The sequence below is a fragment of the Gluconobacter cerinus genome, from assembly GCF_025961355.1.
Lineage (GTDB): Bacteria > Pseudomonadota > Alphaproteobacteria > Acetobacterales > Acetobacteraceae > Gluconobacter > Gluconobacter cerinus.
On the sequence record NZ_JAOQNM010000001.1, the window covers coordinates 1,494,444 to 1,552,114 of the forward strand.

Genomic DNA, 57,671 nt, shown 5'->3' on the forward strand with positions numbered 1-57,671 from the left:
TAATAGGTGAGGTGTCAGCCCTCTGGAAAGATATTCTGTTCGAAAACCATCCAGAGAAATCAGAATGACAGTTGGCTTCCCGATCCATGGCGTCGGCTGAAGCGGCGTTGAAGCACAACCGCTGATAAGGGTCAGAAGGTTCGCGCTAAACGCCTTGGCAAGAAGCTTTTTCATGCTTCCAGTTAAGCGGAATTTTCAGAACGAAAACAGAGCATCTCTCCCACGCGAGTGCGAAGTTTTCGTGACGTCTCCGGTGCTGAGCACAAAAAAAGAGGGGCCAGAAGCCCCTCTTTCTCGTGTCATATCTAAATCGAAAAGATCAGAAATGAGCACCGATGTTTAGCTGGAACGACCGTCCCATGATGGCATCGTAATAGCGCGTCATATCGACTGTACCGGGGTACTTGGGGAGTGCACCGGTAATGTTGTTGATCATGAAGTTGGCATCAATGTTCTTGGTGATCTGATAACCAAACGTCGTGTTGAAATACGCAAAGCCCGGTCGGTTGTTATGCTCGTACGTATAGTCTGAAACCTGCAGGGCGTACTTGGACTTGCCATAGTAAATAGTCTGCCACTGGAAGAAAATCGGGCCACGCGTATAGTTAAAGTCCAGCGTGAACAGATTGTTCGGAGACTGCGTATCACCATTCAGGAGATATGTGTTGCCAAGATATGTCTGCTGATTGCGCAGGTAGTGAGAATAGTTTCCACGAAGTTCGATGTTGCCAGCAGACTGCGGCAGGCCGAGGCGCTGCAGCGGAACATAGTAATCAATGTTCGCTTGCAGGATCTGCATATGCTGGTTGGCAATGTTGAAATAGCCGGACGTGAAGCTCTCAACCTGGTGGTCCGAATCACGCTTGAAGGAGTTGCAGTATGCGTTGTTCGGGTAAGAGCCTGAATCATAGCAGGCATTCATCAGATCGCCGACACTCAGCGATGTGATCTCATTGTTGACTTTGACATCAACAAAAGAGGCCGTCATGTCGAGGCCACGGACGAAGTGCGGATGGAAGTCCAGCGTGCCTGTGTAGCTGTGAGACGTTTCGTTCTGCAGCTTTGCGTTGCCGCCTGATTTGCCCTGCGCCGTGTAATAATTGATGTTCGAGCTGAAACCGCCCTTGGAAATTCCTTCCTTTGCGCAGTTGGCCGCTCTTGTTGCAGGAGCAGGCCCCGAGGTGATGTACTCGATGGAGCAGGGATCTTCTGCTGTGCTGTATGTCGTGCTCTGGGGGGCAAAAAGCTCAGTTACGGACGGATTACGAACGGATTGGGCATAGTTCCCGGACAGGCCGAAATCCTGCGTTGGCCACCACGCACCACCAAACATGTACGTCCAGTAGTTGCCGGTCATGCTGTTGTTAATAAAGCGGCCGTTTGCTGTTGCGGACAGGCTGTAAACGCCCGGGACATGCATGTTCGGGGAAACGAGCGGAATATCCAGCTCACCAAAAACTTCATGCGTGTGATAGGCGCCCGACGTAATGGGGATGGCGGTTGAGTTGCCGTACTGCTTGTAGGTTCCGTCCGCCTGCTGCTCACCCTGGAAGAAGCTGCCCGGGTTGAAGTTGTAGCCTTCACGACGATGCTCGTAGCCAAGATCCCAGCGGATATCACCAGCCGGCAGGTGAGCAACCGTGCTGTGAATTTCTGCCTGAAGATCGCGCTGCGCGTTTGTGTTTTTGCTGTGCGCATCCGAAATGACGTAGTCGCGGGCGGCTGGCGTCATCTGGTTATAACCAAACGGGTTCAACGGCGAGCAGGTGGAACTCCGTGTGACTGCCGTAGAATTTGTATAGCCTGGAGAGCAGACGATATTGCCGCTGGCGTCCGTCGTGGCGTTCAGCGCATTGGTCAGGTTCTGGGTAGCAATAGACGGTTCCCAAGTATCGTTCATGTACTTGCCGTACACACCCTTCACAGACCACTCGAAATGACGGCCAACTGTGTCGAAATCACCGTTCAGGCCGCCCTGGAAGCGGAACATCTGCATGGTGGTCCGATACATGCCTGCGTCAAGATCCTGGTTCAGGCGTGACAGATAGAACGTATCTGTCGGCTTTCCTGCTGCCTGAAGAGCATTGACAATCTGTGCACGTACGGCGGGCGTCAGGTAGGGATTGTTCGTGCTGAGTTTGTACGCACCATTGACGACCGTGTTCGTCTGATAGCTTTGCAGGCTCAGTGGGTCATCGAACTGAGGCGTGTTCCAAGTACCCTGACCAACCAGGCTGGACGCTGTTCCGCGAGCATACCATCCCTGCCATGTTGCATGCAGGTGATCGGTGAAATCATAGTGGCCGAGCGTGGTCAGGTTCAGCTTGTCAGATGGCGCATAAAGCTGGTTGTAATCCTGCAGCGCGATGCCGTTCCCGCCTGAAGCGCGAAGTCCGTCCTGCACAGCAGAGTTATACGTGATAGGCACGAGAGACTGGCCGTTAGGGCTGAACATCAGCGCCTGTCCGGCAGCGTTAGGAATAGCGTATCCGGCTTTACCTGCCTTGACTGGAAGCTGACCGTAAACGGCGCTTGTGGTCGGCAGACCAGTGACCGAGTTCTGCAGGAAACGAACGCCTGGTGTCAGCACGCGAGCGTAGGGCGTAGTCGAGCCATAAGCAGGTCGAGCGTATGTGGTGGACAGGCTGCCTCTTGTATAGGGGCGGTCATTCGCGACCATGCCGCCAGCATTGCGATATTCCACGTCGAAAACGACGCCGCCCTTGCCGTGGTCAAAGTCTGTGCCAGCCTTGAACGTAATCTTTTCCTGCGGCGCATCGAGCTTCTGCGTCCAGTTACCCTGTGCGTTGAAATCAACACCCTTGAAATGATCATCGAGCTGATAGTTCACGACACCCGCAACAGCATCAGCACCATAAGCCGCGCCTGCGCCACCGAGACGGGTATCAACCTTCTTGATCAGGGATGTCGGAATTGCACTGACATCAACCTGCGAGCCTGAGCCTGCACCATAGTTGGAAGCGGTTGACCCACCCACCATGCGCATGCCGTCAACGAGGGTGAGGGTCCGCTGTGAGCCAAGGCCCAGAAGAGAAACGAACGACTGGCCAGCACCGAAGCTGCCCTGTGAACCGATAGGAGAGTTGTCACCCACCGTGAAGGCGGTGTTCTCACGCATCAGGGCGATGCCCATGTCCGTGTAGCCACGGGCACGAAGCTGCGCAGCATCGACGGTTGAGCCAGCCATAACGTTCGTCAGGCGCGTTTGGGAAAGACGCGTTCCTGTAACGGTAACGACTTCCGCGGCAGGTGATGTGCCTGGCTGTAGGTTGGAATTCGTAATTGTCTGAACGGGCGCAGACACAGGCGCAACTGTAACGGGCTTGGCTTGAACCGATGTCTGAGGACGTGCGGACTGCACTGTTGCACGGGGTGCAGCCGCTTTTTTCGCAGAAGACTTGTGAGCGGCAGAAAGATGCTTCGTCGTCGTCTCTGCACAGGCTTCAGGAACAGGAAGCGCTGTGTAGGAAATACCAGCCAGCAAGGCAATTTTCAAAAAAGTCCGGGAGGGTTTCAGTGAAAAGCCCGGACGGGCCAACGTTGGAAAAGAGGTGTTCATTGCTGGCAGATATCCTTTCGTTTCATGTCTCAATGTATCTTCGATTACAAAACTGAAAGGAAATGTCTCCTGTGCGCAATGGTAACAATGCGATTTTGGAGTGAGATTTTCTTGGTGTGTCCATTACAACACATTTATTTCAAATTATGTATTTAACGAAAATGGGCCTTATCTGTTATCGGATATCGAACACTTTAAAAAAACCGATTTTGTCTACGGTATTTTCCTTTCATTTTTTAAAAGTGACAATTGAGAAAAATTCAATACCGAGCGAATAGGAAAAGACAGTACAGTTGGCAGGAGGTTTTATTTGAACCGGCATGGCTGATCTGTGGTCGGCTGTTCATTAGTCTGAATGACCATGAGTGTCACAGCATCATCGCCGACATTTCCTGCAAAATGCCCGATGTGACCTTGTGAATCCTTGCGGCTCATTTGGTCTTCACCCAAAGAAACATCCCCCGGTCCCATCTCGACACGTGTTCCGTCCATTGCGGTGACGTACCATGTGCCTTTGAGGGGAATGATCCACTGGACTTTCGGGTCAGGGTGCCAGCTTCCATCCCAATGTGGGGGTTGCACGGTGGAGATGATCTGAGCCTCTCCGCTCGTGAGGCGGTCCTGCCATTGCGGGCCTGCCGGCTTGGACATGGTTTTCAGAATATAATTGTGAAACGGACAGCGCGTCATATGGCTGACGCCATTATGGTCCGTCCAGTTGTGCCAGTAATATGCTGTGGGAGGTGCAGGATCTGCAGCTCCAGCCGCGTGATAAAATGCGGTAACGCCAAGAGCGAAAGCAAAAAGCAGAGAGAGAGGGCGCATGGCTTATTGTTCCTCATGTCGTGCTGGGGGCTGATAGCGAGGCTTTGGGGCGATATCGTCAAAGCGGCTGCGTGAGGGCGTGGACAGAAGCTCGATAATCATGCCCCACGGCGCACGGCCGTAGCAGAACATGTTACCAGGGCCAGCTTCGAGAGAAGGCTGCCCCTGTGGCTCTGTCAGAAGTTCGCCACCCGCTTTGGTGAAGCGGGTGCAGGCCGCATGAATATCGTCAACATAGACGGCAAAGTGCTGCACGCCGAAGTCACAGGCGCGGACGGCCGGTCTCTGGTCTGGGCCATGAATTTCAAAGAGTTCGAGCCCGGGCCCATGCCCCAGAGACATCATACATATCTCCCAGACCACACTGCCGGTTGGCAGCCCGAGTATCTTCTCTGTCTGCGGACCCTGTTGGGGTTGGGTGTGGGTAACGTTGCGGTATAGCGCAACAGCGCCTAGTGCGGCTTCGAGAAAGCGGATGGCAAGGTTGATGTCGGGTACGGTCACACCGACATGGTCTATACCTCGCGGAAGTCCTGAATGGTCTGCACTCACGGAGAGATCCTTCATGGTTATGAAGGTCTCAACCTGTGAGTTAAAGAACGGTTGCGGTCAGCCGTTCACATTAGTGACGAACTATGTCAGTTCAGGCGTCGTCAATCGGACGTTTCGGGAGAAGCGCCGGTACGAAGAAGAGTGTGCAGATCAGTGTGCAGCCCAACGACATCAGAAGCAGACGGCCCATACTCGCAGTGCCCGGATGAGCAGATGTTGCCAGCGATCCAAAGGCCGTTGCTGTCGTCAGGGCAGAAAATAGAACCGCGCGTGCGGTCGGAGACGTCAGCGGACCCTTGATGCCTTCGCGCCAGTTCATCACGAAATAGATATTGAAAGACACGCCAACCCCGAGAAGCAGGGGAAGAGCAATGATGTTGGCGTAGTTCAGTGTCTCCGGAACCGTGACAATCAGGATGACAGTCAGGAGAGCCGAGAGCAGGAGCGGCGCCATAACAAGAGCTGCATCCAGAATGCGGCGCAGCACCACCAGAAGAATGATGCCGATCATGATCAGAGCCGAAATGGCAGCAATCGTGAAGGCATGAACGATGGTGTTCGCGCTTTCGGTGATCTCCATGGCTGGCCCACTGATATCCGGATTGACCGAACGCAACTGGGACACAAACCGGTGCATGACGGGCGTCTCGGAAATCTGTCCCTTGGGATGGATCGTCAGGCGCTGGCGACCATCAGGAAGTGCATAATCCTTCCGGATGTCATCTGGGATATTGTCGATCGTGATGGGCTTCGGCTGAAGCGCCGTGCGGAGCATGGAGAGCTGATCCGGCAAAAAGCGTGTCAGGGCATGGCTGGCATTGACCAGTGTTGCGTCAGGGGCTGTCGAGAGTGTGTTGAGGGCCTGGCGGATTTTCTCAAGTGGTGCAGGAAGCTGATCTTTCACGCTGTCCAGTTTGGCTGCTGCTGCGAGTGCGGATGCACGAATGGCCGCTGCGTCTGGGGCAGGGGAAGGGTTTTGAACGGTAATCGTCGGGAGAAGGATGGAAGCCGTGTCCTCGATCATAGCCAGTTTGTCGGTCTGATCGTCCGGGACAAGCGCTCCCAGCCACAGCACATCATGGACGCTCGATAGCTGGGAGAAAGCAGCTGCGTTCTTTGCCGCATCCTGAACATTCGGGACCAGAAGCTGAGCAAAATATGGGGTGGTGAGGGGGTTATCTTCCAGAAGATGAAGGGCGTGCATGCCCTCTGTATTGGGGTTCTTCGTATGAAGAGGATCTGCATCGAACTTCAGCAGCGGCATCAGGGCAACGCCCACGACCCCGAGAAGTGCGAACACGCCCACGACCTTTCTGCGCTTGTGACGCAGCATGTGATCGACTGGCGCCATGAACGTAAAGCCCGGCTCCCCTTTCCCAAGCTTCGCCCGGAAGAGCGTCAGCAGGGCCGGGAGCAGTGTCATGGTGCACAGGAAGGCAATCAGCATCCCGAAGCCAGCAATCAGGCCTAACTGAGCAACACCGATGAAGCTTGTCGGGGTGAAGGCCAGAAAGCCCGCAGCCGTTGCAAGCGACGCGACCAGAATCTGGGCCCCGCTTTCCTGTCCGGTAAGAACAAGGGCGTCATGCAGAGACGGCATGGAGCCATCTTCGTTGCGCTGTCCCCGGAAGCGGACGCTGTACTGAATGGCAAAATCCACCGCAATGCCCACGAACAGGATCGCGAACGCTACCGAGATGAGATTGAGTTCCTTCACGCTAAGCGCAGCAAAGCCGGTCGTCAGCAGAAGGCCTGAAATCAGTGTCAGCAGAATGGGGACAATGACGCGGATCGAATGTACGGCCAGAATCAGCCAGAGTGCGACCAGAACCAGCGAAACGACCAGACCAAGCACCATGCCGTGCGCAACGGTCGAGAACTCTTCGTCGTTTAGCTTGACCTCACCGGTGATGCTGCCCGTGGCCTGACCGGATTTTACGAACTCAAGGTTATCGATTGCCTTGCGCATCGCCGTCGTGGCGCCTTCGCCAGGCTGAAGAGAGCTGTAATCCAGCTTGGGCTTCGTGACGACGAATTCGTAACGGCTACCCAGTTCTGCCAGACGACCAACGAGAAGATTTTGCCAGGACAAATCCTGAGGGTGACCAGCTGCGGCTTTGGTCAAAGAGTCCGCAAAGCCGTCCAGAGCACCGTTGAAGCCACTGGGAATGCCTTGTCCTGCTTGAATGCCGTCTCCGATCAGGCCAAGAGCGCCGAATAGACCTCGGGCAGAAGGATCCGCTGCCAGGGTTCCAAGGAAGGGCTGAGCAGAAACAATGGAATCCAGAAGGGGCTCGAGGTCCTTCTTGTCCAGAAACAGGAAGCCGTGGCTGTTGTAGAAAGGGTTGTCGCCGGGGAGGCTAACCAGTTCAAAGTGCTCGTGGTCTTTGCTGAGCTCCGCAGCAAGCGCCCGTGCCGTGGCCCGACCCTGTTCCGGAATGCGGCTGTCGATGATAGCAACGAGCTGATTGTCATCCTGCGGGAAGAGACGGTTCATCTCGTCCGTCCGCTGTTTCCACGGCAAGTCGCTGGCAAACATCTTGCCGGTATCAGTTGTCACACTGAGGCGCGTGATACTCAGTGCGACACATCCCGCACAGAGGAGCGCAAACAGAACCACCACCAGTGGCGCACGACGTGCACAGGCGGCATTCAGCCGGCCGATCAGATCCGAAAACATGGGGCCTACCCTTAACAGAACGGGCAGCATTTCCCTACCCCAACCTGACATTTCCGCCATCATGGGGCACAATGGAAGCCATGACGTGGACTCTCGATGGCTTGGCTGAACATGAAAGTGTGATCAAGGGCAGCACTTTCCTTGCGCGCGCGGCCCCTGTTGCAGATGAAGCCGCAGCACTGGCGTTCTTTGCTGAGGTTGCTGTCCCGGACGCGACTCATAATTGCTGGGCCTTCCGGACGGGTCAAAGATACCGTGCCAGCGATGATGGAGAACCCTCCGGAACAGCAGGGCGCCCGATCCTTTCTGCGATTGAGGGGCAGGATTTCGACAATGTGATGGTTGTCGTCACCCGGTGGTTCGGTGGTGTAAAATTGGGGGCCGGTGGGCTTGTTCGGGCATATGGCGGTGCGGCTGCGGCCTGTCTGCGAGAGGCGGCCAAAATCGAGCGGATCGAAACCCTGCCCCTGCGGTTTCATTGCCCATTCTCGGTTTATGCGCAGGTTGAAGCCAAACTGCCGGGGTGGCGGGCAGAAAAGACACTGTGTGACTTTGATGGAGAAGGTGCGTGGTTGACGGTCGCTGTACCTGTTGAAGAGGCAGACATGATCACGGAATACCTGCGAGACCTGACACGTGGCCAGATGGCCATCTCTCGCCCGGATCTATGAACCACTAAATAAAAAAGTTATAAATAAAATCTCTCTTTACATACTGTGTAATATGAGGCTCACTCGTTTTCGTTGCCTCTTCATGTCAAATTGTGGTTCTCGATGCTTCTTTCTGTCGTCTCTTTCCGTCATGAAAGAAGCCTCATTGCCGGAGTGCTTCTGTTGACGGTCAACCTGGGCCATCACGCAGGTGCCCAGACCGTTCCTTTGAAAGCCAGTCCGATTGAGTCCCCTCCGATAGAGGAGGAGTGGATCAAGGTTCCTTCCACCGAGCGACCGATCATCCAGGATTATCCTCATGCCGGCGTGGTCGGTCAGCCACGGCGAATCACTGCCAAGCAGAACCGTGCACCAAATGGTCATCAGGGGCCGTGGGGTGATTTCAACTACGGAAACGGTGAAGCGGCCGGGTTTGGTCCCGTGGGTCGCTACGGTGCAGCGGCCTGGGCGGAGGACTGGAGCTACCTGCGAGACAAAAGCAAGCGCACGGACTTTTTTGATCCACTCAAATTCATCGCCTTGAACAATAGTCGCACGATCTGGCTGACCCTGTCGGGAGAATCGCGGTTACGAAACTGGTATGAGGAAGCGCCATTTCTGGGGCGTAGTGGAAAAGCCCAGTCAGGCCGCTTCGGCATTCGGAATTTGATCGGGGCAGACTTGCATCTGGGTGAGCACGTGCGTTTTTTTGGTCAGCTCATCAATGCGGATGCAGGCGGTTGGAAGGGGTTCGGGTATGGGTCGACATATCGCAAGAGGCTGGACCTGCAACAGGGGTTCGTCGAACTGAAGGGCAAAGTCGCCGGGGCACAGACAGGCTTTATGTTTGGACGCCAGCAGTTCCTCGATGCTCCGTCCTACATGTTGTACAATCGTGAAACTCCAAACGTTCCCCTGTCCTGGAATGGTGGCCGGTTTTACGCCCTCTGGCCCCGGATCCGCGTGGACGCATACGATTTCGTTCAGACGAAAACAGACAGTCCTCTCATGTTCCACAACACCGAGGATTATGGGACGCGCCTTTACGGTGGAAACACCACGATGATCGTTCCAGCATTTTCCGTTGGTAGCGAGCGCGTTCACTCGTTTCTGGACCTGTTTTATATCCGCTACAGATACAGCAGCGGCCTATCTGCCGTTCCGACAGCAGCGCGCGTTCTTAAAGGGACATCCTCCCGCGGTAATCTGGGGTTTCGCTGGTATGGAACATCCGCCTCCGTCGAATACTCGGTGGGAGCACTCTACCAGAACGGAACATTCCAATACGCCGGGACAGAGCGGAAAAGCAGCGTTCGTGCGTGGGCCGTCAACACGATCATAGGTTACAGGCATACACCTTCTCCCTTGCATCCCTTCTTGGGTGTGCAGGCAGATATTTATTCCGGTGGGTCGGATGGTCAGAACGGAACGGTGCGCACTTACATGGCGCCGTTTAATCCACAGACCAACTATCTGGATACGACAACCTATATTTCACCGTCCAATCTGGTGAGCCTGTCGCCGGTTATCAGCATCACGCCTTGGAAAGGCTTTGCGTCCCTGCGTCTGAAGGCACCGTTTATGTGGCGGGAAAACGCAAACGGAACGATCTGGAGTTCATCAGGCCCATACACATTCGCTCATGCTTATCGGGGAGGATATGTGGGCGTCGTACCGCAGGCTTCGCTGACGCTTCAGATCAACCATCATCTGACCTGGCAGATCTATGGAGCGCGGTTCATGGCGTCACAGAGTTTGCGCAAAGCGGGCGCGCAAAGTGGCAGCTATGCGCAGTCAAACGTGACATTCAGGTTCTAGAAAACTGTTAGTTCAGGACGGGTTCTGACCTGTCCTCTGGCAATGGGGGCGTCTCGATCATCACGGGCGGAAGAATGTCTTCCAGACTGGCTTGTATAGCCTTCTCGGAAAAACGCTCTTTCAGTAGCTTCCTTGCGGCCGCTATCTGAGCCTTTGCCGCAGATGGCACCAGAAGAGCAGCTGTTTTTTCCGCAAAATCTTCCGCACTGTCAGCGATGGATTTTGCCCATAGCGGGCTGGACGCATCTACGAGCCCCTCCGCTGCGACGGACGTCATGACAATCGGCAGCCCAACAGACCATGCATCCAAAACCTTGCCCTTGATCCCTGCACCATAACGGAGCGGAGCGACACAAAGCGATACGTCGGACAGGGTATCTTCAAGGTTGGAGACGTGCCCTGTAACTTCTATGTCTTCGTCTGCAAGCATATGAACTGCGTGCGGCATGGCGCTCCCGATCAGGCGACAAACAAGATTGGGAATGCGTTTCTTAAGGCGCGGTAGAATATCCAGAATGAGCCATTTTGCAGCGTCTGTGTTTGGGGCATGTGCAAAGTGAGCAACAAACGCAATGACGGGCTTGTCCTGGCGTCGCCGGGAACGGGTTTTGACGGGAACCGCCCAAGGGACAACGTGAATATTTGCTGTAGGCACCATGCGCTCAAGACGTTCGGCCTCGATTGCAGAATGGGTCAGTACGCTGTCTGCCAGCCAGGCACACATGTTTTCCCGCACTTCAATACGCGTTGCTGTTCGCGCAAGCTCAGGACGATTTTCTATCCCTGCCTGACGCTGCAGGCGAAGTGATGCGAGATCGGCAACGCTCCAGATCAGTGTCGCTGTTGGGGCGAAGGCGCGGGATAAGGCGGAATAGCTTTCAGCATTATTCAACCGGTGAAGATAGATAACATCCAGCCCTGGTCCGAGGCGTTTGAGAGCTTCTTCCGGGCCAGTGAAGACTGGTTGCATCAGGCAGTCGATGCCCAGTGAGGCAAGGCGGAGGTAATCCTCCTCTGAAGGTGCCTGACGGGATGCTATGAAACAGCAATTATACCCAATCGCCTGTGTTGCACGAATATGAGACAGCAGCGCTACGGATCCAGCATCCACTGTAGGGTCGGGAACGCGGTCGTCTACAAAAAGGGCGCAGGGCATGACTGAGGTGACATCGTCATGGCGTCGGTTGGCCCGGTAAGCAAAGGCACGATCATCGATACTGGCAATATCCGACCCAGTCTGCTGTCGCAGGGTCTCCGCCGCTTTGGTCAGGAACGTCAGAGCCTCTGATCTCGCCGCTGGGGTATTCAATCCTTGGAGTAGAGTGCTGAAATAATGCTTGAGAGGTTTATCCAGATGCTCGGCGGTCGGAAGGTGACAGGGCTCACCAAACCGCTCCTGACCATGGAATAGTTGAATAACGTGGTCTTGTTGCGGATCCAACGCGGCGTCAAATACATAGTCAAAACCGTATCGACCGGAATTCAGACCAGAGTCCCGCAGGTCGCGTCGAAACTGGTTTGCAGGAAAGCGCACGGTTTGTACGCCATCAATTACGGCTGTTAGCCAGACAGTTCTGTCTGGATTCAGCTCATCCATGATCCAGCCTGCAATATGTAGACGGTCCGCGATGTCTATCGTTCCGACAAGACGGCTGGGCTGCGGCTCAATATAAAAAGGAGAACCCTGAAAAGCACGATCCTGCAGGCTGTCACGAACGTCTATCAGGCACCCTTCATGCGGTGGCGGCTCGTGCCAGGCCCAGTCAAAAGCACAGCATCCGTCTCGGGCTACGTTTCTCAGGTCTGCGCGAAATGTTGTAGCCGCAATTTCTTGAACCAACTGGCCGTTTTGGAAAATGTGCAGGCGGACAGGTCGATCTGGATTTTTTAGATCAACCGCCCACCCAGCGATGCGCTCACGGTTACAAATGTCGATATAACCAGCCAGAAACTGTGGCACAGGGAAGACTTATCCTTGCAGATCAGGCGGCTTCATTCGGAAAGAGACATTTTGCATGCTCTTTCAAGCGGCTGTGAATTTGGGCGAGTTCAGGCCCATCTTCGAGACGTGGTGCGCAGTATCTGGGATGCTGTCGGGGAGCATCAGGATACAGGGCTTCATATTCATGTGCGTTGTGGAACATCCCTCTGGATCTGTCATCCAGAAAGCTTTCTGAAGGTGCGCCTTCCGCAAGCAGAATGTCATGGCTGTCGAGCTCGATGTGAATATATCGGATCGTCTCCGGTTTCTGAATCTGAAGAATGGAATGATCATTGACCAGATGCAGGGCAGGAATGAGATAGCCGTCGATCAGCATGGCGTGTAGCGGAGAAACAGTCAGGTCCCGCTTTGGAAGGTTATTTCCCAAGGACCCCTTGTGAAACAGGATCGGTAAGACGTCCCGGTTGCCGTGGGCAAAAAGTGGGTCATAGGCGCGACGTCCGATCCACCGAATAGGACGAGCATCCCCTGATGCTGTTAAAATCAGATCACCAATAACCAGATCTTCTACAGGCCGCTCTCCCTGAGGAGTTTGAATTAGCGTTCCCGGGCAATAGCAGGGGGTACCGTAAAGCATTTCTGTCCCCCCGCCCGAAGGAGCATTCCGAAAATAGATCGGGGATGAGAACGCGCTTGTGACAGCAATCTCTTTCACAACGGTTCCACTGGACATGACGTCCAGAAAAACCGCTGGTGTTGCGGCTTCAGAAGACGCCTGAACCGTCGCGCCGCTTGTGACATTCTGGACCGACGGAGTAGAAACAAAAACCGCGCTTAACCCGTTTGTCGAAGAAATATCCGAAAAAACAATTCCACCCCCTCGCTCGATTGTCAGCGAATCTGTCAGAACTGTACTGGCGCCGAGGCTCACGGTGCCACCACTGCTGACTGTGAGGTGCGACAACGTGGCGCCGTTTAGTGCGGTGAGGCTTCCGCCGGAAAAGACGGTGGTATGATCGGCCGTACCCCCGACTGTCATGATCGCTTCGTTGTAAACGGACGTTTTGTCTGCGTAGCCTGAAACATCCAGAGTAGCGTAGACGTGGGACGTCACATTTACACCTTGTCCCGTCTGAAAATTCCACCCGTTCCAGCTACTGGAGAAGCCAGAAAGGGTCGCGTCGACAGAGCTGCCTCCAGCCTCAATTGTGGACGCTCCGCCAAATCCGATCCGGTTGCCCGAGACTGTGCCGCCACTTTCGACAGTCTGGAATGTCTTGATGTAGCTGAAGGACTGGGTGAGGCCTGTATAACGCTGCGCCTCTCCGGTTTTTCCAGAAAAAACAGTATCGATAGCGATGCCACCGCTTTCGATGACCTGAAAAGAACTCGTGTTCTGCAGCGCATAGGGGGGGAGATATCCGCTCAAGACTGTCCCTGAAGCGACCCCCCCATTCAGAACGGTTTGGATGGCGAGGTCTTTCACGATTGTGGAGACTGCTGCGCCACCAGCAATAATATCCTGCCGAGCAAACTGGGTTGTCATGCCGGCGCCAGTGCTGCCAGCGGAAAAAGCCGAGCTGCCCTGAAGCAGCATGCCATTTGCCGTTCCTCCTGAAACAACCTGTGTTGCATCAGGAGAAATGGTGCCACCGTTGACCACCTGGCCTGAGCTTACGGTCATAACGGGGCCATTTCCTGAAGGAAGTGGTGTTGAGGAGGATGTCTGCTGGCTCGCCATCTCAATACTCGCTTTCGAAGGGACAGCACCCGACAACAGAACATTCAATGGACGTTCAGTAGTCTGAAAAGAATCAGGCCGTCATGGTTCGTAAAGCTTAGACAGAGAAGGAAATAATATGTCGCAAATAAATCGTTAATTCACGATTTATTTTCTATGTGCCCGTAGGATTTATTCAGCCTGCACTGGTTTCGGTGAAAAGACCTACGAGATCTGTAAGGTGCCCTATCTCGCGTAATTTGAGGCCTGCGGGCGGCTTGACGCGAGCGGAAGCGGCAGAAACCCGTCTGGGAAGAATAGCCTCAACAAATCCCAGCTTCGCAACCTCCTTAAGCCGAAGATCAGCCTGGCTGACCTGTCGAATTTCGCCAGAAAGGCCTACTTCCCCAAAATAAGCAGCGGTTGAAGATGCGGGCTGACCTGTCGCTGCGGAGATCAGAGCTGCGGCAACGGCCATGTCTGCGGCGGGTTCATTGACCCTTAACCCACCAGCCACGTTCAGGTGGACGTCCATGTTCGCGAGTTTCAAGCCGCATCTCGCGTCCAGCACGGCCAGCAGCATGTTCAGGCGAGACGTATCCCATCCGACAACGGCGCGACGTGGTGCCCCGTCTCCAGCCTTGGGGGATAGCAGCGCCTGAACTTCCAGAAGAACGGGACGTGTGCCTTCAAGGCCGGCAAACACAGCCGATCCAGCAATGTTGCCGCGTCTCTCGGCGAGGAACAGGGCGGAGGGATTGGGCACCTCCGTCAGCCCCGTATCAGTCATGGCAAAGACGCCGATTTCGTCGGTTGCGCCAAAGCGGTTTTTGGCTGCACGTAGGATGCGGAACTGATGACCGCGATCACCTTCAAAATACATGACAGCATCAACCATGTGTTCCAGCACACGCGGCCCTGCCAGAGACCCTTCCTTCGTAACGTGACCGATCAGGATCAGGGCGAAGCCAAGCGTTTTGGCCAGACGGATGAGTTCAAAAGCACTCGCCCGGACCTGCGCCACGGACCCTGGAGAGCTTTCCACACTTTCCAGCCACATGGTCTGAATGGAATCAATGACCACGACAGTATGGGACCGATCGTTTTCCAGCGATCCCACGATGTCCCCAACATTGATGGAAGCCGCCAGATCCAGGGAATCCAGTGTCTTGCTGTCCCGGTCCAGCTCCAGTCTCTGCGCACGAATGCGGATCTGATCGACGGATTCTTCGCCCGAGACATACAGAACCTTGTGACCACTCCGAGCTAGCGCACAGGTTGTCTGGAGCATCAGGGTGGATTTACCAATACCTGGATCACCGCCAACCAGAACAACGGATGCAGGTACAAGACCGCCGCCAAGAACGCGGTCCAGCTCTGCGATGCTTGTCGTGATGCGTGGGGGCGGCTTGGCCTCGCCATCAAGACGAACGGTTTGAAGACGCCCGGTGCTCAGCTTGCCCGTTTTGCGGGCTGTGGGTTCGGAAGTTTCCTCAACCAGCGTGTTCCATTCCCCGCAAGCTTCGCATTTGCCCACCCATTTGGAATAGACAGCCCCACAGGACTGGCAGACAAAGCGTGCGGTTGGTTTCTTGGCCAAGGGAATCTCTCTTCACATGGACTCTGGATGCTCCCGATATAGGGAGCGTTCCCGTTATGATCCAGTCAGAGAAGGCGTTAATCGTCTGTCCGGATGATGATGCGTGCCATGATGCGGGCAGCCGTCACGATCAGAAGCAGGATCAGTGCCTGAATAAGGATATTCTGGCTTTTGGGCGGATGCATGAACAGAATGAACACCATCGGCAGTGCGATGAGATATGTCAGGCCAAGACGCTGCCAGACTCTGCGGGATATGGGAGGGCGTCGGAACGGCTTCATTTGCGAAGTTCCATAGTGATCGGACCTTCCCGGCGTCCATGCGTGAACTGGTCCACCATTGCATTGCCTGAGTTCATCAGGTCTGCGGCCAGCCCCTGCCAGACCAGTTTGCCCTGGTAAAGCATGGCAGCCTGATTGCCGATCCGCTGCGCTGAAGCCATGTCATGTGTGATGGCGATCGCCGTTGAGCCCAGCTTCTGAACACAATCCACGATAAGTCCGTCAATGACGGCCCCCATGATGGGATCAAGGCCTGTGGTCGGTTCGTCGAAGAACAGGATGTTGGGCTGTCCGGCAATGGCACGAGCCAGTCCGACGCGCTTTTGCATGCCGCCTGACAGCTCAGACGGGCTGAGCTGCCCAACGGAGGGGTCCAATCCAACCTGCTGGAGGATTCCGCCTGCCAGTTCACGCGCCTTGGATCGGGACGGAACTGGGCCGTCACGGTCTGAGTGCTTGGCCCGAAGTCCGAAGGCAATATTGTCCGCGACGCTCATGCTGTCGAACAGGGCGGCGTTCTGGAACAACATGCCAATCTGTCGCCGCAGGATTTCCTGCCGCCCACGTGGAGCCGTGAGAACGTTCTCGCCATCAATTTCGATAGTGCCAGCATCGGGCTCGATCAGGCCGAGGATACACCGCAAAAGAACGGATTTTCCTGAGCCGGAGCCACCAATGATGACCATTGAGGTGCCGGTCTCGACATCAAGGTCGATCCCGTCGAGCACGACCTTGGAGCCGAACGCCTTCGAAAGGCCGCGGATGCGGATTTTGGGTGTGCTCATTGGGAGAAGAACAGATCTGTGAGGAGGTAATCAAACAGCAGAAGCAGAATGGAGGCGCCCACGACGGCCGCTGTGGTAGCTGAACCCACGCCTTCCGCACCGCCCCGACTGTTATAGCCGTGGTAGCAACCCAGAAGAGCAATGAGAAAGCCGAAAGCCGCTGCTTTAACCAAACCGACCACCACGTCCATGGTCTTCAGCGAATCCAGCGTGGCCGTGATGTAGGTGGACGGTGAAAAACCAAGTTTTGCGACTGATACGGTGAAACCGCCAAGAACACCCAGAACGTCCGCCACGATGACGAGACAGGGCAGGGCGATGGTTCCTGCCAGAAGACGTGGCGTCACCAGATATTTCATCGGGTTGGTCGAAAGTGTCGTCAGGGCATCAATCTGATCGGTGACGCGCATGGTACCGATCTGGGCAGACATTGCGGCACCGACACGCCCGGCAACCATCAGTCCTGCCAGAACCGGCCCCAGTTCGCGGGTGACAGCCAGAACCACAATCCCGGCGATGGCGCTCTGGACGTGATACTGCCCAAACCCGACATAGGACTGCAAAGCGATGACGGCCCCGGAGAACAAGGCTGTCAGGGCCACAACCGGAAGGGAGAAGAATCCCGTTTCGATCAGCGTGGACAGGAAGATGCGCCAGTAGAACGGTGGCCGCACGAGATGCGACAGCCCTTCCAGCGCAAACATGGCGAGAGCACCCGACTGGCGGACGAGTCCGAGGACGGCACGGCCAAGGGCCGCTATGGGATCAAGAACGGCATTCACCCTTCAGCCCCTACCCTGCGCGCCCGGCTACGTCAAAGTCTGTCTTGCTCAGGCGGAGCGTTCCAGGTCACGGAACTGGCGCTCCAGCGTAAAATCCGGGGAGGTTACGAACTGTTCCATGCGTGCCAACCTTGGCTCCATACGAGCCAGGCGGTCGTTCAGGCGCACCAGAGTATGGTTTGAACTGAAAGATGTCGTCTCCGGGGCGTGGCGTTGTTTGTGACGCGCGCTCTGATCCTTGGCTGTGTGAATAACCTCTTCATACAGATCGACAGCACGGCGTGTGTAATAGACATGGGGGGCGTCACCTGCAGATGATTGTCCTCCCATGCGACGGTCAGCCATGCGTGTTTGCCAGTTTCGCGTGAAAGCGGAGAGGCCTTCAGCAATATCCGCCCAGAGAGCAGCAAAAAAGGACTCCCCGGTCCGTTTGCGATAACGTCTGGCGTGACGCAGGACCAGCCAGACGCAGACCACGATCAGAACAAGACGCAGACCGCCCAGATGGTGACCGCTGCTATGTTTGCCGAAAGAGCCAAGAGCCTCCCAGCCTTGCTGCGTGCCGGAATCGAAATTCACGGACTGACCAAGGCTGGCCAAAATATCTTTTGTGATCGCCTGCCCATTAATCGGTGCGGCTGCGGTGACATGCACGCCGGGGCCTGTGGTATGAACTGTCAGGTCTCCCGAGCCGTAGTGGCTGCGGGATAATGTTCCTGAAACACTATCGACCAGAACGTTCCCAGAGCCATAAAGTGACAGGCTGGCTGAGATGGCACTGACATGTGCCGTGATATCGGACGAACCGAGATCCCGAATGGAGAGGTTCTCTACTGAGCCACTTCTGAGCAGCATGTTTCCTGATGAGGTCGCGGACAGCTCAACACGAGGTGCTGTTACGAGCCCGACAAGCAGGTCTCCGCTTGAGAAATTGAGAACGTGTACATCGCCTGTCACCGTAGCAATGGAAACATTGCCGGATCCGGTCATCCGCAGATCCACGCCCGTCGCGCTGTTGACGCGTACGTCACCGCTACCGGACAAGCCACTAAGATGGCCGGATGGCCCTGTGACAGTGATGTCGGTCTTGTTGCCGCGGAGATGGATATTCGTCCCGGCTGGAACCTGAATTGTCGAGCTGGCTTCGGTGCTGCAGGACAGGTCACTCAGAGCAAGTTTGAGTGTCTTGTCCCCGGCGGCTGTCAGGTTGCCATTGCCCTGAAGAACCTTAGCTGTATCACCCTCAACAACATGAAGATCTGTCAGGCAGGTCGGTGCCAGTTCCAGCGTAGCTCCCGTGGAGGAGCTTACACGTTCTGGACTTGGAAACGCTGGGAGCGCCGGTGGAGCCGGGGGAGCAGGAATGGCAGGGGCTGCGTCCTGAGAGAAGGCCGGGCTGATCGTTCCTGTAGCAAGCAGGAGGCCGAGGAGGCTCCCTGCAAAACGTACCAGATCCTGGGATGTCTTCATCATCAGCCTCCCTGTTTTGGTGTATCGCCCTGAGGCGGCATGACCGGAGCTGTTGGCGTCGAAGGAGCAGGCGGCGGTGCCACAGTGTCCGGAAGGGGAGTCTGTGGCAGCTTCTGAGGAGCCTCCGACGGCGCCGTGGGGACACTGACTGAGGGTGTCTGCTGCGTCGGGGTGGGAGTACTTGGTGCGACGGCAGCCGGGGGGGGGGGGCGCGACAATAGGAGGTTGAACGGCTTCCTGTTCCTGCTGGGCCGGTTTCTGAGGTAATGGTGCCGGTGTTGGCGCTGCGGATGTTGATGGAGCCGGAACAGAAGGCTGGGTGATCTGCGGCGATGTTTCTGTTGAGGCTGGCGGCTGAGGAGCCGGTACCGAAGCTTTGGGAACGGGCGGAGGAGCAACTGGCAGCGTCGCCGTAACGGGTGGTGCGGCCGGTGTCACGACAGTCGGCGGCGGAGCAACTGCCGCCGGAGTTCCGACATTTACCGCGCCACTGCCAGACCGAACGATCGGGCCGGAGACGCGCTCGATATTGACGGCGCCTGTGCCATTGGCTGTCACCGTTGCAACGGAAGCGTTGCCATGAACGGTGGCGGTCGCATTGTCTGACGTCACGATCGTCAGGGCTTCGATATTACCCTGTGAAACCATGAAAGAGGCATCGTTCGACAGTTGTGCAGATAAAGCGGTCAGTTGTGCAGAGTCGGCGATCAGCGTTGATGTGCCGGAAGCCACGATCTGGGCCGCCCGTTCGAGAGAGCCGATATGCACACTGGAGGCACCATGCATGCTCAGATCAAGCGACTGCGTATTCTCGATATCCATCGTCGCGGAGTCGAGGCTGGCATCAAGGGACGCCAGTTTTCCTTTGATGATGAAATGCGTGTCATGGCTGTCATGGATCGAGACGCCGGTATAAGGCGACACACTGATCGTGACCTTACCATTGGGTGCGCAACTTTTCGTGGCGATGGAGATGCGGCTGTCCGACTCTTCCTTGCCGCTGCGCATCGTCACCTGCGTTGCATTGCTGCTGTCTAAAGTAGCGCCGTCTTTCATGCTTGGGTCTACGACGATCCGCACCTGACCTGTGCAGGGAATCGCCATATCCAGATCAGATCCGGACATGGTGACGCGCGCGGCCTGAGCCGGGTAGGCAGAAACTGCCCCTGTCAGCATGGACAGCAGCAGCATGCGCAGGGCGGTGCGGGATGTCATCGTGAACTCCTAGCTCTCCAACCCGGGATATCCTCGTCGAGGATGCGTTCGAGCTGGTCGATCCTTTCTTCCAGACGCGTAGCATGGGCCTCGGCCTGTGTCAGGGCAGCCTGCAGATGTGGATCTGAGATGCCCTGATTAGGAAGGCTGCCCGTCCGGGCACGCAGCAGGCGCGGGCCCAGGACGAGCGCCGGGATAAAGCCAAAAAGCAGGACAAGAGCGACGATATCCTCATTCATGACTCAGACTTTCTTGCAGCAGTCATCAGGCTTCGCGCTTCTTTTCTGCAATCCGGCGTTTCAGAGTCTCGAACTCATCTTCTACAGCCGCATCCGTCTCCAGAGCGGCCAACTCTTCGTGCAGGGAGGGGCGACCAGACCGACGTCCCAGATCATAGGCTTCGGCTTTGCCTTCCAGTTCATCCAGAGCGCGCTCGACCTGTTCGAAACGGTTCAGCGTGTCGTCAATGCGGGTATCGTAGAGCTTTTCACGCGTCTTGAGGCGGCCTTCTGCCGTGCGGGCACGCATGGTCAGGGTTTTCTCACGGGATTTCGCATCCGCCAGTTTGGCCTGAAGCTTGGTGATGTCGTCGTTCTGCTGCTCAAGACCTTCCGTGACCTGTGCAATCTGACGTTCAAGCCCTTCGCGGGACTGTTCGACCGTGTGACGTGCTGAGAGCGCCGCCTTGGCCAGATCGTCCCGGTTGCGTTCGATGGCCAGTGTGGCCTTGCGGTGCCATTCGTCTTCTTCATGCATCATGGTGCGCACGCGGCGTTCGAGCTGCTTGCGTTCTGCGATGGTGCGGACGGCCTGACTACGCACTTCAACGAGCGTGTCTTCCATCTCTTGAATGACAAGGCGGATCATCTTCTGCGGATCTTCTGCCGTGGCGAGAATCGCATTGAGATTGGAGTTCACGATGTCGGCGAGCCGAGAAAAAATACCCATGACGCTTTCCTTCCTGAGAACTGAATTAGAGCACAATGACCTGTCTTGTCAGCGGGCTCGTTTTGGGGATGTTATGGTTGTGACAATCTGAAGTGGCGAACGAGGCTCAGAAATGGCGAGATCCACCCAAGCGGACGAGGTTCCGACACCCATCGGGCGGGCTCCGGCATTTCTGGCGATGCTGGACCAGATCTCCCGTCTTGCTCCCCTGAAGCGCCCCGTTCTGGTGATCGGGGAGCGCGGGACGGGGAAGGAGCTGGTTGCGGCGCGGCTTGCGTTGCTGTCGGATCGTTGGGACGCACCTTTGGTCAAGCTGAACTGCGCGGCCCTTCCGGAAGCGCTGTTGGACAGCGAGTTGTTCGGACATGAGGCTGGCGCGTTTACGGGTGCGCAGAAGCGGCGTTTGTCTCGGTTCGAGCGTGCAGATGGCGGGACGCTGTTTCTGGATGAAATCGGCACAGCTTCTCTGGCGGTTCAGGAAAAACTGCTCCGCGTTATCGAGTATGGCAGCTTCGAACGCGTTGGCGGCAGTGAGACAATTCGCGTGGATGTGCGTTTGATTGGTGCCACCAACGCTGATCTTCCGGCCATGGCGCGGGACGGAACATTCCGCCCGGACCTGCTCGACCGACTGGCATTCGATGTGGTCAATGTCCCGCCTCTGCGAGCCCGGCAGGACGATATTCCCCTGCTGGCCGACCATTTTGCGACGCGGATGAGCGCAGAGCTTGGCCGAAAGCTTTTCGCGGGGTTTTCTCAGAAAGCTTTGCAGCGCCTGATTGACTACGACTGGCCCGGCAACGTCCGTGAGCTTCGGAATGTGGTGGAGCGCAGCGTGTATCGTATGGATCAGCCTGAGCGCCGTCTGGATGAGATTGTGCTTGATCCGTTCGTCACGCCTGACTGGAGCAGCGTTATGGCTCCAGCCTCGACCGGGGAAGGTCATGTTCAGGGAGACGTTCCCCAAACCTTCCCGCTGGATTTTGCTGAGACAGTTAAAGGTCATGAACGTGCGTTGCTGGAAGCGGCCCTCAAGGAGGCGCAGTTCAGCCAGCGGCAGGCCGCAGATCTTCTGGGGCTGACCTATTATCAGTTCCGCCACCATCTGCGGCTGCACGGTCTGGCCGACAAGGAAGCGCGGAAGGCCCTGACCAAAAAAGGATGAATGCAGTTTCATACCTTGGTTCATGCATGAAGTGTGCCAGATTTTGTGGTGTGGGGATTTTCAGGAATGACACCGTTTGTGGGGTGAGTCGTTTGCGGGAAATTTGACCATTAATTGGTAAATCAGGCCAAAAATTCTGCCGCGCTTCAATCGATGAGAAATACTCAATTAAACCATTTAATATGGTTATACAAAATAAAATAGTTGAATAATAGGTGAAGCGCGCCTATGTCTCCTTCACGTCGTGATTCTGGCGCGTGTGAACAGGGATATGGGTGCAGTAAATGCCTCTCTCACAATCCGAACTTCAACATCTTTTGGATACGCCGGAGAGTCACGCACTTGAGGAGGCGCTCGTGAGCCTGAAAGGCCGCGTCGCTGTTATTTCCTCATTTGGAGCTGAGTCGGCCATTCTTCTGGATGAGATTGCCCGGATAGACCCGTCTGTGCCGGTTTTCTTTCTGGATACGCGGCGACATTTCCCAGAAACGCTCTCTTATCGTGATGAGCTTTCAGATGCGCTCGGCCTTCAGGACGTCCGGACGATTTCTCCCTTGGCTCGGGAACTTGAGAACAGAGATCCACAGGATCAGCTCGCGGCATTCGATCCGGATGCCTGCTGTGCCCTGCGTAAAGTGGAACCTTTGGAACTGGTGCTTCCGGAATTTGACGTCTGGCTGACCGGGCGCAAGCGCAGTCAGGCCTCAACACGGGCAGCTCTTCCCATTGTGGAACCACAGCCGGATGGTACCGTGAAGCTCAACCCGCTTGCGGGGTGGGGCATGGAGAAAATTGAAGCAGAGATGCGTCGTCGCAACCTGCCGCGGCATCCTCTGGTTTCAAAAGGATACACTTCGATTGGCTGCGCGCCTTGCACACGGCCGGTTGGAGACGGAGAAGACGGGCGGGCAGGTCGTTGGGCCGGTCTGACCAAGACAGAATGCGGCATTCATCGGCCGGCATGAACATGGAGCGGACAATGACGCGGACACAAACCCTGGCGGAACCGCGCGTCATGGATGATCTTGACCAGCTCGAAGCTCAGAGCATTTTCATCCTGCGTGAAGCCTATCGGAAACTGAAGCCCCTCTCGCTGCTGTGGTCCCTCGGGAAAGACAGCAACGTCATGGTCTGGCTGGCGCGCAAGGCGTTCATGGGGCGCGTGCCGTTCCCGGTCATGCATGTGGATACCGAGAAGAAATTCCCGGAAATGTATGCCTTTCGGGATGAGTACACCAAGAAGTGGGATCTGGACCTCCTTCTGGGATACTGCCCCCCAGTCGAAGAAATCGATCCGTCCCTGCCGCCCGCTGCACGTTCCGCAGCGCGCAAGACGGCGGGTCTGGCGGCAATGATCGACAAGCATAAGCTGCGCGGTGTGATTGCTGGTATTCGCCGTGATGAGCAGGCCACGCGTGCCAAGGAGCGCGTGTTCAGCCCGCGTGGCGCCGGTCATCGCTGGGATGTTCGCAATCAGCCGCCGGAATTCTGGGACCAGTACGCCACGCCGTATGAGGACGGCATGCATATTCGCGTGCATCCGTTGCTGGCATGGCGGGAAATCGACATCTGGCGCTACATTGAACGCGAAGGCATCCCCCTTGTAGATCTGTATTTTGCCAAGGATGGTAAGCGTTATCGCTCTCTGGGTGACCAGGACATCACAAGCCCGATCGAGAGCAATGCCACGACCGTAGCCGAAGTAATTGCCGAGCTGGAAAGCAGCAAGACATCCGAGCGCGCCGGGCGTGCCATGGATCATGAATCAGAAGACGCATTCGAGCGTCTACGCGTGGCGGGGTATCTGTAAGATGGGTGACATTATCGCAACCCAGGAACTCTCTGGAGCGTATCGCGCGGCCGCCACGCCGATCGTGATCGTCGGGCACGTCGATCACGGTAAATCCACTCTGATTGGACGTCTGCTTTACGATACGGACAGCCTTCAGGACGGCAAACTGGCGCAGATCGTTGAAAGCAGCCGCAAGCGTGGTCTGGCGGTGGAGTGGAGCTTCCTGCTCGACTCCCTTCAGATCGAGCGCGATCAGGGCGTGACGGTTGATTCCACGCGTATTCCGTTCCGTCTGGGCTCCCGTGAGTTCGTGATTGTGGATGCGCCGGGCCATCGCCAGTTCCTACGCAACATGATTACGGGTGCTGCCGATGCGGAAGCTGCCGTTCTGGTTGTGGATGCTCAGGAGGGTGCGCAGGAGCAGACGCGGCGTCATGCCATGCTGCTGCGTTTGATCGGGATTCGGCACGTCATTGTGCTGCTGAACAAGTCCGACGTTCTGGGCTTCGACGAGGCCAAGATCGTTCAGGCCGAGTCTGATGTCCGGCAGCTTCTTGGTCGTCTGGAAATCGAAGTTGAAGCCGTTGTTCCGGCGTCTGCGCGTGATGGTGACAATATTGCCAGCCGTTCCGAGCGGTCCGCCTGGTACAAGGGGCCGACACTGATCGAGGCTCTGGCCAATGTGCCGCCGCCGACGTCCCGTCTGTCTCTGCCGTTCCGGATGCCGGTGCAGGACGTTTATCGCTTTGATGGCGTGCGTTACGTCGCCGGCCGGATCGAGCGTGGCACTGTCCGTGCGGGCGATCGTCTGGCAATTGGTGCCCAGGGCCAGATTGCAACCGTTGCAGAAGTCTGCCGCTGGCATGCGCCGGAACTGCCGCTTGCTGGTGCGGGTGAATCCATTGCGCTGCGCCTGGAGCCGGATCTGGTGCCGGATCGTGGGGACCTGCTGTTCCCGGCAGATGATAAAGCGTCAGCACCAGAGCGCTCTGCCCGTATTCGCACGCGTCTGTTCTGGTTGCGGGGTGAGCCTCTTCGTGTTGGGGAAAGCTTCACGCTTCGTCTGACAACAGCAGAGCATGATGTGACGGTGGCGTCCATTGATGCGGTTGTCGATCTGGATGACCTGACATTGCGTCAGGGCGATGAGGTCCCGCCGGACGGATTTGCTGAAATCACGCTCGCTGCTTCTCACGCCGTGCTGTTTGACCCGTTCTCTCCGGGAATGGGCGATGGACGTGGCGTTCTGGTCGATCGTCATCAGCGGATTGTTGGCGGCGCACCGCTGATTGGTCCTGCTGAACTCGAAGATGGTGTTCATGCGATCCACCCGACGGCCAGCCGTATCTCTGCTGTACAGCAAGCTCAGACGCGTGGTCATAAGAGTGGCGTGTTCTGGCTGACGGGCCTCCCGGGCTCCGGCAAGAGCACTGTGGCTCGTGCCGCAGAAGTATCTCTGGCAGGGCAGGGTGTGAAAGCCACCGTTCTGGATGGAGATACGTTACGGGCCGGACTGTGCAGCGATCTGGGCTTCTCGCCGGAAGACCGTCGCGAGAACATTCGTCGTGCGGCGCATGTCGCAAAAATTCTGTCTGAGAGCGGCCAGGCTGTCGTTGTCGCACTGGTCTCGCCTCTTCAGGCAGACCGTGATCTGGCGCGCCAGATTGTAGGTGAGGGCTTCCACGAGATTTTTGTGGATACACCTCTGGAAACCTGCGAACAGCGTGACCCCAAAGGGCTTTATGCTGCGGCACGTTCGGGAAAAATTCCAGAGTTCACGGGTGTTTCAGCACCTTACGAAGCTCCATTATCTCCGGAGCTGCGCTTGGGAGCTGACCGGACGGAGGCAGAGACTGTCAGTGAATTGACGGGCTTTGTGCTTCGGGTTGTGCAGCCCTGATTGCAAATAAATAAAATGAATTGAGAAACGGCGGGCTTTGTCCCGCCGTTTTTTTTGCTCAAAAGCCGTCTACCTCACGGTGCACGTGTCACGCGATCCCGGTCACATAGTTTGTCCTGTTCTCGAAAGAGAGGGTGAATTGCCTCATTCTGTGTTGATCGTTTTTAGGCCAAAATCTGGCTGCGTAAGTAAGTGATGAATACGTCTTCTGACCCGTAATTCCACATGGATATCACATAAAAAGTAACATTTATCACGTATTTATGTGATGAAAATCCGTGGAGCAATCAGCGTCATTTGTCACGCATAATACCCAATTATATCAGATAATTAAGTATTAACGGCCTTTGCTATATCCGTAAAACATCATCCTAAATCCCGGTGGTAACAGTCTTTTTGTGACGAAATTCTCATTGATGAAGTTATTTATAACAGTATAGTTGTTACGAATCGGGTGCTCAAATCGGAGATGGACGATGGAGCGTGACGCTATCTGGGTTGGTACAAGCTGGAAGATGAACAAGGGGCCTGCGGCATCTGTCGCGGCCGCGAACGAGCTTGCACGGATGTCTTTCCCGGCAGCTATCCAGCCGTTCGTCATCCCACCATTTACGTCTCTAAAGGATGTCTGTGACAGGCTCTCAGGAAGCCGTGTGGCAGTAGGTGCACAGAACATGCACTGGCAGGACGAGGGGGCGTGGACCGGAGAAATTTCTCCGACCATGATCTCGGAATGTGGTGCGGAACTGGTGGAAATTGGTCATTCAGAACGCCGGACCTATTTCGGAGAAACGGATCAAACCGTCAATCTCAAGGTTCATGCGGCTCTGCGACATGGATTAAGGCCACTCGTCTGTATCGGTGATACAGCTGATGAATATTCTTATAACGTAACAAATGAAACTTTGGCACGCCAATTGAAGATCGCCCTTCATGGGGTGTCTGAAGACGATGTTCCACAGGTTCTCATTGCATATGAACCTGTCTGGGCCATAGGTGCGTCAGGGCGCCCTGCAGATGCGGCTTTTGTTGAGAGAACGCATAATCATCTGCGTAAGATCCTGATTAACATTGCCGGATCCAGTGCAGGGTCTGCGGTCAAGCTCCTCTATGGCGGAAGTGTCACGCAGGACAATGCGGCTGGCTATGTCGCTCTGCCTCATGTGAATGGAGTGTTCGTTGGGCGGGCTGCTTGGAATGTGGAGCATTTTCAGGCGTTGGCTGAGGGGGTCATCGCATGATGCCCCAAGCAACCTTTGAAACGCGCTCTGCCTCTGCACGCCGCCAGAACATTTTGGACTATGTCCGGGATCGTGGTGGCGCACAAATTGACGAGTTGGCCGGACGTTTTGTCACCAGCCGCATGACCATTCACCGTGATCTTCAGGTCCTTTCGGAACGCGGAGTTTTGCGTCGTGTGCATGGGGGTGTGACTACGCCTCCAAAAGCGTTTTCAGAGGGCAGTATTTCCCAGCGAAGCCATCGGGCGATGGAAGCCAAGCAGGCTATCGCGGCTGTGGCGGCAGGCCTTGTTGAAGAAGGTGAAATCATTGCACTGGATGATTCAACAACATCCCGCGTTTTGGCTGAGCGTCTGACTGACAGTGCGTCTCTCACAGTTGTCACGAACAGCATGGGCACTGCGAGCCTGTTCACCAGCAAGCCCAATGTGAATCTTCTGCTGCTTGGCGGTCGCTATAACATGGATTTTGACGCGTTCTTCGGAACACTGTGTGAGCAGGCCGCGGCATCGCTGCGCGTCAACACGCTGTTCCTGTCCGTCGCGGCAATCCGCGGGATGACGGCGTACCATCAGGAGCAGGATATCATCAAAGCCAAGCAGGCCTTGATGAATATTTCCGATCGCAAAATCCTGCTCGTGGACAGTACGAAATTTGGTGTCATCACGCTCAATCGTTTTTCCGATCTAACGGAATTCGATGTGGTGATCACGGATTCAGGTCTTGAAAAAGACCTGGAGGACACGCTCCGCAATGCGGGGATCAATCTGAAAATTGCGGAAATCTCCACCGTCAGGGCGAGCGGATCAAGCACCTCCCCTGAACGTAACCCATAAAGACGGAGAAAAATCATGCGTATTGCGATTGGAGGCGATCGGGCCGGAGAAGGTCTTGCAGGTCTCATTGCCGCACATCTTCGAGCCACAACGCCGCATACGGTTGTTGATATGTCCCATCCTGAAGATGATCATCCTGAGCTCTATTCGGAGCTAAGTGAGCGGGTCGGTCTCGCGATCACGCACGGGGATTTTGATCGGGGAATCCTGTGCTGCGGAACGGGAATTGGCGTTTGTATTTCCGCCAATAAAATTCCGGGAATTCGGGCCGCGCTAACGCACGACACCTATTCTGCAGAACGTGCTGCCCTTTCAAACGATGCCCAGATCATCACCATGGGGGCACGTGTCATCGGGCCGGAACTGGCCAAAAGCATTGTGGATGCCTGGTTGGCGCATAGCTTTGACCCGTCTGGGCCGTCTGCAGGCAACGTTGCGGGCATTGAAGAATTGAGCCGGAAATATTCCGAGCATCATCTGCAAACATCCAACTGCTGAAAATACTTCTCCTGTTTCCGATCTGATGCCGGAACGGGTTATCTGGAAAGAAGACGAACATGAAAAAAGCTCTTTTCCTTGGTGCTGTTCTGGCCGCAACGCCACTTGCTGCACAGGCCGCTGACACAAGCACGCCGCTGCGCTTTGTTCTGATTCCGAAAGTTGTCCATCCGTGGTTTGACAAGCTCAATACGGGTGCTCGTGCCGCAGCAGACATGATCACCAAAACCACGGGACAGAAAATCGAAATCGAATACCGTGCACCGCAAACAGCTGATGTCTCTTCCCAGAATGACATCATAGAAAGAGCGATTGCTACGCACCCTGACGGACTTATTCTTGATCTGCTAGACGAGAAGGGAAATCGCGCGACGATGGATGAAGCCATCGAGCAGAAAATTCCTATGACCGTTTTCGACTCTCTCCCTCCGGAGGGTATGAATATCACGGCAGTAGGCGCCGATTTCTGCGAGCAGGGAACGATTGCGGCCGAACGGCTTGCCACACTGATTGGCAAAAAAGGTGAAGTGGCCATCATGATGGGTGTGCCAACAGCGCCCAACCACACCTTACGTGCAGAGTGTGAAAAGAAGGTCTTTGCAAAATACCCGGATATCAAAGTTGTCGCGACCGGGATCGACAACGACAGCATCGAGACAGGTCAAAAACAGGCCTCTGCCATCATGCAGGCGCACCCCAATCTCGTGGGATGGGTTGCCTGTGATGCATCTGGTCCTGTGGGCATCGGGCAGGCCATTCGGGAAAGCGGGAAGGCAGGCAAAGTCCAGGAAGTCGGCCTCGATAACCTGAACGATATGCTTCAGCTTATTCGGGATGGTGTTGCGGAATCAACAGCGTCCAGCCGCCCGGAAATGCAGGGTTACTGGGCTGTCGTCTCTGCATGGCAGAGCGCGATGGGGCAGAAAACACCCAAATACATCGATACGGGCATCGACGTCATCACCAAGAAAACCCTCTGAGCCTGGCTCTGAGGCAGGAGTAACGATCATGGCGGTTCTCCAGGTTGAAGCTGTCCGTAAAAGCTATCCCGGTGTGGTCGCGCTCGATCACGTCGATCTGACGCTTGAGCCGGGCAAAATCCATATCCTGGCCGGAGAAAATGGCGCGGGTAAATCCACGTTGATCAAGACCCTGACAGGTCTTGTCACGCCTGACGAAGGAAAGGTCCTGATCGAGGGGCAGGATGCTCTGGCGGATCATAGCCTTTTCTCCCGTATTGCTTACGTACCGCAGGAACTGAATCTGTTTCCGTCCATGACGGTGGCTGAAAACATGTTCATGCCGTTCCATCGTTCGGGATTTGGTCATCTGACGATTTCCCGGAAGGCCATGGAAGCGGAGGCATCCCGTTTTATCGAGCGCTTTGGGATTCATGCCCGGCCGGGACAGACCGTCAGTCGCATCAGCGTATCAGATCAGCAACTGCTTCAGATTGCGCGTGCGGCCTGCCGGGATGAGTTCAAGGTTTTGATCCTGGATGAACCGACATCTTCCCTCACGGCGAACGAGACGGAACATCTTTTCCGCATCATCACCACGTTGCGGGACAGTGGCTGTGCAATTGTTTTTGTCTCGCACAAAATGGAAGAAATTTTCAGTCTGGGAGACACAGTGACCGTTCTGCGCAATGGTCGCAGTGTTGGGACGTACCCGATGGACGGCATGACGGAAGATCAGCTTATCCGTCTGATGTCTGGCAGTTCTGTTCAGCTTGAAGAGAAATTTCAGCCGCGGGGTGCCATTGATGATTCTGATATTCTTCTGAGTGTGGAAGGCCTGACGGGACCGGGCTTTTCAGATGTCTCTTTTCAGCTCCGTCGTGGCGAAATTCTTGGTTTTGCGGGGCTGGTGGGGGCTGGTCGTTCGGAAGTGATGCAGACCATGTTCGGGTATCATTCCGCAAAATCCGGACGGTGCATGTTTAACGGTAAAGAAATACCTCGTGGCCGAACAGATCGGGCCGTGGCTATGGGCATGGTCTATCTTTCTGAAGAACGGAAACATCATGGTATTTTTCCGCTTCTGAGTGTGCGGGAAAATATCAGTCTTTCCGTGCTGGAAAAGATGAAGCGCGGTGGCATCATTTCTTCTGGCAAAGAGAAATCAATTGTTTCTGAAACGATCCAGAAATTTGATGTGCGAACATCCTCTGTCGGCAAGAAAATTGTCTTCCTGTCCGGGGGAAACCAGCAGAAAGCCATTATCGGCCGTGCCATGGCGCGGCGTCCTCGCATCCTGATTTTCGATGAGCCCACCAAGGGTATCGATATCGGCACGAAATTCCAGATCTACCGCATCATGCAACAGCTCGCAGAAGAGGGTGTCGGCATCATCCTCGTCTCTTCTGAGATGACTGAGTTGCAGCGCTGCGCAACGCGAATCATCACCATGTACGGCGGTCGGACCACCGGGTCGTTCGACCAGGCTACCACTGACGTCAATACGCTTGTGGGCGCGATCATCGGCGCCACGGAGACCCGTCATGTCGCTTGAAACCACACTCCCTGGAGCAACTCCCACGCCTCCAAAGGCGTCTTCCATTCGTGCGCTTATAGCCAGAATGGTCGCCAATCCGCTGGGTGGCGTCATTGGTGCGATGATCCTGATTTTCGGGATTTCGTGTCTGTTGTCGCCGCACTTCCTGACGTCATTCAACATGATCATCATCGCGCGTGCGCTTGCGTTCATCGGCTTGGTCACCATCGGGCAGGCCGTCTTGATGATCCTTGGCGAGCTTGACCTGTCCGTTGGTGCGATTGGTGGCCTCGCTGGCGTCGTTGGCGGAATGCTGATGGTGCAGGTCGGTTTGAATCCCTGGCTCTCGCTCGCTCTGTGCCTGTTGATGGGAGCGGGATGTGGCTTGTTGAATGGCCTGCTGATTACTCAGCTTCGTCTGCATTCTCTGGTGCTGACCATCGGTATGGCGGGCGTCTATGGCGGTGCCAATCTGGTGGCGACACGCGGCGTCGCCATTACCGGGGTGCCGCATGAAATCAGCTTCCTTGGTAGAGGTCTTGTCCTCGGCGTCCCGGTTCCATTTCTGGTTCTGCTTGTGTGTCTGACTGTTGTTGCATTCGTCATGATGCGTACGCCTGTCGGGCGTTACATTTACGCCATCGGGAGCAACCCGCAGGCTGCAAGAATGCTCGGTATTCGCGTCAATGCCATTCGTATGGGCGCGTTCGCGCTCGCCGGTTTCCTGTCTGCTCTGGCTGGCATTCTCATGGTCGCGCGTCTCGGAACAGCACAGCCATCCATCGGTGACACATGGGTTCTGTCTCCGATTGCGGCAGCCGTCATTGGGGGCGTTGCAACAACGGGTGGCCTGGGAAGCCCGGTTGGCGCTGTTCTGGGGGCCGTGATCATCGGGATCATTGAAGACATCATCGTCCTCTTTGGTATCTCGCCGTACTGGCAGTCCGTTGTGAGCGGCGGCATCGTTGTGCTCGCCATCTCTCTGGACTCCCTCGCCCGTCATTACCTCAACCGCGACGCGTCCTGACCGTCAGCAGCTTTTCATCCTGATAAAGGAGAGACTCACATGACCAAGATCTGTGGCGATGCTTCCGAATTCGCAGCCTCGGCCCTGCATGGATACAGCATGGTGCATCGAGACCTTGTCAAAATGGTCCGGGGGGGTGTTGTGCGCGCCAAACCGGGTTCAAAAGGTAAGGTGGCTGTCGTCGTAGGGGGAGGGTCAGGGCACTATCCGGCGTTCATCGGATATGTGGGAACTGGTTTTGCAGATGCGGCCATTGCTGGAGATATCTTCGCGTCTCCGTCAACGCAGGCAATTCAAAGCGTCGTGCGTCAGGCTGATCTCGGAGGAGGCATTCTTCTGGGCTTTGGCAATTATGCTGGAGATGTTCTGAACTTCGGTATCGCCGCCGACAGGTTGCGGGCAGAGGGATATGACGTTCGCATTCTTGCAACCATGGATGACGTGGCCAGCGCGACAGAAAACGAGAGGGAACGTCGGCGCGGTATTGCGGGTGATCTGACAATTTTCAAGATTGTGGGCGCTGCTGCGGAAGAAGGGCTGGATCTGGACGCTGTCGAACAGATTGGTCATCGCGTAAACCGTCAGACACGAACATTCGGCGTTGCTTTCGATGGCTGCACACTGCCGGGCGAAGCAGACAAGCTGTTTCACGTTCCGAATGCCCGAATGGCGCTGGGGCTTGGTGTGCATGGGGAGCCGGGGATCGGGGAAGAGAGTATTCCGACACCGCAGGTCCTGGCACAGATCCTGCTGGAAAAAGTCCTAAGCGAACTGCCTGCCGAAGCATCCCGGCGTGTGGCTCTGACTCTCAACGGGTTGGGAAGCACGAAACAGGAGGAACTGTTTGTTCTGTGGGAAGCACTGGCGCCCCTGTTGGAAAAAGCAGGCCTGACGGCTGTGGCCCCTCTGGTTGGAGAATATGTCACCAGTCTTGATATGGCAGGCTGTTCACTGACCTTGACCTGGCTTGATGAAGAACTGGAGCGCCTCTGGTGCGCTCCAGTTGATACGGCCGCGTTGCGCCATGGTCTGATTGAAGAAGTAGATACAACCTTCGAAGACGCGCCGGCCGAGACCAGCGTGACATACATGAAATCGTCCACGGCAGAAGGGCGACGAGGCGGTCAGTGCGTCTCGGGAGTTATGAACACCCTGGCCGAGGCTCTTGCAGCGGCAGAAACTGAGCTGGGTCATATCGATGCGGTGGCGGGAGATGGAGATCATGGGCAGGGAATGGCCCGCGGTTCGGCTGCTGCCAAAGCCGCGGCTGCCAGAGCCGCGACTTCAGGGGCTGGGCCTGCAACTACTCTTTCAGCAGCGGCAGATGCCTGGGCGGATCGTGCGGGCGGAACGTCTGGCGCTTTGTGGGGCGAGGGCCTGAGAGCGTTCAGTCTGGCGCTGGACGACAATGCGCTTCCTTCTCCAACGCAGCTTGCTCAGGGAGTAAGGCAGGCGATGGAGCGCATCATGTCTCTTGGGAAAGCCAAGCCTGGAGACAAAACCCTCATTGATGCTCTCGTGCCATTTGTGGAAATGCTTGAGCAGGAGCTTGCAGGGGGGGCAGCTCTGCCCGTTGCGTGGTCTAGGGCCGCCAATGCCTCACAAGCCGCAGCAGAGGCTACGAAAGATCTTCTCCCTCGCATGGGGCGCGCTAGAACCCATGGTGAAAGAAGCAAGGGTCACCCTGATGCGGGGGCTCTTTCTCTCGCGCTTTGTGTCGGTGTGGTGGGAAAGGAACTGCAGACCCAGCTTCTTGAAGATGAGCAAAAACGCACAGTTTCTCTGGGGGAGTAAGAGAAAAACGGGCGCTTTCTCAGAGAAACGCGTCAGGGTAGGCCTTTTCTTGAGAACTCCTGACCTGGCGAAAGTGAAAGGTCAGGAGCTTTCTTACCAAAAGCTCCTGATCCTTTTAACGGCTTAGCCGAAAGAAAGCTGGAGCGCTGAATCTTCCTTGCTCTCCAGAAGATATGGCCCTGCGTTCAGAACCTGAACTTCCAGCATCCCGATCGCATCAGCATTCCGGTTTCCCAGAGACACCAGGGCATTGCCATTCGTCCAACGGGCTTCACCGTTGGTTTCAGCGTACCAGCCCGCATCCTCGGATGCAGAAAGATGGGACGTGATGGAATGGCAAATGGTGCTGTCCCAGAGTTTGATTTGCCCAACCAGAACGCCGAGATTGCGACGGTCATCAACAAATGGACCAACGACATCTGCTGGGCGGCTGCTTCGTGAAACCAGACGAACCGATGTGACGCCCGGCTGGATCTGGAACAGAACCGATCCCTGCATTGTCCGTGATGGATAAATCACGGTGTTGTCCGTCGTGACCAAATGCAGATCATGGTCATCTGTTTGTTCTGCGGGACGCGACGTTTCGCCGATATCCAGCTTGATCGCACGTTCCAGAAGCGCCGTATAAAGCGGTTCGACCTGCTCGCGGTTTACACCTAGCGGCGCCGCAGCATCAGACACCCATGTCTGATTGTTCAGGCGAACAACATCTCCGGTCTGTTCGAACGAAGTGCGGTTTCCCGTGTCCAGATAGCTTTCAGCTTCTGCTCCATCGGCGATAAGAACGCCGTGTGTTTCGAGTTCCACATGGAAGATTTCGAAAAAGCTCTCGGACGTATCTGTCGTGATGGAACGACCATTGACCAGCATCCGCGCCGGAACCATCAGATCATTTAGATGTAGACAGTGCTCCGAAGTAATACGAAGGTCCTTGTGGGGGACGTTGTCGGCGAGTGCGTTGGCCTTGATGCAGACGGGCCATTTGTCCGGGTCTGCACTGGCTTTGACGTCCACAAAACGACGGCCCACCCAGCGGATTGGCTCTGGCTGAAGTTTGCCATTCCGTTTGACCATGACCAGATCACCAATCTGCAAGGTTTCAACGGCCTTTTCACCATCTGGCGTTAAAATCATGGTGTTGGACAGATAGCAGACCGTAACCCGGATGCCGCCGCTATCGTACTGACCCGACGACGCTGAGACGTCGAACTTATGACCATCATAGGCAGTCGTATCCAGGCCCACGGACTGTACAAGCTTACCTGCTGAATAAACATTCAAGGTCGAGCCACTGACACTGGCTGACATGCTGGAACCAGCCTTGAAGTCTGCAAATGTCAGCAAAGAGCCAGAGGTAATGTCCAGACCGCTGATAATGGCGCCTGAATGAACTGTATAAATTCCACCGGAAGACACCGTGGCGCTAATGGACGACGCACCAGCCTGTACGGAGAATTCTCCGCCATTGGCAACAGTCGTATAATAGTCCTTGGATGGGCCGTAGCTGTTACCGAACTCCTGGGCAAATCCACCAGAGGAAACGGTGACGTTGCTGAGTACACCACCTCGATTATTGATTTCAGCACCGGAAAAAACCGTGACGCCTGTGACTGTCGCGCCAGAATAGGTGTAGAGCCGAGCGCCATTGGCAGCATATTTCGCGCCGCCAGAACTCAGTACGATGCCAGAGGCGCTTCCACTTTTGACATTGACAACGCCGCCTGAAGAAACAGCGATGCTGCTGGCTTTCCCGCCACCTGAGACATTCAGTGTGCCGCCACCACGGACAACGAAACCGCTTTGTGTCGTACCGCTAACGGTCGTGGAGCTGCCTGAACTGACTGTCGTTGTCATGTGATTCCTATGCTTCTTCGTGGACGTTGAATGCGGATAGTTTATTTTAAACAAACTAATAGTATGATTTCAGGTGGTTTTTGTAAAATGGAAATATTGATTTTCACGATTTTCTACTGCCGAAAAATCAAAAAGAAAACACCGAGTTTCTGAAAAGTCCTGATCTTTTCAGGAGAAATAATTTTTGAGGAAAATGCATTCTAGAGGACGGCGTTAATCGGAATTTTCATATTGGATTCCAAATGTGGGATGGAGAGAGGCCAGAAAAGCGCTCTGATATTTTCAAATCGATAGATGGTCTGCGGTAGCATAGTGGTTTCTGGAAATGCCTCCCTCCCGGCAAATCTGAGAGGCTCATTTGAGATGTGGAGAGACTGATGATCTCGATAACGTCATGTCCCGAGCTCTTTGCTTAGAACAGCAACCCTAAGAAAGTGTTGATTGGAAGAAGCGTTGGCGAATGGAATTGAAGAGGAATTTCCGGAAGCGGAAGCTTCACTGTAAGAGAATTTCCCTATCGTTGATTTTGGCATCAGGGGCCTGTCTGTAATCTCATGAGTGTTTCTTCCGTCCCCGTGCGGCGGCGTACGCAGGCTGATCGTAGCGCCTCGACGCGTGCCAAGGTTGTGCAAGCGGCCGTCAATCTACTTCAGACGCAGGGCTATGCCGCGACAACAATACAGCGCATCGCAAAGGCGGCGGGTGTCAGTCTTGGGGCGTTGCAGCACCACTTCCCTACAAAATCACTGATTATGGCCACGGTCCTGCGTCATTATGCTCTTAAGCGCGCGCGCCTCTACAGGCAGGCCATCAGCAACAAGGAAACACCTGAGCAGCGTGTTGATGCCATGCTGGATACGATGTGGGCACTCGTGACCGCCGGGCCGGAATTTATTGCGACGGTGGAAATAGAGCTGGCAAGGCGAAGCGATCCGGATCTGGAAGAAGTGACGGCTCCGGTTCTCGCCCGCATTGACCAGTTCATGACGCGGTGGCTGTCCGGAAAGCGGGGTGTGGCGCCCAGTCAGGAGTTTATTGATCTGCGACTTCTGAATGCTGCGCTTTTGCGCGGGTTAGCAGTTGAAACGGCACGAGGCATTCCGTTGGAGGACCTCTATCGATCCTTTGAAGTCTGGCGCAGATTTGCCCGCGAAGAATTCCTTCGGATTGCTTTGAAAACTCCCTGATTCAAAGGGGAGGGAACGTTCCGCACGGATAGGGTCGAATCATTCCGATACGCAAATAATTTATCTTGACGCACAAGAAACAAGTAGGTTGTATTGCTTTTATAAGAATTTGAATGGGAGCGTTGAGAGACCTCCCTCCAGCACAACAGGGTCAGACATGACAATGCCGCCTCTTACTGCTTTGCAGGTTTCTCCCGCCGAAATGGCCGAACGCCATAAGAAGGTCCTGGAAAAGATGGAGGCAGCCGGCCATGCGGCGTATGTCTCTTTTGATCCCGACAACATCTATTACCTGACAAATTTCGCTAATTTCGTTCATGAGCGTCCATTTGTACTGGTTCTGACTGCCTCTGACGCGACGTTCATTGTTCCCAGGCTTGAGATCCCGCATGTGGAGCGGCACAAGGTCGGTGCCCTGACACTTGCGGAGTATGCCGAGTTCCCAGCCCCTGCTGGAGCGCGATGGTCTGATCGTCTGGCGAGCATTCTGCCAGCGCAGGGCACAATCGGTATTGAGGCGGCCTGTCCGGCTTATTTGCAGGCAGCGATCGGACCTCGGTGCCAGATCCTGAATATCGTCGATGACGTCCGGCAGATTAAGTCTGCCCATGAGATTTCACGTATCGCGTGGACAAGTGACGTGATGACCAAGGCTCTTGCCATGATGATGGGCAAGGTCAAGCCAGGTGTGATGGTGGCTCAGGCCATTTCAGACGTGACACCCTATTTTTATCATCGCTGCCTAACGGAAGCACCGGCTTATAATGTCATGTCCAGCAAGGCTGCCGGTCTCATCCAGCCGCCTGCCTATACAGACGATCCGCATAATTTTTCATGCCTGACCGCACCTTGTGAACCAGGAGGCCCGTTCATGGGGCTTATTGCGGGACGCATTAACGGATATGGCGCGGAAATCGAGCGAACGTTCTTCTTGGATCATATCCCCGAAGACGCGAAACGTCCCTTCAATACCATGATGGAAATGCGCCATACGGCATACGGCATGCTTAAGCCGGGTGCGATTGGTTCCGAAATTGATGCGGCCTGTCAGGCTATTGCGCATCGCGCGGGTTATGAAACGCCGCTGCACCGAACTGGCCACAGTTTCGGCGTTACCAGTCATGAAGCTCCGTTCCTTGCTCTGGGTGAAGATAACGTCATTCAGCCGGGTATGATTTTCAGTATTGAGCCGGGAATTTATATCAAAGGGCAGGGTGGATACCGGCATTCGGATACAGTTCTGATCACTGAATCCGGATACGAAATACTGACAAAATATCCCGATGAAAAAGAAAATCTCATCGTTCGTTAGGCCTGAGGCACACGCTGATTTTTCCTGACGAAGTTTGTTTTTTCATTCTCCCTTGTGTCGGGAACGCTATCGATGACTATTTCAGAACGGCTGGAGCAGCTCCCTTTTTCCCGATTTCATTACAAGCTCCTTCTGGTGGGAGGAGCAGGGTACTGCTTTGACGGGCTTGATGGAGCCATTCTGGCATTCGTGATGCCCGCTATTCAGCATTTATGGGGCCTGTCCCTGTCCCAGCTGGGGCTATTGGGCAGCTCCGCGTTTTTGGGATATTTCATTGGTGCGCTGTATGCCGGTTTGGTTGCAGACAGATGGGGTCGCCGATCCGTCATGATGTGGGCATTGGCCTGCTATTGTCTGGGATCTTTGGCTTCGGCCTTCTGTACAAACTGGCACAGCTTTATTCTGACACGGATGATCGCGGGTCTTGGGACTGGCGCTGAATCCGCCATTATCGCTCCATATCTTTCAGAATTTGTGCCGCGCCGTTATCGCGGAGCCTTTACTGGTGCTCTGGCCGGCTTTTTCTCGTTTGGCTTCGTTGCTGCGGCTCTGCTGGGATACGCCCTGATCCCGGGATCAGCGGACGGGTGGCGTTGGGCTCTGACTCTGACAGCCTGTCCGGTGATTTTGCTCCTTTGGTGGCGCAGATCTCTGCCAGAATCTCCCCGCTGGCTTCAGATCGTCGGGCGGGGGCAGGAAGCTCATGCTGTTCTCAGTTGCATCGAAAGAGAACTAGGGCGCCCATCGGTGGCTTATGAGGCAGAAAGCGCGCCATCATCACCATGCACGCGTATGTCCAAGCAATTCACGCAGCTTTTGTCGGCACGCCTGCGCAAGGTCACCGTCATGAGCTGGCTTCTCTGGATGTCCATTACGTTCAGCTATTATGCGTTCTTTTCCTGGCTGCCTACGCTTCTGATCGCTCGGGGTTTTACCATTGCGCATAGTTTCGGCTTTTCAATCGCAATCTACGTGGCACAAATCCCCGGGTATTTCAGCGCTGTTTATTTCAACGAAGCGTGGGGACGAAAAGCGACCATTGTAGGTTATCTAGCTGCCGCGATGGTCAGCGCTCTTGGTCTGGGGATGGCGAGTTCTTCGACCGCAGTTCTTGTATCCGGCCTTCTGCTCTCCTTCTTCATGAATGGAACGTATGCCGGGGTTTACGCCTACACTCCGGAGATTTTTCCAACGTCTCTCCGCGCGACGGGCATGGGAACAGCATCGGCACTTGGTCGAGTAGGAGCGATTGCTGCCCCGCTCTTGATTGGTGCCGCATATCCCAAAGTAGGCTTTGCAGGAGTGTTTGGGCTGACCGCCGTCATTTTGTTCGGTGGCGCGCTCAGTATCCTCCTGTTCGGACCGTCCACCAAAAACCGTTCTCTGGAGGCGATTACTGGAGATTACGGCGTGTAAGTCACGTCTGCCTCCACACGTCCCTCTCCACCAAGTTCGCTCATGCGAGTGCATGAAACACGCCACCTTCATAACCGGAGATATTCCGGGGAGACCTGAAATGTTCCGATATAACAATTATTTTCTTCTGTGCGGCACCGCTCTTGCCATGACGCTTTCCGTCTTTACGGAAACATCTGTCGCGGCCCCAATCACAAAGGGCGCAGTTCACAAACATGCGTCTCACCCCAAAGTTGGGGCAACTGCACAAAAGCCTGTGTTGTCTCCCGTTCAGAATAATCGAAAGGCCATGCAATCTTCGCAGCCTGAGACGATTATGGTTCGGCAGACGAGAAACGTGTTTGGGCAGGCGGCGCGACAGAAGCAGGGCATTTCAGTCACTCATATCGATGCTGCGGATCTTGCAAGGCATCAGGTGACCGACGTTAAAGGTCTGATGAATCTTGCGCCCAATCTCACGGTGCAGCCTCAAGGTGCGAGTTCCAGTGTCAATTTTACATTGCGTGGTGTGGGGCTAAACGATTTTACCTCCAACAATACGCCATCCGTCATGACCTATGTGGACGGCGTAGCTTTGCCTATTGGATATATGGCAGGCGCTGCGATGTTTGATATGGCGGGTGTGGATGTCAGCAACGGGCCATCGGGTTACACGCACGGACAAACCGTAACGGCCGGTGAGATCAACGTTCAAACGGCAGACCCGACAAAGGCGCTTCACTATGGTGCGTCTGAAGACATTGCGACCTATAATCGCAGCATTACTAATCTCTACGTATCCGGCCCCATCACCTCCAACGTGCAATACCGGATTGCTGGTTTTACTCAGCAGGGGGGAGGCTTTCAGAAAAACATCAACACAGGCCAGACTTTGGGAAATGCCAACAAAGGCGGTTTGCGCGCAAAGGTTGCCTGGCAGCCTGACGATAAGACGAACATCGTTTTTAGCGGGAACTGGATGCAGGATAATTCCCAGGCTATTGGCGTCTATAATATTCAGGACCTATCGAGAAATACGCCAGCGTACAGCAATAACAGGGACACCTCGTGGGGCTTTCGCCCGGAATTTCTCAAGTTGTCAGGCAATGAGGGACAGACAAAACCATCTTATAACAACACCTTCTGGGGAGCAGGCGTTAACATCACCCGGAACCTGGGATTTGCGAACCTGACGACTATCAGCGCATTCCAGCAGATGTACGTTCATAATCTCATGGATCTGGATGGCACGTGCTATGCAATCTATGACGTGGACGTCAACACGAATGCCAATATGTTCTCGCAAGAGGTCAAGTTAGCATCGCGTAACCCGCAGTCACGCCTTCAGTGGACGGTGGGGATGTATTATGACCGCACGCAAATGCGTTCTTCCATTTTTAATGATTATTCCCAGTCCGGGTCCCGGCCTTATGTGCAGCGGACCAGCTATAATCAGGATCAGCAGGCGTTCAGTCAGTATGGACATTTGCGCTTTGCCCTTACCAAGCGGCTGCATCTTCAGGCGGGCCTGACGCATGAATCCGATGACCGTACGCTCTATAATATGCGGACTATGCGGTATAACACTCGGGCGTATCCAACGCCTTTTGACAACCGGTATGGCCGACATGGTGCTTTGACCAATCAGTTTTCCGGAATGGGCGGCATTGAATATCAGGCGTTCAATAATCTGATGTTTTATGGGTCAATTCGGAAAGGGTTCAAGCCGGGCGGGTTCACAGCCAACAATACGGTTGTTGAATCGCAGCTTAATCCAACAAAGCCGGAATCCCTTCTGGCGTATGAAGTTGGCTTCAAGTCCGATTATCTGCATCACAAGCTTCGTATCAATGGTGATGCATTCTGGTACGATTATCATAATCAGCAGATGATCGGTTTGGCCGTTATCCCGCGTTATGGCGTGGTCGGCCAGTACGTCAACATTCCCAAGAGCCGTATCTGGGGCGTGGAGATGGAGATTGATGCCAACCCGATCCCGGGGTTGGTTCTGCACCAACATATCGGATACGAGCGCGGGAACTATAAGGATTTCAACGCTATCGACTCAACCGCAGTCGCTCTCGCGTACATCAAGACGGGCGTGCTGAGCGCGCAGTACAAGAATTTCAATAACGTCGATATGGGAATTCCAAAGCTGACGCTTGAGGGCTCTGCGTCCTACAAGGTGAAGCTCGGTGAAGCATGGGGGCTGACGCCCTATGTCGATTACAGTTACCGCGGATCCCAGTTAAATATTCCTGGGAATAACCTTTACCGGCTGCCAGCTTATTTCCTGCTGGACGCTGGTCTGACGTTCGCACCTAAGAGCGGAAAGTGGTCTGTCTCGGCCTATGCAAACAATCTGCTGAACCGCCATTACGACGTAACACGGGACACGGGTTTGAATGGTATTTTCGGCGTTCCAGGAACGCCACGCATGGTTGGTGGTCGTCTGAAAGTAGACTTCTGATCACGGCAGGCAGGTTCGACAAATTGACGCCCTTTCCTGAACAAGGGCGTCAAGGTTTTAAATCTTTCTGGTGACCCGTTTCGTGTAGTCGCTTGGTGAGTATCCGGTGCTTTTCTTAAACGCCGCAGCGAAAGCACCCAGACTCTCATAGCCTACCGCGGCAGCTACGCAGGTGACCCTCTCGCCACGCGCCAGTTTTTCCTGCGCGCTGAGAATGCGGAGCTTCTGGCGCCAGACTGAAAATGACATTCCCATATCAGCGGTAAAGTGGCGCACGAAAGAGCGTAAGGACATCCCAGCAAACTTTGCCCAGTCCTGCTGTTCTCTCACATCAGCCGGGTCACTGCTCAGAGCTTCGGTGACCAGCTTTAGCCTGACGTCTTTCGGGGCAGGCAATGTGACGGAACTGCGAGGGATGGAAAGCAGTTCATCCCAAAAGCTTTCAGCCAGGCGCGTTGTACGGTCATCCCATTTTCCATCAGCAATAACAGATGTCAGGCGCTCGGCTTGAGCCATTATCAAGCGCGTACTGTCTGCGACAAAAGGCCTGACCGGAAGGGATGCGCACCTATCTTCACTGACATACAGGCTCCATCCAGAAATTGCTCCATGAGAGCGAGCATCGTGATTTGTCTTCGGCGGGACCCAGAGAAATTGTCCAGGGCCGATCAGCCAGTAAGCTCCTTCAGTTTTGACGACCATAATCCCGTGTTCCATCAGAATAATCTGGCCGGTCTTGTGGATATGAAGGTCCGTTATACGACGCTGAGGTTGGCTGATCTGTCCTGCCAATAACCACGAGATGTCAGTATCTGTGGAAAGCATCCTTGGTATGGGAGAAGATATTTTGGCGCACATGAGTCGAAATATGACCTATTTTCGAAAGCGCGCCATGTTTTTCTCCAATATGACTTCTGATGACATTCAGAAAATTAATGGAGGCTTCATGCCATTGGAGAAACACGAGCGTACAATCCGCCAGATGTTCGCCACTTTTACGGATTTCACCTCAGATATCAGTGAACTCTCCAATTTCATGACGACGGACTATCGACAGTTCGTCGATGGACAGGAGATGACGCTTGATGATTTTCGCACCCACACCACCGCTTTACGCAGCGGTCTCCGAAAGCTGGATATTAGCATCCAACATATCCTCTGTGACGGTGACAGCGCGGCTACGGTGCATTTCGCGCGCGCTACACGTCATTCCGGCGAGCATAGCCTTATCAAGGTTATTGCGTTCTACCGGTTTCGAGGCCCCCGTATCTGTCTTGTGGATGAACTGACGTACGTCATTGAAGGTTATTACGAAGATAAGGCATTGGGATCGCTGCAGTAATAGGTTGCCCTGATGGCTTTGTTTGAAGCGTATCAGGGTAAAGAGACAAATGAGCTGAGCCGCTTTCAAATCGATTGCAAAATCAGAGTGAAGGCAGATCAGCTTGAAAAAAATTCCCCAATTAAAACCAAGTTTGAGTCAGTAAGTATTCTGAGGGGAGACGGTGTGAAATCCGTAAGTTTTATACTCCGTGCGAACGGTATTGTTCTCGACATGAACCATCATGTAGCCCTCAGGGGTTCCAAGATGTAGTCCGTGCCACCAATTTCCGCTGACAGCGCCGCCAGTGATGAACTGGATGCCGTTATGTTCCACCTGTTCCAAAACGTGAGTATGGCCTTGGAAAACAGCCAGAACATTATGTCCGGAAAGTAAGGCCAGAATTTCTCGTGTATTCACCGTGCTTAGTGCCTGGTGCTTGAAAAGAGACGGGCTTTCGTCAGCATAGGTGTAAAATGCGGTCACCATGGGAATATGCGTCGAAATAATAATCGGTGCTGTTGCAGGGACGTTCTGAAGATAGGCTTTCAACCAGCTTACTTGCCGTGCGTCAAAGTGCCCCTCGTAATCGCGATCTGGCGTGATGGTCACGGAATCCAGAACGATGAAATGAACACCTTTATGCTCAAACGCATAATAGGTTTCGCCAAAAGCCTTACGGAAAAAATTCTTTCCGAATTCCGCATTCTGCGTTGAAGCCCCGCTTTTGGCATAGACCCCAAAACAGTCGTGATTGCCGACGGTATGGTAAACCTTTTTGCCAAGTTCCTGCTCAGTCATTTCATACAGATCAAGCAGCTTATGTGCGCGAGGAAGAGAAACTTCCATTGCGTCATAAACGTGATCTCCACCCTGCAGGACAAAATCTGCTTGTTCTTTGGAGGCTGCCCGAAAGGCCATCTGGCAGCCTTTCATGGCATCCAGTTCTGGCTGGAGATGCGTGTCCGTTATGAACAGGAATGAAAAAGGCTCGTGCGGGATGGCTGGCGTGCTTTGTCCAAAAGCGCCCTTGACCAGAGTGGTGGACAGCAAGGCACCTCCGGCTCCCAGAATGCCGCGACGTGATAGTGATGGCATGAGAATTTTCCTTGGCTGATCAGAAGAAATGTTTGCTCAGGGTGAAAAAGACCTGCCGTGGAGCACCGGCCTGGAGCGTCTGATAGGCCCCGGTTGGATCACTGTTCTTGAAGCCGGTGGTGCCAATGCTGGAAATGTATCCTTTGTCGAAAAGGTTCACTACGTTGACCTGTGCTTCTAGCCCCTTGAGAATTCCCGGGCGATAGAAACGATAGCCGGCTGACAGGTTGAACAGGACACGCCCTGGCAGGGGAGAGTCGTTCAGGAACGTGTAGAAACGGCGGCTCATATATTGGCCTCCAAACTGGCCCCAGACGGTCCCGTCATCATAAGCGAGCTTGAAATTTCCGATGTTGCGTGGGGCAGCCACCACCTGCTTGCCCGAAATGCGCAGAATGGACCCATCAGAGCTTTTGATATTATCGTTGTAATGCGCGTCGTTATAGGACCAGGCGCCGTAGAGAGACCAGTTCCGGAAAAAGCGCCAGGTTGCTGCGGCTTCTACACCGCGAGATGTTACGCTTCCTACGTTTTCAAGCACATTCTGGTTGCCCACAATGACAGAGCTCATGGAGGAGGCCAGAAGTCTATTTTCGAAATCGACGTAATAGCCTGTCAGAGATGCCTGCACGCTGTCGTTATGGAAACGGTAGCCAAGTTCTTCTGTATTCGTTGTTTCAGGTTTCAGCTTGTTGTGGATGTAAGAAAATCCTGCCTGTGTCGTTGAAAACGGCCCGGTTGAAGCTGACGCCGTATAGGCAGACATGTTGCGTGCGAAATCTGCAAAGATTTCATGATGGCGATTAAAGCGATACAGAACGCCAACCTGAGGCAGAAATCCATTGGATGCGGAAATGGAGGCATTAATCGGATTTGCGCTTTGGGCGGTTGTTACAGAGCTGCTCGACACCAAAGATTTGAAGCCAGCATTTACACGGAGCTTGGGTGTGATGGACCAGCTGTCTTCCAAGTGGAACTGATAAACATGCGTGCGGAATGTATATTGCCACTGCACGGCGAACGGATTTTCATAAAAGCGCTGAAAATTTGACGGGGTTACCCCTTCCTGAAGCGGGTAGAGCTTTGCAGCCTGACTGAAAAGATTGTTTTCAAACCAGAAGCCGGCTTCAATTTTATGGTTCCAGCGCTGATACGCGAGACTGGTCAGAACGCCTTCACGTTGCATTCGATATTCTGTTGTCGAAACAGAAAGCGGCGACCCTCCAAGATTGGCAGGCGTGGGATCGTACGGATCAGACCACGTGCCCGGTCCACGGTCATAATGACCATAAACTGTCGTGGAGCCTGTCAGGTGCGGGAGTAGGTGATAATCGAATTTTTCGTAGCCCACCATATCCTGACGAACACCGCCCCCACGATAATATGTATCGTCTGGAGATGTGTATGGAGAGGGCAGAGTTTGTCCTGCCTGGTAAGCACGGGCAATCTGTTCAGCCAGCTTATAGTTGTTGCTGATGTCGTCATGATTATAGCCAAATCGCTTGATCAGGCTGGTAGAAAGATCAAGATAATCGTCCTCGCGACGGTCATCAAAGTCCAAGTAAGTGGTGGCTTTTACGGCATCGCCCAGAGGCTGAATATATTTGAAGTTGAGCTGCTGTTGCTTTTGTTGTCCCCAGCCTTTCCACTTGTCTGCATACTGGTAATCATAGCTGGCGTAGAATTTTCCTCCGCCCGGTAAAATGCCACTGTTGAGTCGCACAAATCCACGCCACGTGTTCGAGCTTCCCACGGTTCCGGAAACGTCCAGTCCATAATGATCTGTTGGATCAATGGACGAAAATTGGATCGTGCCGCCAAGATTGCTGGTTGAGGCCGTGCCCAAGCCACCGGTACCTTGGGCAAGGGTGACGGGGCCGTTATTTTCTGTCTCCAGTGCGCGCCCAATGGCTAGGCCATTGTTGTTACGGTACTGCATGTTTCCGAGTGGAATTCCGTCCAGGGTATAGCCGAGCTGATCGGTAAAAAACCCACGAACGGTAATCTGCTGAGCCCACTCATAAGCCCCTAGAGGGTCGGAAGACTGGAAATTGACGCCAGGGAGCTCAGAAAGCACGGCTAGGGGAGAGGTCCCTGGTGCGGCTTTGTGCAATTCACTTCGTGAGAGTGTCTGAACCTGTCTTGATTGCCCCGTGCCAAGAACGACCATAGCCTCTTCACGGACGGGGGCAGACTTTTCGGCTACGGGGCGCGGAGTTTTTTTTGGCAATGCACCCCCTGTTTTGACGGTGATGGCGCCGCTGACATCTCGGGAAACAAGCAGGCCGCTATTCTGTGTGAGCCGCCGTAATGCCTCATCAAACGTGTATTTTCCGTTTAATGTGGGAGCTGTGCGTGATCCCAGTGCTGCCTCTGAAAACAGGATATCCTGATGGCTGATACGGGAAAGCTCTGCCAAGGCAGAGGACAGTGATTGCGAACCAATATGCAGATCTAGGGAGGGGGGAGTGGCTGAAAAAGCTGAGTCTGGCAGGCTTGCGAAAATCGTCGCGGCCAGCATGGCCTGTCGGAAGGACGGTCTGAGGCGAAGCATGAGTGAGTCTCCGAAGCATAAAGCCGCAATGGGTGTCTGCTTCGTTGACGAATGGGAGGCGTATCCCCTCAGTGGAAAATGATCGTTGTCATTAAAGCTTAACGATCGTGATGGTCTTCTCAAAGCTGGCGCGAATGGGCAGAAAATTTTCAAGCAGGCGCGCGAAGGTCTCGTTCTGCCCAAAATGATAGAACCCTGAAATTCGCAGATTTGCAGCAGAAGGACTGATTTCCAGCTTTCTGGTCGAATAGCGGTTCATTTCATCCGCAACCTCCCTTAACGGCGTATCTCGAAATGCCAGTCGCCCACTCCGCCAGGCAAGTACATCTTCCAAAGACGGACGATCAATTAGCAACCTATTATCCGGCAAAATCGTAGCGCGTTCGCCCGCCTTGAGTATTTGCGATCCGGCCATATCCGGATGTGCCAGAGCTGCTGCTCCGTTTAAAACCGTAATGGTGTTTTTAAGGGAGGACTTCGACAGATTGAACGTTCCTGAAATTAGCCCAATATTCCACTGATCAAGGTTTATCGTATTACGGGCTTCACAGTTTTTGAGGTTAACTTCGACCTGTCCATACAGCAGATCCAGAGTGTTTTTTTCGCTGTGAATGGCAACGGAGCTGTCGCTATCCAGCAGAATTGTCATTGCAGGTGAAACGGACACTCTAATTTGTTGGCCGGTTCTGGTTGCGCGTATCGTCGCTTCTGCCGGGGCGGGAAGAAGAACAAATGAGCCAACAGCCATCGCTATAGCGCCAGCCAGCATTTTGCGGCGGCTGAAGCGATATGCGGCGATAGTGAGTGGTGTTTCCGCAGAGTGCGAAGCGACTTTCCCGGATGCACGCCAGATAGAAGAAACAAGCTCATACGCCTGCGCGTTGGCGGTATTTTGGTGATACCATACAGAAAAATGCTCGCGATCTTGCTCCGAACAATCGGGAGCATTCAAACGCGCAAACCAGAAAGCTGCCGTCTCATGAAGGGTAGGCATAAATCTTAATCCAAAAGTCTTTTTGTCAGAAAGGCCAAAGCTTTGCTGATATGTTTTTCCACATTGCTAATTGAGCATCCGGAACGTTTTGCAATTTGTGGGTAAGACAAGCCTTCGAGCCGATGAAGTAGAAATATCTCTCGTGTTCGCGGGTCGAGATCTTTTATGGCGTCTTCCAATATGTCCAAGCGTTGTCGAGACATGACTGTTTCGACGGGCGTGGGCCCTGTGCAGGGAAGTTCTTTTATATCGTCGTCTTCAACATAGGCAACGGGGCCATTTTGTTCTCGTCGATGACTGTCATAGGCCGTATTTTGGGCTGTTTTTACAAGATAGGCTTCTACATTGCGAATGTTGGATGGTTTGAGCTCCAGAAGCTTCAGAAATGCAGATTGCAACAAATCTTCAGAATCTCTGCGTCCTGTCCGGCGCTGAATTTTGGATGAGAGAAGAGACCAGCATGACTGCGATTTGACCAGTTCCGTCATCGTGTATCACTGAGGCAAAAAGCGGAAAGGTTATTCCTGGATATGGAAAACACAGGCATCTCTTCCGTTCGTGGATCAATGCTCTGCCTGCTAATGGAATGAGATGTGTTTTTGAAAGGAATATCTTCTCCTTTCTTAAAACCTTCACAGAGTTACAAAGTAAGCCAAGGTCATTATGTCGAAAGATTTTATTTTTAAGGTGCACTCGTGTGACATTGCGAACATGAAGAGAGCACAGAGTATTTTGAACTTAGATGCTTCCGATACATACATTTTTGGTTTTCAAACGTACAATTTAAAAAATCTATAAAATTTTTGCGTCCTTTATTTAGAAGGGTTTGGGAGAAGACATACTTCAATGCGAAGATAATATTTTTATATTAAATTCCATACATAAAAAAATCATTATAAAACAATACGATATGCGAAAGTATATGTTTGATAGCGACCTACAGAAATATTGTATGCCATGATGGTGCAGATTTTTCCAGAATTGTCTTCATTTGTATTGATTTACAACGGCGTTATCTGTTTGCAGAAATTTGCATATTGGCGCTAAAGGGCAGACAATCTGCGCCAAAGAGTGGAGGCTCATGGACAGAGGATATACTGACCTCGACGCCTTCGATCGTGCTGCAGGACAGAGAATAGAATCATGATTGAGCAATTTAATAAGAACGAAGTTTATAATAATAAAAACGTCGAAGCTGAGACGGTTCTAAAGCATCGGCTTTTTGGCATGGTTCTGGGACTGTTCCTGGCGCATGCCTATGTAGCGCTGGCTCTTTACTACACGTACATTGACGATAAAAATCACTTCCACACAAGCTGGATGGCATTGTTTGGCTGCTTTGTCTCATCAATGATTTTTCTGTATCATATTGGTATATCGAAAGCGATTTCTGAAAAAGAAAATGGGATTTACGGGCGGTATTTCGCTCCCTTTATGTCGTCTTCGCTTTGGGGTTTCGTTTTGGTTGCTATAACCGTCATAACGATTATCCAAGGCCAGGCCTGGTTTTCACCGTATGAATATCTTGCATGGCCTTTGGCATTTGCATCCATATTCGTTGGATATTTTATTGGTCCGGCGATGGACCGCTTTTTCGGTTTTATCCTGAAGTCGCTTAGAAAATAATTAAGCGTCTTATCGATGAAAAACAAAAAATTATTAGAAAAATGGAATGAATACGTAGGCCTTTATAACGGGCCTATGTACCTCGCGATTGTAGAGGCTTTGGCGGCCTCAATCCGTAATGGTATTATTCACGGTGGTGAACGGCTTCCTACACAGCGGGAAATAGCCAGTGCCCTTGAGACAAATCTTACAACCGTAACGCGGGCATTCAGGGAAGCGCATCGTCGTGGACTGATTAATGCAACAGTAGGGCGCGGCACTTTTGTCAGGATGGGGGCCGAGGTTAGCCATTGGCGATCTCCCAAAGCGGCCATTGTTGATATGACGATGAATTTGCCGCCGATCCCTCAAAACCCTCCACTTCAACGCATTATGCAGAGTGATCTTGCGGCTCTTTTGAAGAAGCAGGATATCTCCAATCTCATGTCATACCGGGTCACGGGCGGAACACTGGAAGAGCGCCAGCATGCTGTAAAGTGGATTGAGCCCGTTATTGGATCAAGACGCCCAGATGATGTGCTGGTTGTACCTGGCGCTCAGACTGCTCTTGCGGCAGCCATGAGTATTCTGGCTAGCCCCGGCGATATTATTTTGACGGATCGTATTACCTATTCCGGGATACGGACCGTTGCTGATCAACTCGGGATTATTCTTGTCGGGGTAGATGGCGACGAAAATGGGTTCTTACCCGAACAACTGGAAATAGCCTGCCGACAATATCAGCCAAAAGCGCTTTATTGTATTCCCGCTATTCAGAACCCGACGACCGTAACAATGTCGCTGGAGCGCCGTAAGGACGTCCTGAAGATTGTCCACGATAATCGTCTCTATGTCGTGGAAGATGATCCTTACAGTTTGCTCCACGACAATCCCATCCCTGCATTGGCCGCCCTCGACCATGGCCGTGTAATCTATATCTCTACCTTGGCGAAGGTTCTGAGCCCTGGCTTGCGAACCGCTTATGTGGCTCTGCCAAACGCCGAAATGACCAGACGCTTTGCTGTTGCCGTTCGGGCGTTTGCCCTCACAAACGCAGGGCTATTGAGTGCACTGACATTGCGCTGGATGCAAACGGGACAGTCCAGAGAGATTTTGGGGTCTATTAAGCAGGAATTACGACTCAGGCAGTCGATCGCCCGAAACATTCTGGGGGATAGCCACGGCATGGATCCCAATGGTCCACATGTGTGGTTAAAGCTTCCTGAATGGTGGAGCAGCGTAGATTTTGTATCATATGCGCGCCATCGTGGTATCGCATTGGTCCCGAGCAATGTTTTTACAGTGGATGGTGACTTTCCGCAGCGCGCCAGAATTTCTCTCGGAAGTATCCTTGATATTTCCAATTTAGAAAATTCGCTCCATGATATCGTGACTATTCTCAGTCACAAAAGAGCTACAGATTTTTTATCGATCGTATGATTTGTAGAGCGGATGGATTCTGATCCATCTGTTGTCTGATTACCCCGTTATTGACGGGAGTTTTCAATATTCCGGGAGAACAGGCCTACCACGCCGCTCCTCGCTGTATGGTGATCGTGGTCTCTTCCTAAAAACGGACTAGTCTTGGGAAAGCGGGCCTGATGTTCGCTTTGTCCCTGTGGTGACAGACAAAGTTCAACCGCCAGCAATGCGGTCAGATGTGACAAACTTGCATCATGGAATGTCACATCTGGGTGATAAATAACATAAATATCATCGAAATATGAAAATACTCACTTTTATGATGTTCCTTTAGGTGCTGTAACGTTAAAGAAGCACCCACCCCGAATGACCCTGCTCACGGACGGAAGAAGACCCTAATGACGCAGTCCCTTGATGTTTCACGACGGCTCAGCGGAGAAGCGCTGACCAACTTCATCGCCACCATCTCTGCAACGGGTGGTCTGCTTTTCGGGTATGATACCGGGATCATATCGTCAGCACTTCTACAGATTCGTGAGCAGTTTCATCTCGATACGATCGGGTCCGAAATTGTAACGTCCGCCATCATTCTCGGTGCGCTGATTGGCTGTCTTGGGGCAGGTGGCATCTCAGACCGGTTTGGCCGCCGCCGGACGGTCATGCTTGCTGCCGCCTTGTTTCTTGGTGGCACTGCGCTTGCATCGGCTGCTCAAGGGGTTACGGTTCTTATCGTATCGCGTCTGATTCTGGGGCTTGCGATTGGTGCGGCATCCCAGATTGTCCCGATCTACATTGCAGAAATTTCGCCACCCAACCGGCGTGGACGCCTGGTTGTTGGCTTCCAGCTTGCGATTGTTTCGGGTGTCACGATTTCCTTCCTGACAGGCTATTTTCTCCGGGACAGCAGCTGGCGGATCATGTTCGGCATCGGCATGCTGCCGGCACTGATTCTCTTTGTCGGAATGGGTTTTCTGCCCAACAGCCCACGGTGGCTCGCGCTTAAAGGGCGTACAGACGAAGCTCTTGCTGTTCTGCGTCGCGTGCGGTCCTCGGAAGAAGTTGCCCAGAATGAGCTTCAGGCCATCATAGACAACCATGATGAGCAGGCTCCTTGGTCAGAACTTGCCAAGCCTTGGGTTCGCCCCGCGCTTATCGCGTCTGTTGGTATTGCGCTGCTCTGTCAGCTGACCGGCATCAATGCGGTTCTGTACTACGCTCCAACGATCTTTGCGGATGCAGGCTTCGGACAGGAATCTGCTCTTCTGACGTCCGTTGCTGTTGGTCTGGCGATGGTTTGCGCGACGATCTTTGGTGGTTGGGCTGTCGATAACTGGGGCCGCCGGACACTGATCCTACGTTTGCTGCCTGGTGCGGTTATTTCCTTGATCGTGCTCGGTGCAATGTTTGCTCTTCATATGAAGGGCGGTGCTGGCGCATGGATCACGGTTATAGCGATCATGGGTTACACGATCTGCAACACGGGTAGTCTGTCGGTTGCGGTCTGGCTGGTTGGTGCTGAGGTTTATCCGCTGTCCTGCCGTGGCAAAGGTATGAGCCTTGTCGCGGGTAGCCATTGGGGAGCAGATCTTCTGATCTCCCTGACGACTCTCTCGCTGGTTCAGGGGCTGGGTGCGCACATGACGTTCTGGCTCTTCGCCCTCGTCAATGCAGCGGCATTCCTGTTCGTGCTGCGCTATGTTCCGGAAACCAAAGGACAGTCTCTGGAGCAACTTGAAATGAGCCTTCGAAACGGAACCTTTGCTCCCGTTCACAAGTCCTGATCTCTAGGAAAACGATGTCTCAAAAAAAGCCGGCTCCTTTATGGAGCCGGCTTTTTTTTATGCTCAGATTCGGCCGATCGAGCTGTAGTCAAATCCGCCCGCCCGCATGGTCGCGGGGTTCCAGATGTTTCTGAGATCAGCAATTGCCTTCCCTCGCATGGCCTTGCTCAGGCGGTCCGGATCAATGGCGCGAAACACGTTCCACTCCGTCAGAACGACCAGAATGTCAGCGTCGGTAGCTGCTTCCAGTGCATCCTCACAATAAATGACCCCGTCAGGAAGAAGCGCACGGGCAGGTTCCATGCCCTCTGGATCAAAGGCTTGAATCCGGGCGCCTGCGTCATGAAGATGTGCGAGGATAGGTAGAGAAGCGGCCTCACGCATGTCATCAGTGTCTGGCTTGAAGGTCAGGCCTAAAACACCCACTGTCTTTCCTTGGACGGAGCCTCCAGCCTGAGCAATAATGCGTTCTGCCATGCGACTCTTGCGGTCTTCGTTTACCGCCACGGTGGCTTCCACCAAGCGGGATGGAGCGCCAGCGTCACTCGCGATGGCTGTCAGGGCGCGTGTATCTTTCGGGAAGCATGACCCGCCATAGCCGGGCCCTGGATGCAGAAAGCGCCGACCAATGCGCTGGTCGAGGCCCATGCCACGCGCGACATCATGGATATTGCCTCCCACTTTTTCGCAAAGATCAGCCATCTCGTTGATGAACGTGACTTTCATGGCGAGAAAGGCATTGGCCGCGTATTTGGTGAGTTCTGCCGTCTCAAGATCGGTGATGACGATCGGTGCCTCAATAAGATGCAGAGGGCGATAGACTTCACGCATGATTCTTGTCGCCCGCTCGCCCTCGTCGGGACCGGATGTATCGATTCCGATAATCACGCGATCCGGACGCATGAAGTCCCCGATCGCGTTACCTTCGCGTAGGAATTCGGGGTTTGAGGCAACGTCAAATGTGAGCTCGGGACGTGTTTCTCTTAGGATACGAGCCACTTCGCGTCCCGTTCCGACGGGAACCGTAGACTTTGTAACGACGAGCAGGCCCTCTTTGGCCGATCGGGCGATTTCTTCTGTTGCAGCATAGACGTAGGTGAGGTCTGCATGACCATCGCCGCGTCGGGTCGGGGTGCCGACGGCGATAAAGACAGCATCCGCCCCACTAATGGCGGCTGACAGGTCGTCTCCGAATGTTAGGCGCCCGGTCTCGGTATTCTTGGCAACAATGGCATCAAGACCCGGCTCATAGATGGGAATACGGCCTTCACGCAGGGCTGCCAGTTTCTTGGGGTCCCGCTCGACAACGGCTACATCTGAACCGAATTCGGCAAAGCACGCACCGGAGACCAGTCCGACGTAACCACCACCGATCATTGCTATACGCATAACAGAAACTCTCCAAGCGCTATGGGGTCTGCATAACCTGCGCACATTGAGGGAGCAAATCGGTGTCGTCCCAACCACTGGAATAGTGTGTCATTGCGTGGGGCGAACGCAGGCATTCGATGATGCAAAGGAGCGGAGTGCGGCAGGGAGGACTGTCAATTCGTTGGAATCAGCCAAAAGATCCCGTCCCTTTTTCGACCACTTCGCAATGCTCAAATTGGGGCTGTCAAAACGCCCGCTCACACGTATTGGGATATCGAGAGCAAAAAAGCTTGTTGAGAATGGTCGGCTCGCGAAAACAAGGTCTAACCATCGACGGTTCAGATCAAAATCTGCCTTGGCGGCCAGGACGCCTGTACTGGTTTTCAGGCGGAGCGGAACAACTTTTCCAATCCCCTGGTGCATCTCCAGAACACCAAGCATACAGGTGATCGGTGTCGTTCCCTTGGCGTGCCGGAACAGTAGCCGAAGATCCATGGATGCAGCTTCCACGATTTCACGGGCAATTTCGCCTTTTTCCATGCTGACCGCGGCAACCAGATCGGCCTTCCGTGTAGCTTCGTTCAAAGTGCGGACATTATTTGCTGAAGCGATAATACGGATCGACAGGGCACCTTTGACCGGGACGGGAGCGAGACCGGCGGTACGGCGAAGGCGATCAATATCACCATGGGATAGAGCGATGTTGGCTGTGACGCGCGAATGTTTGCCTTGATCTTCCATGTGACCGTTGGCCTGAAGCCCCGCGCCCAGATAACCTAGTGCTAAAGTGCTGACGTCAATGCGACCCGGTGTTTGGGATGCCTCCAGTTTCAGTTTCGAGAATGTAAGGGCGTTGTAGAGGATCTCATCTGCGGTGAGTTTGACGTGCAGAACCGGATCCGGATTGGCAGGGGCAATCAACGGAATATCGGTTGATCCGGAAGATTTTCCGGATGAGAGGGCTTTATTCAGATCATTGAGATCTACGCGCCCCAGATTCAGGTCTGTCGCAATGATATCGGGCTTGCCGTTACCGCCCTCGTTGAGATCGAAGGTCCCACTTTTTATTTTGCTGTTCTGGAAATTGCCTGAGGCATTCGTAAGATGCCAGTTGTCTCCAGTATGGCTGAAGGTTCCTTTCAGAGCCAGTGGAACAGCGGGGTGAGTGCCCGATAGCCCAGCGAGTTCGAACACTGGAGACGCAGTTGGTGTGGAAAGGGCAATATTGCCGTTCACACCATCAAAGTTCAGAGCGTCTGTCAGGGTGCCGTCGAAATCGATGACAAGATCGCCAGAAGTAATGTGTGCTTTAGCCGCATAGGGCTCTGGCGCGCGGCGTAGAACCTTAAGCGGCTGCATGGTGGCATCCAGCATAACGGAAGTGTCGTTGTACGCGCCCTGAAACGCCATAATCAAAGGTGATGCATCATTATCGGACTGAAAAGTCACATGCTGCATGCCGACTTGATACGAAGAGCCTTTTGCGGAGCGATAAGTGACATCGCTGTCCGTAATCGTAGCGTTACGCAGTCCCGGAAACCAACTCAGGTCTGGCTTGTCAGAGCCGGAGTGTTCGGTCTCTGCATGATCGGAAGTTTTTTGAGGCTTAAAGCGCCAGTTAGGCGTCCGGTCCGGCGTTCGTTCAAAAAGACCTGAGAAGTGGTCAATCGTAACATCGCGTGTTTCAATTGGCCCATGCAAAAGTGAGGTCACTCTTATCCTGGCATGCAGGGCGCCCACACTCACCATATCTGGACGGCTCCCTCCCGGAATATTGGCCAGATGTAGGTCCTTGGCGTCTATCGTGATCCAACGTCCAGCGCGAACGCGTAGAGAACCGATCGTGACCGTTCGGCCTGTGGCTTTTTCGAGCTTCTGGGTCGCAAGCGCAGAGAAATCTTTCTGGTCGATCCAGAACCAGCCGCCCCCGATGATCGCACTACAAACGACAAGAAGGCAGAGGAACGCCCCAAGAAGCCATTTAAGCAAGAGAAAGTCTTTCCAAATACCGAATATAAAATTCTACAATAACTGGAAGATCTCTGGAGCGGGAGAGTTTGTCTGGAAAAAATAATTTTCCGGAACATTTCATTGGGTTTCAAATGAATGCTGTTCAGAATGTTGACTGAATGCGTCCGACAACCGCATCTCCGTTGCGACCATAGAGGTTAACGGTGGCGGAAGAGCGACTGACGATGAAGTGGTTATAGTCCAGCATAAATTTAAAATAACGATTGGGATACCAGCTCAGGCCTGTCGCCCAGACAGTCTGCTGTCCACCACGGACGCCATCTGCATCACCGATGCGGCTGTTTAGATCCGCCACACTGTAACGGGCTGCGATTTCCAGAGCTCCCCAACGATCATGCAGCGGGTCAAATTCCTGATCCGGAGAAACGCCTGGGGCAAGAAATCCTCCTTCCTGAATGCTGTATCGTCGTGGGTTCCCAAACAGCGTGTACCCAACGGCCCCATACCACCCTTGAAATCCAAGTGAAGGCAGGCCGCCCGAGCGTTCGACCCCAATGCGATAATACTCAGCTTTGACCAGGAGCCGCTTCCATCGCAATGCAAACTCCGGCCCTGCCGACCAGAGCTGTGCAACATTATTGATGGCGCCTGTGGTCATAAGAATGGATTCACCCAGATTGATTTCCGGGCGTTGAGCAAAGGTGTAACTGCGGCCGGTTGCGCTTTTTGCCACCTTGAAAGACGCAATGGACGAGATGCCGACATGCATGTCCACATCTTTGGTCGCGACCGGGCGCCCCGCAACACGGAAAGTCCCGCCCGTCTGACTATCTGTGATATTGTCCCCGATGCTGGCGTAATAACCACGTTCGTTGCGGTTACCCCATTCCTGGCCAGTGAAGTACCCGCCAATCCACCAGCGATCGGCATAGTGCATGCCGCCGACACTGAATCTGGCATCGTTAGCGGCGATCGTGCGAACAAGGTCAATGATTGCCGGGCGTTCGACAAACATGAAGTCATTCGAACTTTCTGCATCTTCTTCCGTCACGCGCGGCTGAAAATATCCAACGGTCAGGACTGTGTTGTGGAGGCCGGCATAATTGATGTTGGCTTCGTAAAGGCCGACCTGCCCGTCATTATTGCCATGCCCAAAGTCGGGCGTGACGTTTGCGACCCAGTCCTTGTAGCGGAAAGTGAACGGAATGCGGAGACGCCGACTGTTGGACGTGAAGCTGTTGAAGTTGCCGCGGTCCTCCCCATTCCTACGTGAAACGCTTGGGAAACCTCCAAAATCTTCCTGAAAAGCCAGACCGATGGATAAGGCGTAGGCACCGTCAGATGTCTTGAAGGTTGGACGTCCATTGGGGAAGCCAATCTTGATCCCCCCGACGTTGACTTCCTCATCCTGAGCTGTGGCGGCCCGGAAGTCCCGCCATGATGTCACGATACCGCGGTCGGATGGCGGCGTGTCCTGCGGGTGGGCACCAGGTCTGCGGATTGTGAGCGGAGCAATGGCCGGCATGGCTTGGAGGAGGGGAGGAGACGGGAGAAAGGCCGCGCGTTGCCGGTAGGGATTCGCTTCTGTCTCTTCGCGCTGATGTGCCAGGACGGCCCGTGCCTGCCTGATCTCCTCATTGCGCTCTTTCTTGAGTTTCTGAACTTCAGCCTGCATCGCCCGGATCTGGCGCTCCATGATTTCCAGTCTATCGGCAGAGAAAGCGGGAAGGGCAGGAGCC

The 57,671-nt window shown here is 54.2% G+C and carries 44 protein-coding genes (2 of these 44 cut by a window edge); 21 read left to right on the forward strand and 23 right to left on the reverse strand.

Going from position 1 to position 57,671, the window contains the following annotated elements:
• The 5 genes from M2305_RS06905 to M2305_RS06925 form a co-directional block, all read right to left on the reverse strand.
• Positions 1 to 174, reverse strand: the start of a protein-coding gene (locus tag M2305_RS06905; protein WP_264648946.1) for an alkaline phosphatase family protein. It extends 1,056 nt beyond the left edge of the window; 174 of the gene's 1,230 nt are visible here — the first part of the coding sequence; the start codon lies at positions 172 to 174; its stop codon lies beyond the left edge, outside the window.
• A gap of 145 nt (positions 175 to 319) precedes the next feature.
• Positions 320 to 3,580, reverse strand: coding sequence for a TonB-dependent receptor domain-containing protein (locus tag M2305_RS06910; protein ID WP_264648947.1), 3,261 nt, complete (start codon positions 3,578 to 3,580; stop codon positions 320 to 322).
• A gap of 306 nt (positions 3,581 to 3,886) precedes the next feature.
• A complete protein-coding gene (locus M2305_RS06915; RefSeq protein ID WP_264648948.1) occupies positions 3,887 to 4,405 on the reverse strand; it encodes a cupin domain-containing protein in 519 nt (172 codons plus the stop codon).
• Between the two features lie 3 nt (positions 4,406 to 4,408).
• A complete protein-coding gene (locus tag M2305_RS06920; RefSeq protein WP_264648949.1) occupies positions 4,409 to 4,972 on the reverse strand; it encodes a VOC family protein in 564 nt (187 codons plus the stop codon).
• Between the two features lie 76 nt (positions 4,973 to 5,048).
• Positions 5,049 to 7,637, reverse strand: a complete 2,589-nt coding sequence (locus M2305_RS06925) for an MMPL family transporter (protein WP_211508108.1) — start codon at positions 7,635 to 7,637, stop codon at positions 5,049 to 5,051.
• 71 nt (positions 7,638 to 7,708) lie between these two features.
• Here M2305_RS06925 and M2305_RS06930 point away from each other — a divergent pair, with 71 nt between their 5' ends.
• Together M2305_RS06930 and M2305_RS06935 are read left to right on the forward strand one after the other, a co-directional pair.
• Entirely contained in the window at positions 7,709 to 8,308 is a 600-nt protein-coding gene (locus M2305_RS06930) for an IMPACT family protein (RefSeq protein ID WP_264648950.1), read from the forward strand.
• 153 nt (positions 8,309 to 8,461) lie between these two features.
• Entirely contained in the window at positions 8,462 to 10,105 is a 1,644-nt protein-coding gene (locus M2305_RS06935; RefSeq protein WP_264649945.1) for an alginate export family protein, read from the forward strand.
• A gap of 7 nt (positions 10,106 to 10,112) precedes the next feature.
• Here M2305_RS06935 and M2305_RS06940 read toward each other — a convergent pair whose 3' ends face one another.
• From M2305_RS06940 to pspA, 9 genes are all read right to left on the reverse strand, one after another.
• On the reverse strand, positions 10,113 to 12,065 hold the full coding sequence (locus M2305_RS06940; protein ID WP_264648951.1) for a glycosyltransferase family 4 protein: 1,953 nt from the start codon (positions 12,063 to 12,065) through the stop codon (positions 10,113 to 10,115).
• A 22-nt stretch (positions 12,066 to 12,087) separates the two neighbouring features.
• Positions 12,088 to 13,731, reverse strand: a complete 1,644-nt coding sequence (locus M2305_RS06945; protein ID WP_264648952.1) for a Hint domain-containing protein — start codon at positions 13,729 to 13,731, stop codon at positions 12,088 to 12,090.
• A 232-nt stretch (positions 13,732 to 13,963) separates the two neighbouring features.
• The gene (gene radA, locus M2305_RS06950) at positions 13,964 to 15,367 is read right to left on the reverse strand and encodes a DNA repair protein RadA (protein WP_064275239.1); all 1,404 of its coding nucleotides are present in this window, start codon (positions 15,365 to 15,367) and stop codon (positions 13,964 to 13,966) included.
• Between the two features lie 77 nt (positions 15,368 to 15,444).
• The gene (locus M2305_RS06955; protein ID WP_046900488.1) at positions 15,445 to 15,648 is read right to left on the reverse strand and encodes a hypothetical protein; all 204 of its coding nucleotides are present in this window, start codon (positions 15,646 to 15,648) and stop codon (positions 15,445 to 15,447) included.
• Positions 15,645 to 16,433: an ABC transporter ATP-binding protein gene (locus tag M2305_RS06960; RefSeq protein ID WP_064275241.1), complete on the reverse strand. Its 789-nt coding sequence runs from the start codon at positions 16,431 to 16,433 to the stop codon at positions 15,645 to 15,647. The genes M2305_RS06955 and M2305_RS06960 overlap by 4 nt, the downstream gene beginning before the upstream one ends.
• Positions 16,430 to 17,215 (reverse strand): MlaE family ABC transporter permease, encoded by a 786-nt coding sequence (locus M2305_RS06965; RefSeq protein WP_046900490.1) that lies wholly within the window; start codon positions 17,213 to 17,215, stop codon positions 16,430 to 16,432. Before M2305_RS06965 ends, M2305_RS06960 begins: the two co-directional genes overlap by 4 nt.
• A gap of 48 nt (positions 17,216 to 17,263) precedes the next feature.
• Entirely contained in the window at positions 17,264 to 19,900 is a 2,637-nt protein-coding gene (locus tag M2305_RS06970; RefSeq protein WP_264648953.1) for a DUF2807 domain-containing protein, read from the reverse strand.
• Entirely contained in the window at positions 19,897 to 20,139 is a 243-nt protein-coding gene (pspB, locus tag M2305_RS06975) for an envelope stress response membrane protein PspB (RefSeq protein WP_211498336.1), read from the reverse strand. Before pspB ends, M2305_RS06970 begins: the two co-directional genes overlap by 4 nt.
• Before the next feature lie 25 nt (positions 20,140 to 20,164).
• Positions 20,165 to 20,848 (reverse strand): phage shock protein PspA, encoded by a 684-nt coding sequence (pspA, locus tag M2305_RS06980; protein ID WP_046900493.1) that lies wholly within the window; start codon positions 20,846 to 20,848, stop codon positions 20,165 to 20,167.
• A gap of 112 nt (positions 20,849 to 20,960) precedes the next feature.
• Between pspA and pspF the strand changes: the two genes are divergently transcribed.
• From pspF to M2305_RS07035, 11 genes are all read left to right on the forward strand, one after another.
• Entirely contained in the window at positions 20,961 to 22,013 is a 1,053-nt protein-coding gene (gene pspF / locus M2305_RS06985; RefSeq protein ID WP_211515689.1) for a phage shock protein operon transcriptional activator, read from the forward strand.
• 284 nt (positions 22,014 to 22,297) lie between these two features.
• Positions 22,298 to 22,978 carry a phosphoadenylyl-sulfate reductase gene (locus M2305_RS06990; protein WP_064275243.1) on the forward strand — a complete coding sequence of 227 codons (681 nt, stop codon included), beginning with the start codon at positions 22,298 to 22,300 and terminating at the stop codon, positions 22,976 to 22,978.
• 50 nt (positions 22,979 to 23,028) lie between these two features.
• Complete coding sequence (gene cysD, locus M2305_RS06995; protein ID WP_064275312.1) at positions 23,029 to 23,823, forward strand: sulfate adenylyltransferase subunit CysD; 795 nt, start codon at positions 23,029 to 23,031, stop codon at positions 23,821 to 23,823.
• Between the two features lies 1 nt (position 23,824).
• Positions 23,825 to 25,705, forward strand: coding sequence for an adenylyl-sulfate kinase (cysC, locus tag M2305_RS07000; RefSeq protein ID WP_264649946.1), 1,881 nt, complete (start codon positions 23,825 to 23,827; stop codon positions 25,703 to 25,705).
• A gap of 476 nt (positions 25,706 to 26,181) precedes the next feature.
• On the forward strand, positions 26,182 to 26,946 hold the full coding sequence (locus M2305_RS07005; RefSeq protein WP_264648955.1) for a triose-phosphate isomerase: 765 nt from the start codon (positions 26,182 to 26,184) through the stop codon (positions 26,944 to 26,946).
• Entirely contained in the window at positions 26,943 to 27,782 is an 840-nt protein-coding gene (locus M2305_RS07010; protein WP_211509568.1) for a DeoR/GlpR family DNA-binding transcription regulator, read from the forward strand. Before M2305_RS07005 ends, M2305_RS07010 begins: the two co-directional genes overlap by 4 nt.
• A gap of 15 nt (positions 27,783 to 27,797) precedes the next feature.
• Complete coding sequence (locus M2305_RS07015) at positions 27,798 to 28,280, forward strand: RpiB/LacA/LacB family sugar-phosphate isomerase (RefSeq protein WP_046900499.1); 483 nt, start codon at positions 27,798 to 27,800, stop codon at positions 28,278 to 28,280.
• Positions 28,281 to 28,339: 59 nt separating this feature from the next.
• Positions 28,340 to 29,260: a substrate-binding domain-containing protein gene (locus tag M2305_RS07020; RefSeq protein WP_046900500.1), complete on the forward strand. Its 921-nt coding sequence runs from the start codon at positions 28,340 to 28,342 to the stop codon at positions 29,258 to 29,260.
• Positions 29,261 to 29,288: 28 nt separating this feature from the next.
• Positions 29,289 to 30,794, forward strand: a complete 1,506-nt coding sequence (locus tag M2305_RS07025; RefSeq protein ID WP_211495621.1) for a sugar ABC transporter ATP-binding protein — start codon at positions 29,289 to 29,291, stop codon at positions 30,792 to 30,794.
• Positions 30,784 to 31,803: an ABC transporter permease gene (locus M2305_RS07030; RefSeq protein WP_064275248.1), complete on the forward strand. Its 1,020-nt coding sequence runs from the start codon at positions 30,784 to 30,786 to the stop codon at positions 31,801 to 31,803. The genes M2305_RS07025 and M2305_RS07030 overlap by 11 nt, the downstream gene beginning before the upstream one ends.
• A 39-nt stretch (positions 31,804 to 31,842) precedes the next feature.
• Entirely contained in the window at positions 31,843 to 33,597 is a 1,755-nt protein-coding gene (locus M2305_RS07035; RefSeq protein ID WP_264648956.1) for a dihydroxyacetone kinase family protein, read from the forward strand.
• A 123-nt stretch (positions 33,598 to 33,720) separates the two neighbouring features.
• Here M2305_RS07035 and M2305_RS07040 read toward each other — a convergent pair whose 3' ends face one another.
• Positions 33,721 to 35,451, reverse strand: coding sequence for a Hint domain-containing protein (locus tag M2305_RS07040; protein WP_264648957.1), 1,731 nt, complete (start codon positions 35,449 to 35,451; stop codon positions 33,721 to 33,723).
• Positions 35,452 to 36,005: 554 nt separating this feature from the next.
• Between M2305_RS07040 and M2305_RS07045 the strand changes: the two genes are divergently transcribed.
• From M2305_RS07045 to M2305_RS07060, 4 genes are all read left to right on the forward strand, one after another.
• Positions 36,006 to 36,638 carry a TetR/AcrR family transcriptional regulator gene (locus M2305_RS07045; RefSeq protein ID WP_046900504.1) on the forward strand — a complete coding sequence of 211 codons (633 nt, stop codon included), beginning with the start codon at positions 36,006 to 36,008 and terminating at the stop codon, positions 36,636 to 36,638.
• Positions 36,639 to 36,795: 157 nt separating this feature from the next.
• Complete coding sequence (locus tag M2305_RS07050) at positions 36,796 to 37,950, forward strand: M24 family metallopeptidase (RefSeq protein ID WP_264648958.1); 1,155 nt, start codon at positions 36,796 to 36,798, stop codon at positions 37,948 to 37,950.
• Between the two features lie 72 nt (positions 37,951 to 38,022).
• Positions 38,023 to 39,366, forward strand: coding sequence for an MFS transporter (locus tag M2305_RS07055; RefSeq protein WP_264648959.1), 1,344 nt, complete (start codon positions 38,023 to 38,025; stop codon positions 39,364 to 39,366).
• Positions 39,367 to 39,466: 100 nt separating this feature from the next.
• Positions 39,467 to 41,815, forward strand: a complete 2,349-nt coding sequence (locus M2305_RS07060; protein ID WP_264648960.1) for a TonB-dependent receptor — start codon at positions 39,467 to 39,469, stop codon at positions 41,813 to 41,815.
• 57 nt (positions 41,816 to 41,872) lie between these two features.
• Here the strand turns inward: M2305_RS07060 and M2305_RS07065 are convergent, their stop codons facing one another.
• Entirely contained in the window at positions 41,873 to 42,607 is a 735-nt protein-coding gene (locus tag M2305_RS07065) for an AraC family transcriptional regulator (RefSeq protein ID WP_264648961.1), read from the reverse strand.
• A 76-nt stretch (positions 42,608 to 42,683) separates the two neighbouring features.
• On the opposite strand from M2305_RS07065, the gene M2305_RS07070 reads away from it, so the two are divergent.
• Entirely contained in the window at positions 42,684 to 43,157 is a 474-nt protein-coding gene (locus M2305_RS07070) for a nuclear transport factor 2 family protein (protein ID WP_264648962.1), read from the forward strand.
• A gap of 138 nt (positions 43,158 to 43,295) precedes the next feature.
• Here M2305_RS07070 and M2305_RS07075 read toward each other — a convergent pair whose 3' ends face one another.
• The 4 genes from M2305_RS07075 to M2305_RS07090 all read right to left on the reverse strand — a co-directional run bounded on the left by M2305_RS07075 (position 43,296) and on the right by M2305_RS07090 (position 48,270).
• A complete protein-coding gene (locus tag M2305_RS07075) occupies positions 43,296 to 44,234 on the reverse strand; it encodes a metallophosphoesterase family protein (protein ID WP_264648963.1) in 939 nt (312 codons plus the stop codon).
• Between the two features lie 19 nt (positions 44,235 to 44,253).
• Positions 44,254 to 46,788 carry a TonB-dependent receptor domain-containing protein gene (locus M2305_RS07080; RefSeq protein ID WP_264648964.1) on the reverse strand — a complete coding sequence of 845 codons (2,535 nt, stop codon included), beginning with the start codon at positions 46,786 to 46,788 and terminating at the stop codon, positions 44,254 to 44,256.
• Between the two features lie 91 nt (positions 46,789 to 46,879).
• Positions 46,880 to 47,782 (reverse strand): FecR family protein, encoded by a 903-nt coding sequence (locus M2305_RS07085; protein ID WP_264648965.1) that lies wholly within the window; start codon positions 47,780 to 47,782, stop codon positions 46,880 to 46,882.
• A gap of 5 nt (positions 47,783 to 47,787) precedes the next feature.
• Positions 47,788 to 48,270, reverse strand: a complete 483-nt coding sequence (locus M2305_RS07090; protein WP_046900512.1) for an RNA polymerase sigma factor — start codon at positions 48,268 to 48,270, stop codon at positions 47,788 to 47,790.
• A 655-nt stretch (positions 48,271 to 48,925) separates the two neighbouring features.
• On the opposite strand from M2305_RS07090, the gene M2305_RS07095 reads away from it, so the two are divergent.
• From M2305_RS07095 to M2305_RS07105, 3 genes are all read left to right on the forward strand, one after another.
• Positions 48,926 to 49,408 (forward strand): hypothetical protein, encoded by a 483-nt coding sequence (locus M2305_RS07095; protein ID WP_211500393.1) that lies wholly within the window; start codon positions 48,926 to 48,928, stop codon positions 49,406 to 49,408.
• Positions 49,409 to 49,423: 15 nt separating this feature from the next.
• Complete coding sequence (locus M2305_RS07100) at positions 49,424 to 50,827, forward strand: aminotransferase-like domain-containing protein (RefSeq protein WP_211500394.1); 1,404 nt, start codon at positions 49,424 to 49,426, stop codon at positions 50,825 to 50,827.
• Between the two features lie 380 nt (positions 50,828 to 51,207).
• The gene (locus M2305_RS07105) at positions 51,208 to 52,590 is read left to right on the forward strand and encodes a sugar porter family MFS transporter (protein WP_211495608.1); all 1,383 of its coding nucleotides are present in this window, start codon (positions 51,208 to 51,210) and stop codon (positions 52,588 to 52,590) included.
• A 63-nt stretch (positions 52,591 to 52,653) separates the two neighbouring features.
• On the opposite strand, the gene M2305_RS07110 is transcribed toward M2305_RS07105, so the two are convergent.
• The 3 genes from M2305_RS07110 to M2305_RS07120 form a co-directional block, all read right to left on the reverse strand.
• Positions 52,654 to 53,979, reverse strand: coding sequence for a UDP-glucose dehydrogenase family protein (locus tag M2305_RS07110; RefSeq protein ID WP_264648966.1), 1,326 nt, complete (start codon positions 53,977 to 53,979; stop codon positions 52,654 to 52,656).
• Positions 53,980 to 54,069: 90 nt separating this feature from the next.
• Positions 54,070 to 55,950, reverse strand: a complete 1,881-nt coding sequence (locus M2305_RS07115; protein WP_264648967.1) for an AsmA family protein — start codon at positions 55,948 to 55,950, stop codon at positions 54,070 to 54,072.
• 124 nt (positions 55,951 to 56,074) lie between these two features.
• On the reverse strand, positions 56,075 to 57,671 hold the 3' portion of the coding sequence (locus M2305_RS07120) for an OprO/OprP family phosphate-selective porin (protein WP_264648968.1). The gene runs 59 nt beyond the window's last position; the window shows 1,597 of its 1,656 coding nt (coding positions 60-1,656); the start codon falls outside the window, past its right edge; its stop codon occupies positions 56,075 to 56,077.

Excerpts from the sequence above, each read along its gene's own strand:
- M2305_RS06910 (WP_264648947.1), bottom strand. The coding sequence starts at position 3,580 with ATGAACACCTCTTTTCCAACGTTGGCCCGTCCGGGCTTTTCACTGAAA.
- M2305_RS06915 (WP_264648948.1), bottom strand. The coding sequence starts at position 4,405 with ATGCGCCCTCTCTCTCTGCTTTTTGCTTTCGCTCTTGGCGTTACCGCA.
- M2305_RS06920 (WP_264648949.1), bottom strand. The coding sequence starts at position 4,972 with ATGAAGGATCTCTCCGTGAGTGCAGACCATTCAGGACTTCCGCGAGGT.
- M2305_RS06925 (WP_211508108.1), bottom strand. The coding sequence starts at position 7,637 with ATGTTTTCGGATCTGATCGGCCGGCTGAATGCCGCCTGTGCACGTCGT.
- M2305_RS06930 (WP_264648950.1), top strand. The coding sequence starts at position 7,709 with ATGGAAGCCATGACGTGGACTCTCGATGGCTTGGCTGAACATGAAAGT.
- M2305_RS06945 (WP_264648952.1), bottom strand. The coding sequence starts at position 13,731 with ATGACCGTAAGCTCAGGCCAGGTGGTCAACGGTGGCACCATTTCTCCT.
- M2305_RS06955 (WP_046900488.1), bottom strand. The coding sequence starts at position 15,648 with ATGAAGCCGTTCCGACGCCCTCCCATATCCCGCAGAGTCTGGCAGCGT.
- M2305_RS06960 (WP_064275241.1), bottom strand. The coding sequence starts at position 16,433 with ATGAGCACACCCAAAATCCGCATCCGCGGCCTTTCGAAGGCGTTCGGC.
- M2305_RS06970 (WP_264648953.1), bottom strand. The coding sequence starts at position 19,900 with ATGACATCCCGCACCGCCCTGCGCATGCTGCTGCTGTCCATGCTGACA.
- pspB (WP_211498336.1), bottom strand. The coding sequence starts at position 20,139 with ATGAATGAGGATATCGTCGCTCTTGTCCTGCTTTTTGGCTTTATCCCG.
- pspA (WP_046900493.1), bottom strand. The coding sequence starts at position 20,848 with ATGGGTATTTTTTCTCGGCTCGCCGACATCGTGAACTCCAATCTCAAT.
- pspF (WP_211515689.1), top strand. The coding sequence starts at position 20,961 with ATGGCGAGATCCACCCAAGCGGACGAGGTTCCGACACCCATCGGGCGG.
- M2305_RS06990 (WP_064275243.1), top strand. The coding sequence starts at position 22,298 with ATGCCTCTCTCACAATCCGAACTTCAACATCTTTTGGATACGCCGGAG.
- cysD (WP_064275312.1), top strand. The coding sequence starts at position 23,029 with ATGGATGATCTTGACCAGCTCGAAGCTCAGAGCATTTTCATCCTGCGT.
- cysC (WP_264649946.1), top strand. The coding sequence starts at position 23,825 with ATGGGTGACATTATCGCAACCCAGGAACTCTCTGGAGCGTATCGCGCG.
- M2305_RS07005 (WP_264648955.1), top strand. The coding sequence starts at position 26,182 with ATGGAGCGTGACGCTATCTGGGTTGGTACAAGCTGGAAGATGAACAAG.
- M2305_RS07010 (WP_211509568.1), top strand. The coding sequence starts at position 26,943 with ATGATGCCCCAAGCAACCTTTGAAACGCGCTCTGCCTCTGCACGCCGC.
- M2305_RS07015 (WP_046900499.1), top strand. The coding sequence starts at position 27,798 with ATGCGTATTGCGATTGGAGGCGATCGGGCCGGAGAAGGTCTTGCAGGT.
- M2305_RS07020 (WP_046900500.1), top strand. The coding sequence starts at position 28,340 with ATGAAAAAAGCTCTTTTCCTTGGTGCTGTTCTGGCCGCAACGCCACTT.
- M2305_RS07025 (WP_211495621.1), top strand. The coding sequence starts at position 29,289 with ATGGCGGTTCTCCAGGTTGAAGCTGTCCGTAAAAGCTATCCCGGTGTG.
- M2305_RS07030 (WP_064275248.1), top strand. The coding sequence starts at position 30,784 with ATGTCGCTTGAAACCACACTCCCTGGAGCAACTCCCACGCCTCCAAAG.
- M2305_RS07035 (WP_264648956.1), top strand. The coding sequence starts at position 31,843 with ATGACCAAGATCTGTGGCGATGCTTCCGAATTCGCAGCCTCGGCCCTG.
- M2305_RS07040 (WP_264648957.1), bottom strand. The coding sequence starts at position 35,451 with ATGACAACGACAGTCAGTTCAGGCAGCTCCACGACCGTTAGCGGTACG.
- M2305_RS07045 (WP_046900504.1), top strand. The coding sequence starts at position 36,006 with ATGAGTGTTTCTTCCGTCCCCGTGCGGCGGCGTACGCAGGCTGATCGT.
- M2305_RS07050 (WP_264648958.1), top strand. The coding sequence starts at position 36,796 with ATGACAATGCCGCCTCTTACTGCTTTGCAGGTTTCTCCCGCCGAAATG.
- M2305_RS07055 (WP_264648959.1), top strand. The coding sequence starts at position 38,023 with ATGACTATTTCAGAACGGCTGGAGCAGCTCCCTTTTTCCCGATTTCAT.
- M2305_RS07060 (WP_264648960.1), top strand. The coding sequence starts at position 39,467 with ATGTTCCGATATAACAATTATTTTCTTCTGTGCGGCACCGCTCTTGCC.
- M2305_RS07070 (WP_264648962.1), top strand. The coding sequence starts at position 42,684 with ATGACCTATTTTCGAAAGCGCGCCATGTTTTTCTCCAATATGACTTCT.
- M2305_RS07075 (WP_264648963.1), bottom strand. The coding sequence starts at position 44,234 with ATGCCATCACTATCACGTCGCGGCATTCTGGGAGCCGGAGGTGCCTTG.
- M2305_RS07080 (WP_264648964.1), bottom strand. The coding sequence starts at position 46,788 with ATGCTTCGCCTCAGACCGTCCTTCCGACAGGCCATGCTGGCCGCGACG.
- M2305_RS07085 (WP_264648965.1), bottom strand. The coding sequence starts at position 47,782 with ATGCCTACCCTTCATGAGACGGCAGCTTTCTGGTTTGCGCGTTTGAAT.
- M2305_RS07090 (WP_046900512.1), bottom strand. The coding sequence starts at position 48,270 with ATGACGGAACTGGTCAAATCGCAGTCATGCTGGTCTCTTCTCTCATCC.
- M2305_RS07095 (WP_211500393.1), top strand. The coding sequence starts at position 48,926 with ATGATTGAGCAATTTAATAAGAACGAAGTTTATAATAATAAAAACGTC.
- M2305_RS07100 (WP_211500394.1), top strand. The coding sequence starts at position 49,424 with ATGAAAAACAAAAAATTATTAGAAAAATGGAATGAATACGTAGGCCTT.
- M2305_RS07105 (WP_211495608.1), top strand. The coding sequence starts at position 51,208 with ATGACGCAGTCCCTTGATGTTTCACGACGGCTCAGCGGAGAAGCGCTG.
- M2305_RS07110 (WP_264648966.1), bottom strand. The coding sequence starts at position 53,979 with ATGCGTATAGCAATGATCGGTGGTGGTTACGTCGGACTGGTCTCCGGT.